The 47065-nt window shown below is 39.6% G+C and carries 50 protein-coding genes; 22 read left to right on the top strand and 28 right to left on the bottom strand.

Features of this window, described 5'->3' with window-relative positions; translation table 11 throughout:
- Positions 1–186: 186 nt before the first annotated feature.
- The 9 genes from prfB (at position 187) to CXY28_RS04975 (ending at position 8126) form a co-directional block, all read left to right on the top strand.
- Complete coding sequence (prfB, locus tag CXY28_RS04935; protein ID WP_100979744.1) at positions 187–1278, top strand: peptide chain release factor 2; 1092 nt, start codon at positions 187–189, stop codon at positions 1276–1278.
- A 74-nt stretch (positions 1279–1352) separates the two neighbouring features.
- Positions 1353–2096 (top strand): protein phosphatase CheZ, encoded by a 744-nt coding sequence (gene cheZ / locus CXY28_RS04940; RefSeq protein WP_100979746.1) that lies wholly within the window; start codon positions 1353–1355, stop codon positions 2094–2096.
- Positions 2097–2098: 2 nt separating this feature from the next.
- Positions 2099–3367 (top strand): peptidase U32 family protein, encoded by a 1269-nt coding sequence (locus CXY28_RS04945; protein ID WP_015644658.1) that lies wholly within the window; start codon positions 2099–2101, stop codon positions 3365–3367.
- 46 nt (positions 3368–3413) lie between these two features.
- Positions 3414–3677 carry a tetratricopeptide repeat protein gene (locus CXY28_RS04950; protein ID WP_015644659.1) on the top strand — a complete coding sequence of 88 codons (264 nt, stop codon included), beginning with the start codon at positions 3414–3416 and terminating at the stop codon, positions 3675–3677.
- Positions 3668–4144, top strand: a complete 477-nt coding sequence (locus CXY28_RS04955) for a CiaD-like domain-containing protein (RefSeq protein ID WP_198542620.1) — start codon at positions 3668–3670, stop codon at positions 4142–4144. Before CXY28_RS04950 ends, CXY28_RS04955 begins: the two co-directional genes overlap by 10 nt.
- Before the next feature lie 234 nt (positions 4145–4378).
- The gene (arsR, locus tag CXY28_RS04960) at positions 4379–5056 is read left to right on the top strand and encodes an acid response regulator transcription factor ArsR (RefSeq protein WP_000573710.1); all 678 of its coding nucleotides are present in this window, start codon (positions 4379–4381) and stop codon (positions 5054–5056) included.
- 23 nt (positions 5057–5079) lie between these two features.
- Complete coding sequence (gene arsS / locus CXY28_RS04965; RefSeq protein WP_100979750.1) at positions 5080–6447, top strand: acid-sensing histidine kinase ArsS; 1368 nt, start codon at positions 5080–5082, stop codon at positions 6445–6447.
- Complete coding sequence (gene hemB, locus CXY28_RS04970; RefSeq protein WP_100979752.1) at positions 6432–7403, top strand: porphobilinogen synthase; 972 nt, start codon at positions 6432–6434, stop codon at positions 7401–7403. Before arsS ends, hemB begins: the two co-directional genes overlap by 16 nt.
- Positions 7404–8126, top strand: a complete 723-nt coding sequence (locus CXY28_RS04975) for a YebC/PmpR family DNA-binding transcriptional regulator (RefSeq protein ID WP_000532085.1) — start codon at positions 7404–7406, stop codon at positions 8124–8126.
- Positions 8127–8358: 232 nt separating this feature from the next.
- On the opposite strand, the gene CXY28_RS08960 is transcribed toward CXY28_RS04975, so the two are convergent.
- Positions 8359–8562 carry a hypothetical protein gene (locus CXY28_RS08960; protein ID WP_100979754.1) on the bottom strand — a complete coding sequence of 68 codons (204 nt, stop codon included), beginning with the start codon at positions 8560–8562 and terminating at the stop codon, positions 8359–8361.
- Between the two features lie 104 nt (positions 8563–8666).
- A complete protein-coding gene (gene hcpD, locus CXY28_RS04985; RefSeq protein WP_100979756.1) occupies positions 8667–9572 on the bottom strand; it encodes a Sel1-like repeat protein HcpD in 906 nt (301 codons plus the stop codon).
- A 150-nt stretch (positions 9573–9722) separates the two neighbouring features.
- Between hcpD and rfaJ the strand changes: the two genes are divergently transcribed.
- The gene (gene rfaJ / locus CXY28_RS04990; RefSeq protein ID WP_100979758.1) at positions 9723–10817 is read left to right on the top strand and encodes an HP0159 family lipopolysaccharide 1,6-glucosyltransferase; all 1095 of its coding nucleotides are present in this window, start codon (positions 9723–9725) and stop codon (positions 10815–10817) included.
- A gap of 4 nt (positions 10818–10821) precedes the next feature.
- Here rfaJ and CXY28_RS04995 read toward each other — a convergent pair whose 3' ends face one another.
- The 6 genes from CXY28_RS04995 to recA are packed head-to-tail and all read right to left on the bottom strand — an operon-like array spanning position 10822 to position 15509.
- Positions 10822–11778: a PDC sensor domain-containing protein gene (locus CXY28_RS04995; protein WP_052936910.1), complete on the bottom strand. Its 957-nt coding sequence runs from the start codon at positions 11776–11778 to the stop codon at positions 10822–10824.
- 21 nt (positions 11779–11799) lie between these two features.
- Entirely contained in the window at positions 11800–12288 is a 489-nt protein-coding gene (locus CXY28_RS05000; RefSeq protein WP_001164284.1) for a shikimate kinase, read from the bottom strand.
- 4 nt (positions 12289–12292) lie between these two features.
- Positions 12293–12889 carry an AMIN domain-containing protein gene (locus CXY28_RS05005; RefSeq protein ID WP_181325030.1) on the bottom strand — a complete coding sequence of 199 codons (597 nt, stop codon included), beginning with the start codon at positions 12887–12889 and terminating at the stop codon, positions 12293–12295.
- A gap of 16 nt (positions 12890–12905) precedes the next feature.
- Positions 12906–13181 (bottom strand): hypothetical protein, encoded by a 276-nt coding sequence (locus CXY28_RS05010; RefSeq protein WP_100979760.1) that lies wholly within the window; start codon positions 13179–13181, stop codon positions 12906–12908.
- Positions 13174–14454, bottom strand: coding sequence for a phosphopyruvate hydratase (eno, locus tag CXY28_RS05015; RefSeq protein WP_100979762.1), 1281 nt, complete (start codon positions 14452–14454; stop codon positions 13174–13176). The genes CXY28_RS05010 and eno overlap by 8 nt, the downstream gene beginning before the upstream one ends.
- 11 nt (positions 14455–14465) lie before the next feature.
- The gene (gene recA / locus CXY28_RS05020; protein WP_100979764.1) at positions 14466–15509 is read right to left on the bottom strand and encodes a recombinase RecA; all 1044 of its coding nucleotides are present in this window, start codon (positions 15507–15509) and stop codon (positions 14466–14468) included.
- Positions 15510–15606: 97 nt separating this feature from the next.
- Between recA and CXY28_RS05025 the strand changes: the two genes are divergently transcribed.
- Positions 15607–16470 (top strand): menaquinone biosynthesis family protein, encoded by an 864-nt coding sequence (locus tag CXY28_RS05025; protein WP_100979766.1) that lies wholly within the window; start codon positions 15607–15609, stop codon positions 16468–16470.
- Here CXY28_RS05025 and CXY28_RS05030 read toward each other — a convergent pair.
- The 8 genes from CXY28_RS05030 to ccoN all read right to left on the bottom strand — a co-directional run bounded on the left by CXY28_RS05030 (position 16467) and on the right by ccoN (position 22107).
- Positions 16467–17234, bottom strand: coding sequence for a hypothetical protein (locus CXY28_RS05030; RefSeq protein ID WP_100979768.1), 768 nt, complete (start codon positions 17232–17234; stop codon positions 16467–16469). The two genes, CXY28_RS05025 and CXY28_RS05030, sit on opposite strands and share 4 nt — an antisense overlap.
- 88 nt (positions 17235–17322) lie before the next feature.
- The gene (locus CXY28_RS05035) at positions 17323–17904 is read right to left on the bottom strand and encodes a hypothetical protein (RefSeq protein WP_100979770.1); all 582 of its coding nucleotides are present in this window, start codon (positions 17902–17904) and stop codon (positions 17323–17325) included.
- A gap of 11 nt (positions 17905–17915) precedes the next feature.
- Positions 17916–18503, bottom strand: coding sequence for a hypothetical protein (locus CXY28_RS05040; RefSeq protein ID WP_100979772.1), 588 nt, complete (start codon positions 18501–18503; stop codon positions 17916–17918).
- Between the two features lie 100 nt (positions 18504–18603).
- Positions 18604–18810, bottom strand: coding sequence for a DUF4006 family protein (locus tag CXY28_RS05045; RefSeq protein ID WP_000670506.1), 207 nt, complete (start codon positions 18808–18810; stop codon positions 18604–18606).
- Between the two features lie 10 nt (positions 18811–18820).
- Positions 18821–19699 (bottom strand): cytochrome-c oxidase, cbb3-type subunit III, encoded by an 879-nt coding sequence (gene ccoP / locus CXY28_RS05050; RefSeq protein WP_100979774.1) that lies wholly within the window; start codon positions 19697–19699, stop codon positions 18821–18823.
- Position 19700: 1 nt separating this feature from the next.
- On the bottom strand, positions 19701–19919 hold the full coding sequence (locus tag CXY28_RS05055) for a cytochrome c oxidase, cbb3-type, CcoQ subunit (protein WP_001847091.1): 219 nt from the start codon (positions 19917–19919) through the stop codon (positions 19701–19703).
- Positions 19920–19929: 10 nt separating this feature from the next.
- Complete coding sequence (ccoO, locus tag CXY28_RS05060; protein WP_024113806.1) at positions 19930–20628, bottom strand: cytochrome-c oxidase, cbb3-type subunit II; 699 nt, start codon at positions 20626–20628, stop codon at positions 19930–19932.
- 12 nt (positions 20629–20640) lie between these two features.
- Positions 20641–22107: a cytochrome-c oxidase, cbb3-type subunit I gene (ccoN, locus tag CXY28_RS05065; protein WP_100979776.1), complete on the bottom strand. Its 1467-nt coding sequence runs from the start codon at positions 22105–22107 to the stop codon at positions 20641–20643.
- Between the two features lie 169 nt (positions 22108–22276).
- On the opposite strand from ccoN, the gene CXY28_RS05070 reads away from it, so the two are divergent.
- Together CXY28_RS05070 and CXY28_RS05075 are read left to right on the top strand one after the other, a co-directional pair.
- On the top strand, positions 22277–23725 hold the full coding sequence (locus tag CXY28_RS05070; RefSeq protein ID WP_100979778.1) for a DASS family sodium-coupled anion symporter: 1449 nt from the start codon (positions 22277–22279) through the stop codon (positions 23723–23725).
- A complete protein-coding gene (locus tag CXY28_RS05075; protein WP_100979780.1) occupies positions 23726–24712 on the top strand; it encodes an adenine-specific DNA glycosylase in 987 nt (328 codons plus the stop codon).
- Positions 24713–24735: 23 nt separating this feature from the next.
- Here CXY28_RS05075 and CXY28_RS05080 read toward each other — a convergent pair whose 3' ends face one another.
- Both CXY28_RS05080 and CXY28_RS05085 read right to left on the bottom strand, forming a co-directional pair.
- Positions 24736–26391 carry an L-lactate permease gene (locus CXY28_RS05080; RefSeq protein WP_100979782.1) on the bottom strand — a complete coding sequence of 552 codons (1656 nt, stop codon included), beginning with the start codon at positions 26389–26391 and terminating at the stop codon, positions 24736–24738.
- Between the two features lie 56 nt (positions 26392–26447).
- Positions 26448–28097, bottom strand: coding sequence for an L-lactate permease (locus CXY28_RS05085; protein WP_100979784.1), 1650 nt, complete (start codon positions 28095–28097; stop codon positions 26448–26450).
- A gap of 219 nt (positions 28098–28316) precedes the next feature.
- On the opposite strand from CXY28_RS05085, the gene CXY28_RS05090 reads away from it, so the two are divergent.
- From CXY28_RS05090 to CXY28_RS05105, 4 genes are read left to right on the top strand one after another with little or no spacing between them, the layout of a single operon-like run.
- A complete protein-coding gene (locus tag CXY28_RS05090; RefSeq protein WP_100971432.1) occupies positions 28317–29045 on the top strand; it encodes a (Fe-S)-binding protein in 729 nt (242 codons plus the stop codon).
- A 29-nt stretch (positions 29046–29074) separates the two neighbouring features.
- Positions 29075–30520 carry a LutB/LldF family L-lactate oxidation iron-sulfur protein gene (locus CXY28_RS05095; protein ID WP_100979786.1) on the top strand — a complete coding sequence of 482 codons (1446 nt, stop codon included), beginning with the start codon at positions 29075–29077 and terminating at the stop codon, positions 30518–30520.
- On the top strand, positions 30513–31148 hold the full coding sequence (locus tag CXY28_RS05100) for a LutC/YkgG family protein (RefSeq protein ID WP_100974494.1): 636 nt from the start codon (positions 30513–30515) through the stop codon (positions 31146–31148). Before CXY28_RS05095 ends, CXY28_RS05100 begins: the two co-directional genes overlap by 8 nt.
- Positions 31149–31157: 9 nt before the next feature.
- The gene (locus CXY28_RS05105) at positions 31158–31616 is read left to right on the top strand and encodes a peroxiredoxin (RefSeq protein WP_000412947.1); all 459 of its coding nucleotides are present in this window, start codon (positions 31158–31160) and stop codon (positions 31614–31616) included.
- A gap of 227 nt (positions 31617–31843) precedes the next feature.
- Here the strand turns inward: CXY28_RS05105 and CXY28_RS08895 are convergent, their stop codons facing one another.
- Positions 31844–31978: an HP0135 family lipoprotein gene (locus CXY28_RS08895; RefSeq protein WP_001222899.1), complete on the bottom strand. Its 135-nt coding sequence runs from the start codon at positions 31976–31978 to the stop codon at positions 31844–31846.
- A 78-nt stretch (positions 31979–32056) separates the two neighbouring features.
- Positions 32057–33406: a class II 3-deoxy-7-phosphoheptulonate synthase gene (locus CXY28_RS05115; protein WP_100979788.1), complete on the bottom strand. Its 1350-nt coding sequence runs from the start codon at positions 33404–33406 to the stop codon at positions 32057–32059.
- Between the two features lie 180 nt (positions 33407–33586).
- Between CXY28_RS05115 and CXY28_RS05120 the strand changes: the two genes are divergently transcribed.
- The 3 genes from CXY28_RS05120 (at position 33587) to CXY28_RS08615 (ending at position 36620) form a co-directional block, all read left to right on the top strand.
- Positions 33587–34828, top strand: a complete 1242-nt coding sequence (locus tag CXY28_RS05120) for a serine/threonine transporter (protein WP_100979790.1) — start codon at positions 33587–33589, stop codon at positions 34826–34828.
- Entirely contained in the window at positions 34828–36195 is a 1368-nt protein-coding gene (locus tag CXY28_RS05125; RefSeq protein ID WP_100979792.1) for an L-serine ammonia-lyase, read from the top strand. The genes CXY28_RS05120 and CXY28_RS05125 overlap by 1 nt, the downstream gene beginning before the upstream one ends.
- Positions 36196–36452: 257 nt before the next feature.
- Entirely contained in the window at positions 36453–36620 is a 168-nt protein-coding gene (locus CXY28_RS08615; RefSeq protein WP_157819745.1) for a hypothetical protein, read from the top strand.
- 195 nt (positions 36621–36815) lie between these two features.
- Here CXY28_RS08615 and CXY28_RS05130 read toward each other — a convergent pair whose 3' ends face one another.
- The 8 genes from CXY28_RS05130 to thrS all read right to left on the bottom strand — a co-directional run bounded on the left by CXY28_RS05130 (position 36816) and on the right by thrS (position 43009).
- Positions 36816–37676, bottom strand: a complete 861-nt coding sequence (locus CXY28_RS05130) for a hypothetical protein (RefSeq protein WP_100979794.1) — start codon at positions 37674–37676, stop codon at positions 36816–36818.
- A gap of 106 nt (positions 37677–37782) precedes the next feature.
- Positions 37783–37962, bottom strand: coding sequence for a hypothetical protein (locus tag CXY28_RS08760; RefSeq protein ID WP_080230489.1), 180 nt, complete (start codon positions 37960–37962; stop codon positions 37783–37785).
- Positions 37963–38098: 136 nt separating this feature from the next.
- The gene (locus CXY28_RS05145; RefSeq protein WP_100979796.1) at positions 38099–38530 is read right to left on the bottom strand and encodes a DUF1104 domain-containing protein; all 432 of its coding nucleotides are present in this window, start codon (positions 38528–38530) and stop codon (positions 38099–38101) included.
- Between the two features lie 353 nt (positions 38531–38883).
- Positions 38884–39744, bottom strand: coding sequence for an outer membrane protein (locus CXY28_RS05155; protein WP_100979800.1), 861 nt, complete (start codon positions 39742–39744; stop codon positions 38884–38886).
- A gap of 199 nt (positions 39745–39943) precedes the next feature.
- Positions 39944–40294, bottom strand: coding sequence for a 50S ribosomal protein L20 (rplT, locus tag CXY28_RS05160; protein WP_001264177.1), 351 nt, complete (start codon positions 40292–40294; stop codon positions 39944–39946).
- 93 nt (positions 40295–40387) lie between these two features.
- Positions 40388–40582 carry a 50S ribosomal protein L35 gene (rpmI, locus tag CXY28_RS05165; protein WP_001125542.1) on the bottom strand — a complete coding sequence of 65 codons (195 nt, stop codon included), beginning with the start codon at positions 40580–40582 and terminating at the stop codon, positions 40388–40390.
- Positions 40563–41174: a translation initiation factor IF-3 gene (gene infC, locus CXY28_RS05170; protein WP_077651934.1), complete on the bottom strand. Its 612-nt coding sequence runs from the start codon at positions 41172–41174 to the stop codon at positions 40563–40565. The genes rpmI and infC overlap by 20 nt, the downstream gene beginning before the upstream one ends.
- Positions 41171–43009, bottom strand: a complete 1839-nt coding sequence (gene thrS / locus CXY28_RS05175) for a threonine--tRNA ligase (RefSeq protein WP_100979802.1) — start codon at positions 43007–43009, stop codon at positions 41171–41173. The genes infC and thrS overlap by 4 nt, the downstream gene beginning before the upstream one ends.
- Positions 43010–43366: 357 nt before the next feature.
- On the opposite strand from thrS, the gene ppsA reads away from it, so the two are divergent.
- On the top strand, positions 43367–45799 hold the full coding sequence (gene ppsA, locus CXY28_RS05185; RefSeq protein WP_100951133.1) for a pyruvate, water dikinase: 2433 nt from the start codon (positions 43367–43369) through the stop codon (positions 45797–45799).
- Between the two features lie 96 nt (positions 45800–45895).
- On the top strand, positions 45896–47065 hold a 1170-nt coding region (locus CXY28_RS05190), incomplete at its 3' end, for a DUF874 family protein (protein ID WP_100979804.1).

Here is a 47065-nt window from a genome sequence, read left to right on the forward strand (position 1 = left end):
TCTCCAAAGGCGTAACTTTGCGCACTTCCTGCGCTAGATACGAATGTATGGGGATATGATACCATGAATTGGTAGCATTCATCCCAAACACTAAAGATATTTGGGATTTCTGCTTTGGGTGGTTAAAATGGCTTTCAACAATGCTATAATGGCAAGTTCAAAACCCCACTCATAAAGGTTCTGTTTGTGGATAACTACACCTATAGCGAATTGTTAAAAAGCTTGCAAAACAAATGCGATAATATCGCTTTGATCATCAAGCCTGAAAAGATCAAGCAAGAATTAGAACGCATTGAAAAAGAGCAAGAAGACCCTAATTTTTGGCAAGATGTCTTAAAGGCTAGAGACACCAATAAAGAAAAAGTGCGCTTGAACCGCTTGCTAGAAACCTATCAAAAAACCAAAAATTCTTTAGATGAAAGCGTGGAATTGTTTGAACTCGCTCAAAACGATAACGATGAGGTTACTTTATCCTTACTTTATGAAGAGGCTCCTACTTTAGAACACAGCGTCCAAAAAGTAGAAATTGAAATCATGCTAAGCGGTGAAAACGACGCTTCAAACGCTATTATCACCATTCAGCCTGGAGCGGGAGGGACGGAGAGCCAGGATTGGGCGAGTATCTTGTATCGCATGTATTTGAGATGGGCGGAAAGAAGGGGCTTTAAAAGCGAGATTTTAGATTATCAAGATGGCGAAGAAGCGGGCATTAAAGGGGTCGCCTTTATCATTAAGGGCGAAAACGCTTATGGCTATTTGAAAAATGAAAGCGGGGTGCATAGGCTTGTAAGGATTTCGCCCTTTGATGCGAACGCCAAACGGCACACGAGTTTTGCGAGCGTGCAAATTAGCCCTGAATTAGACGATGATATTGATATTGAAATTGATGAAAAAGATGTCCGTTACGATTATTATAGGGCCAGTGGGGCGGGCGGTCAGCATGTCAATAAAACAGAAAGTGCAGTCAGGATCACGCATTTCCCTACCGGTATTGTGGTGCAATGCCAAAACGACAGGAGCCAGCATAAAAACAAAGCGAGCGCGTTAAAAATGCTTAAATCCAAGCTTTATGAATTGGAATTAGAAAAGCAGCAAAGCACCGCCAAAAATGAAGAAAAAAGCGAGATCGGCTGGGGGCATCAAATAAGAAGTTATGTCCTAGCCCCCTACCAGCAAGTCAAAGACGCGCGCTCCAATACCGCTTATAGCAATGTGGAAGCGATACTAGACGGCGATATTGATGCGATTTTAGAAGGCGTTTTGATTGCTAAAGCTTAAGTGCGCTAAAATGACAGCTAATCAATTATGGTTACTATAAAACGCTTTTTAAAACCAATTGGCAAGGAACAACAATGACACAAGAAGAATTAGACGCTTTGATGAATGGTGGCGATTTAGAAAATTTGGAAGCCTTAGAGGCTAAAGAAGAGACTAAAGGAGAGACTAAAGAGGAAGCTAAAGAGAAAGAAGAGGTTAAAGAATCCAAAGAAAGCTCTAGCCAAAAAATGACCGTCAAAAAAGAAGACGCTGAAAAATACGGCAAGATTAGCCCCAATGAATGGCCTCCCCCTCCCCCCACTGAAGAGCATAAAGTCGTGCATCAATTAGATGATGTTACAAGAGATTCTGAAGTGAAAGCCACGCAAATTTTTGATCAATTGGATTTGATCGGGGCTAGCGCTGAAAAGATCGCTAAAATGGTTAAAAAAATCCAAGAACCTTTGCAAAAACACCAAGAAATTTTTGACAATTTGCATGGCCATTTCCCCCATGTGGAATCTTTTAAAACCGCACTCAACGAACAACAAGAAATCCTAAACGCCCTTAAAAGCATTGAAGAAGAAGCCGCTAATTGCTCTGATAGCTCCATGCAAGCGATGGATATTATGCAGTTTCAAGACATCCACCGCCAAAAAATTGAACGAGTGGTCAATGTCATGCGAGCGCTCAGCCAATACATGAATTCGCTTTTTGAAGGCAAAATTGATGATTCTAAGCGCGTGAGTTCAGCGACTTTTATCACCGGCGATGACGATAAAGATTTAGCCAGCGCTGATGATATTGAAGCCTTGATCGCTTCTTTTGGAGCCAAGTAGTTTTGAACCAAGTTGAATTACTCTCTCCCGCTGGTAATTTAAAAAAACTTAAGATCGCTCTCAACTATGGGGCTGATGCGGTTTATGGGGGAGTGAGCCATTTTTCTTTACGCAATCGCGCAGGCAAGGAATTCACTTTAGAGACCTTTAAAGAAGGGATTGACTACGCCCATGCCTTGAATAAAAAAGTCTATGCCACGATCAATGGTTTCCCTTTCAATTCACAGCTCAAACTTTTAGAAGAACATATTTACAAAATGGCAGAATTAGAGCCAGACGCTTTCATTATCGCTGCGCCTGGGGTGGTGAAACTCGCTTTAAAAATCGCCCCGCATATTCCCATCCATTTATCCACGCAAGCGAATGTCTTAAATTTGCTAGATGCGCAAGTGTTTTATGATTTAGGGGTTAAACGCATTGTGTGCGCGAGGGAATTGAGCCTGAATGATGCGATTGAGATTAAAAAAGCCTTACCCGATTTAGAATTAGAAATCTTTGTGCATGGGAGCATGTGCTTTGCCTTTTCAGGGCGTTGCTTGATTTCGGCCTTACAAAAGGGGCGCGTGCCTAATAGAGGGAGTTGCGCGAATGATTGCCGGTTTGATTATGAATATTATGTGAAAAACCCTGATAACGGCGTGATGATGAGGTTGGTTGAAGAAGAGGGTGTAGGCACGCATATTTTTAACGCTAAAGATTTGAATCTCTCTGGCCATATCGCTGAAATTTTAAGTTCAAACGCCATTAGCGCGCTTAAGATTGAAGGGCGCACCAAGTCCAGTTACTACGCCGCGCAAACCACGCGCATCTATCGTTTAGCGGTTGATGATTTTTACCATAACACCTTAAAGCCGAGTTTTTATACTAGCGAATTGAACACGCTTAAAAACAGGGGTTTTACGGACGGCTATTTGATGCGAAGGCCTTTTGAAAGGTTGGATACTCAAAACCACCAAACAGCCATTAGCGAAGGGGATTTTCAAGTCAATGGCGAAATAACCGAAGACGGGCGTTTTTTTGCATGCAAATTCACCACGACCACTAACACCGCTTATGAAATCATCGCCCCCAAAAATGCGGCTATCACGCCCATAGTCAATGAAATTGGCAAGATTTACACCTTTGAAAAACGCTCTTATTTAGTGCTGTATAAAATCCTTTTAGAAAATAACACCCAGTTAGAAACTATCCATAGCGGGAATGTGAATTTAGTGCGACTGCCCGCACCCTTACCGGCTTTTAGTTTTTTACGCACCCAAGTCAGAGTCTAAAAATGGCGTTTAGAGATTAGGGATTAAAAACGATTAAGAGAAACGCATGCCATTAGAAACTATCACGCTCGCTAATATTTATGAAGAACAAGGGTTTTTTGAAGAAGCGTTGCAAATTTATATTAATATTTTAAAAAAAACCCCTGACCATGCAGAGGCGTTAAAACAAATGAAGCGTTTGGAAAAAATCCAAAAAAATCTCGCTCCTTTCAAACACGATGCATTGTTAAAGCAGCACTATTTAAATTTTATCAAAGGGGATCGTTTGAGCGTTGAGAATTTAGAAAAATGGCTGGTAGAATGGAATTGAAAAACATTATTTCAGAAACCCTTAGTGAAATTGAAAAAATGGCTAAAACCATTGATAATAACTTTGATGCGGCGCAAAAAACGCCCTCTTTTTTCAAAACGCCCCCTTATTTGCAAAACACCCCAAACCCTAAAAATGCTAATGCCCCTTTAGAGCCAAAAAACGCTACTAAAAACGCTGCTAAAATAGAAACGCAAGAAAAAATCACAGAAGAAAAAGAAGAAGAGGTGCCAGAAATCATTACAGAAGAAATCGCACCCAAAAACCCCACGCAAGTGTTAATTCCAAACGAGCGGGTTTTTTTAAAAAATTTATTAGAGAGGACCTTAGTGTTGTTTAAAGGCATACAGGCTTTAGAAGAAAAAGAAGCCATGGAGCGTTTGGATTTGGTGGCGCGTTTCTTGCAATACCAATTGAGCGTGCTTGAAAAACGATTAGAATCTTTGGAGCGAGAAAACACAGAGTGAAAAACGATCAAAGGAATTATTTAAAAACATTAAAAAATAAGGCTTTAATTTTCAATATTCCATGAAAACAAAGCCTTAAATTCCATTAATAACTATGATAATGTTTTGAATTTTTATTTTTAAGATATTTTCAAGGTATCTTTAATAATAAAATGCTAGAATTAGTTCCCTAAAACATTAACAAAGTTAATCGTTTTTAAAGTTGCAGAAATCATTGAAGGAGTTAATTGAAGTATGATAGAAGTTTTAATGATAGAAGATGATATAGAATTAGCCGAGTTTTTGAGCGAGTTTTTGCTCCAACATGGCATTCATGTAACCAATTACGATGAGCCATATACCGGCATTAGTGCGGCTAACACACAAAATTATGATTTGTTGTTGTTGGATTTGACTTTGCCTAATTTAGATGGGCTTGAAGTGTGTAGGCGCATCTCCAAACAAAAACATATCCCTATTATTATTTCTTCAGCAAGAAGCGATGTGGAAGATAAGATTAAAGCGCTAGATTATGGGGCTGATGATTACCTCCCTAAACCCTATGATCCTAAGGAATTATTAGCTCGCATCCAATCCTTACTCAGGCGTTCTCATAAAAAAGAAGAAGTGAGTGAGCCAGGCGATGCGAATATCTTTAGGGTAGATAAGGATAGCCGAGAAGTGTATATGCATGAAAAAAAGCTAGACTTAACCAGGGCTGAATATGAAATCCTTTCGCTTCTCATTAGCAAAAAAGGTTATGTGTTTAGCCGTGAAAGCATTGCGATTGAGAGCGAGAGCATCAACCCTGAAAGCTCTAATAAAAGCATTGATGTGATCATTGGCCGTTTGCGATCCAAGATTGAAAAAAATCCTAAGCAACCGCAATACATCATCTCTGTTAGAGGGATTGGTTACAAATTAGAATACTGATTCTAATGAGGAGTTAAGGGGTTTTGCGTTTCTCTATCTTTTTTAAGGTTGTCGCTTTGTTTATGATAACGCTCTTTAGTTTTGGAGCGTTCGCTTATTATTTCGTGTCTTCTCAAATCAGCCATGAAAACTATCAAAACGAAATGCGCCATTATCAGTTTGTTACCACTATCAATGAAATTTTAAATAACTACTCTGATTATAGAGCCATAGAAGATTACCTCTATAAAATCGGTTTTAGAGAAACCACAATAGAAAATTTAGAAAAGGTTTTAGCCAAAAGACGCCACCAGTTGCACCACAGAAATATTGGGTATGCTGAGGTGTTTAAATTCAGCGACATGGTTTTTATCCTTTTAAAAAAGGATGAGCATTTTGTGCTTTATAAAGATTTGCATTCGGTTTCTTACAGGAATTATTTCTTAGCGATTACGGTGGGTTTGTTATTGATTTTATTCCTCTTTTTATTTGTTTTACAGAGTTTATTGCCCTTAAGAGAGTTGAGATCTCAAGTGAAGCGCTTCGCTCAAGGGGATAAAAGCGTGAGTTGTAAAAGCAAGCAAAAAGATGAAATAGGGGATCTGGCTAACGAATTTGACAATTGTATTCTTAAAATCAATGCGATGAATGAATCTCGGGTTTTATTTTTGCGCTCTATCATGCATGAATTACGCACCCCTATCACTAAGGGCAAAATACTAAGCTCTATGCTCAAAGAAGAATTGCCACAAAAACGCTTCATTTCCATTTTTGATCACCTAAACACGCTGATTGAGCAATTTGCCCGCATTGAGCAGCTCGCTTCTAAAAACTATGGGAGCAATAAAGAAAAATTTTTAATGAGCGATTTGATCGATAAAATTGAAAAAATGCTTTTGATTGACGAAGATAAAAAAAGCCCTATCCATGTGTCCTCTTCCAGTTACATTATTGAAGCGGATTTTGAATTGTTTGCTATAGCGTTAAAAAACATGGTGGATAATGCGATTAAATACAGCGATGACAAACAGGTGTTTTTGGATTTCATCGGCAATGATTTGGTGGTGTCTAATAAAAGCAAACCTTTAAAAGAAGATTTTGAAAAGTATTTGCAACCTTATTTTAAATCTTCTAACCCCAGCCAAGCCCATGGTTTTGGGTTAGGCATGTATATCATTAAAAACGCTTTAGAGGCTATGGGATTGAATTTGAGCTATCATTACAGCAACGGAAGAATTTGTTTCACTATCCATGATTGCGTTTTTAATAGTTTTTACGATTTAGAAGAGGACAATGAAGAGCTACCCCCCCCCCCCGAAAATTTGAGAGAGGTGAGCGGAATGAAGGGAACAGAAAAAGCCAATTGTGGGGTTAAAGAAAAACAAAAAGAGAGAACATGTTCAAACGATTGAGAAGATTACGAAGCAGCGAAAATTTAAGAGCGATGTTAAGAGAAACGCGTTTAAATATTGATGATTTCATCGCTCCCTTATTTGTCATAGAAAGCGGTAGTTATATTAAAAATGAAATCAGTTCCATGCCTGGCGTTTATCAAATGAGTATCGAGCCTCTTTTAAAAGAATGCGAAGAATTAGTGGGTTTAGGCATCAAAGCCGTTTTATTGTTTGGCATTCCTAAACATAAGGACGCAACAGGAAGCCATGCGTTAAATAAGGATCACATTGTCGCAAAAGCTACGAGAGAAATTAAAAAACGATTTAAGGATTTGATCGTTATAGCGGATTTGTGTTTTTGTGAATACACCGACCATGGGCATTGCGGGATTTTAGAAAACGCTTCTGTGTCTAACGATAAAACGCTAGAGATTTTAAATCTTCAAGGGCTTATTTTAGCTGAAAGCGGTGTGGATATTCTAGCCCCAAGCAACATGATGGATGGCAATGTTTTAAGCTTGAGAAAAGCGCTAGATAAGGCTGGGTATTTTCACACGCCCATCATGAGCTATTCCACTAAATTTGCGAGCAGTTACTATGGGCCTTTTAGAGATGCGGCAAACTCTGCGCCGAGTTTTGGCGATCGCAAAAGCTATCAAATGGATTACGCTAATCAAAAAGAAGCGCTTTTAGAAAGTTTAGAAGATGAAAAACAGGGCGCAGATATTTTAATGGTGAAACCGGCTTTGGCGTATTTGGATATTGTTAAAGAAATTAGAGATCACACTTTGCTCCCTTTAGCGCTCTATAATGTGAGCGGGGAATACGCCATGCTCAAACTCGCGCAACAACACAACTTAATCAATTATGAAAGCGTTCTGTTAGAAACGATGACTTGTTTTAAAAGAGCGGGAGCGGATATGATTATTAGCTATCATGCTAAAGAAGTGGCTAACTTATTACAAAGGAATTGAATGGGACGAGCGTTTGAATACAGAAGAGCGGCTAAAGAAAAACGATGGGATAAGATGAGTAAGGTTTTCCCCAAGCTCGCCAAAGCGATCACTCTAGCGGCAAAAGATGGCGGGAGCGAGCCGGACACGAACGCCAAACTACGGACAGCGATTTTAAACGCTAAAGCGCAAAACATGCCTAAAGACAATATTGACGCAGCGATTAAAAGAGCGAGCAGTAAAGAGGGGAATTTGAGTGAAATCACTTATGAGGGTAAGGCGAATTTTGGCGTGCTAATCATTATGGAATGCATGACTGATAACCCCACCAGAACCATTGCCAACCTTAAAAGCTATTTCAATAAAACGCAAGGGGCAAGCATCGTGCCTAATGGCTCTTTAGAGTTTATGTTTAACCGAAAAAGCGTGTTTGAATGCTTGAAAAATGAAGTGGAAAATTTAAAACTCAGCCTAGAAGATTTAGAATTCGCTCTCATTGATTATGGTTTGGAAGAATTAGAAGAAGTGGAAGACAAGATTATTATTAGGGGGGATTATAACAGCTTCAAACTCTTAAATGAGGGGTTTGAAAGCTTGAGATTGCCCATTTTAAAAGCGGGTTTGCAACGCATCGCCACAACGCCCATTGAATTGAATGACGAACAAATGGAGCTTACCGAAAAATTATTGGATAGGATTGAAGACGATGATGATGTGGTCGCGCTTTATACGAATATTGAGTGAAAGGCTAAAAGACTCAAAGGATTTTTAACAAAACCAACAAAAAGTTTTGTCGCTATAAGCTTGTAAAATCCTATAAAGAGTTATAAAAACTCCTTTTTGATTGGATTTTTAATTTTATTTTGATTAGTTTTTGTTTTTATCAAATAGGAATAAGCTTGATTCAATATTCTTTTTTAAAAAACTTGTTTTTAAGCTTTTTTTATGGTTAATTTTTTTGTGGTAGAGCTATTTCTTAAAGCGGATAGGGGGATTTTGAAATAACGCCCCCTTTAACCCCATTAAACCCCCTAAAGAAGCGCTTTAAAAAATTATCGCTTGTGTCTTGTGCAAGCTCTTTTATATTTATTTTAAAAGGCCTTTGAGTATTTTCATTATCAATATGGGAATAAATCCAAACCCTAAATTTGTAGATTTTTATCGCATTCTCAATTTTCATCAATAGAGAATATTAATCCCTATTTGATAGCAAGAGAGGTGAAAGATTCCTATAAGATGAGTTTTAATGATTAGCCCCTAAGCTTTAGCTTATTGCGTATCGTCTTACGTGTCGTTTTGCGCATCATCTTGCAAATCATCAAACTTCTTACCAATCACTTCTTTTAACACTTTACAGCTACCACTAAAGCCTAAAGTACACCCTTTCTTGTAATATGAAACGGCTTTATCTAAATCCTTTGGAGCGCCCTTACCCGTGTAATACATCACCGCCACATTATGGCAACCGCTCCCTTCTTTTAAATGACAACCCTTTTTATAAAGATTCAAGGCTTGCTCTCCATTTTGTTTGACATCCATACCGACTTCATACATGTATCCCAAGCTCACACAGCTCGCCCCATCTTTTAAATGGCACCCTCTTTTAAAATTCGCAAGGGCTTTTTTCAAATCCTTCTCCACACCTTTGGCGTTCCTATACATATACCCTGCAAAGTTACAACTAATGCCGTAATTCAAACTGCAAGCGTATTTAGAAAGAGAAATGGCTTTGGCATAATTTTGCTTAACGCCCGTGCCATTAAAATACATAAAACCTAAACTCCCGCAGCTCACCCCACCCTTTAAGTGGCACCCTCTCCTATAATAATAGAGAGCCTTTGGAAGGTTTTTTTGAACGTCATCACCATCTTCATACATAGAGCCTAAACTCGCGCAAGCGAGATGATTCCTTAAATTGCACCCTCTTCTGTAATAAAAAACGGCTTTTGGAATGTTCTGATCCACGCCATCGCCATCTTCATACATAGAGCCTAAACTCGTGCAACCAACCCCCACCCTTAAATTACAGCTCCTCTTATAAAAAGCCACCGCTTTATGGTAATCCCCTTTCTTAAAGGCTTGAGTAGCCATTTTAAAATATTTCTCACCGGTTGTAGCCACCAAATGACTGAAACAACTCGCCATTAAAAATAAAATCAAAAACCACTTTTTAGTCCAACTCTTTATCATCTCATTCCTTACAAAACTAAGCCAAAGCTCACACAAAGAAAAATCAGTAAAACCCCAATCTAATTGGTTATTATAGTATAATATTCAAAAAAATAAATTCAACTTCGGATTAAATTCAATTAAAAACCTATTTTAGGAAAACCACTTAAAATGAGTATTATTATTCCTATTGTCATCGCTTTTGACAATCACTATGCCATGCCGGCTGGCGTGAGCTTGTATTCCATGCTAGCTTGCGCTAAAACAGAACACCATGATAAAAAACTTTTTTATAAGATCCACTGCCTAGTGGATAACTTAAGCCTTGAAAACCAGTGCAAATTAAAAGAAACTCTAGCCCCCTTTAGCACTTTTATGAGCGTGGATTTTTTAGACATTTCAACCCCTAATCTTTACACCCCTTCAGTAGAACCCTCTGTGATTGATAAAATCCATGAAGCTTTTTTGCAACTCAATATTTACGCTAAAACGCGCTTTTCTAAAATGGTCATGTGCCGCTTGTTTTTGGCGTCTTTATTCCCACAATACGACAAAATCATCATGTTTGATGCGGACACTTTGTTTTTAAACGATGTGAGCGAGAGTTTTTTTATCCCGCTAGATTCTTATTATTTTGGAGCGGCTAAAGATTTTTCTTCTCCTAAAAGCCTTAAACGCTTTCAAATGGAAAGGGAGAGAGAGCCTCGCCAAAAATTTTCTCTCTATGAGCATTACCTTAAAGAAAAAGACATGAAAATCATTTGTGAAAACCACTATAATGTTGGGTTTTTAATCGTGAATTTAAAGCTATGGCGTGCTGATCATTTAGAAGATAAACTATTCAATTTAGCCCATCAAAAAGGCCAATGCGTGTTTTGCCCTGAACAGGATATTTTAACGCTCGCATGCTATCAAAAAGTTTTACAATTACCTTATATTTACAACGCCCACCCTTTCATGCTCAATCAAAAACGCTTCATTCCTAACCAACAAGAAATCGTCATGCTGCATTTTTATTTTGTAGGAAAACCTTGGATTTCACCCACTGCTTTATATTCTAAAGAATGGCATGAGACTCTTTTAAAAACCCCTTTTTATGCTGAATATTCCGTGAAATTCCTTAAGCAAATGACAGAATGTTTAAGCCTTAAAGACAAACAAAAAACCTTTGAATTTCTTGCCCCCCTACTCAATCCAAAAACCCTTTTAGAATACGTTTTTTTTAGATTGAAGAGGATTTTCAAACGCTTAAAAGAAAATTTTTAAACTCTTAGCGTTCTCGTTTGGGCAACACGCTATAAGCGAATTTAACATAAATCGCTAAACTGATCAAAAGCACTGCCACGCCAATAGCCAAATACACCGCATAAGTGATTTTATCCGGTTCGCTCACGCTGAATTTAAACACGAGCATTAACGCTTCAATGGCTAATGCGATAATGATAGAGCCTAAAAACCTGATCATCGTGCGGTGGATCGCATGGTGGTTGTCCCCGCTATTTTTACCCAAAACTTCCTCTTCAAAAATCGCCTTGACTAGATCAAAGGTGGCTAAGGCTAGGGTTAAAAGCACAATGGGGTGGAACACTTCTTTAATGTCAAAACTGCTAAAATTGACAATCGCTGTCCAAAAGCTAGAAATGCATTTCACAAATAAAAGCAGCGACACTAAAGTGAGCATGATAGAAATCATAAAATACATGACCATGCTCCCCTCGCTAAAGGTCCTGAAATACTTTGAAGGCGAGCTGATTTCAATCGCCACCCTCAAAGGGATTTGCAAGCACACCACAAACGCTAGATCGTTATTTTGATCATACACCGGGTAAGATGCGCTCACTACCAAATGGTTTCCTTTTTTAGAAGGGTAAGGGTCGGTTAAAATGCAACGCTTTTCATTCACGGCTTGATAAAAATAATATTTATCGCTAAAACTGGCATGCGATTCTAATTCAATCCCTTCTGTTAAATCATGCTCTAATATCCCCTCCTTATGCCCTTCCTCTTTAAGTTGGCTTGGCTTAAGAATTAGCATGCCTTTAGCGTCTAACACAAAAAAACTTTTTGCCATTTTGATTTCAGCATGCATTCTTCTGATCTGTTTGTTTAAATAATCCAAAGTGATTTCAGGGAGGTGGTTGCGGATATTGTGCGAAAACAAATAGGTAAGATAAGCGTATAACTCGGTGCGGATCTTGGAATATTGGACAATGTCTCTACTTAACATCAAAAGGCCTTTAAAAAGAATTTATGCGATGAATTGTAGCACTTGTTTTAAAGAATTATTTAAACCACCCCTTGCATCAATGATAAAGGAGGCGTTTTTTTCATAGAGAGCTTGACGTTTTTCAAAAAGCTCTTTAGCTTGAGTGAGATCATTCAAAAGGGGGCGTTTTTCCCTTTCTTTTTGGTTCAAACGCTTAATCAAGGTCTCAAAATCAATTTTCAGATAAAAAGTTGTGCCTAAACCCTTAAGGTTATCATGCATCACAATGCCCCCACCGGTAGAAATAACATGGGGGGTTTTGAGCGTTTTTAATTCATCAATCAAATTTTTTTCAAACATCCTGAAATTGTCTTCGCCAAGCTCTTCAAAAATCTCTCTCACGCTCAAGCCCACCCTCTCGCTAATGATCATATCCGTATCCAACACTTCTAATTTCAAAGCCAGCCCCAATTCTTGCGCTAAAGAGCTTTTACCGCTCCCCATAAAACCGATTAAGACTAAATGTTGCATGCTTTTATTTCAATTTTAATTCATACGCCCCATTTTTTTCTTCCAAAAGATAGCGGTATTTCCCGTCTAAAATGAGCGTGATGCGGTAATAATCTTTGTGCGTGCCGACTTTAATGTGAGAAAAAAACTTCTGGTTTAAATCCATATTTTGATAAATATCCAAAGGGCCTTTTTGCGTGTCTAACACGATTCTATAAGGATTGACTAACACAAAAGAGCGCAAAATTTTATAAGGGGAGCGCAAAATTATCGTGTTGTTTGCCATTAAAAAATCAAAATCTTGGATCTGGTAGCGTTTTTCAAAGGCGGCTTGATTAAGGGTGTGTTGGGAAAGTTTTAAAGGGTAGTGCCAATCAATGCTTTTATCAATGCCCACGACTTTAGAATGGATAGAGCCATCAATATCCTGGTAAGTGAGCGTGATTTGTTTTAAAATCCTAGCACTCGTGGGCAAATCCACATGGATTTCTTTAAAATAGCTATCATAGATCCCATTAAAGCCCCCTTGCAAATTCTTGGAATTGATTTCAGGCTCAAAAGGGTTGTCTCTGGCTAATAAAACACTTAAAACCACCACCAAACCTATCATCTTTTTTAACACTACCATTTCCTTAAATCTAATCTCTAGGCCGTAATTCTCTCAATTCAAACAAACGCTTTTGCAAGTGCACATTCTTGCTTTGCAATTCGGTGATTTCTTGTTGCAATCGTTCATGCTTGTCTCTTAAATCCAAATAAACCTCTAAAGAAGAACCCCCAAAAAGCAATTTCCCTAAATAATACCCAAACCCAAGCAGTAAAAGGAAAAAGACAATAAGGGAGCTATGGCTATAAAAAAAATCTCGTGCTTTGTTGTCTTTGATTTTATCGTTTTCAAAAAGGCCACTAGCCATGCTTAAACAACTCTTTACCGATATAAATCCCCCCTTTTAATTCATGCTCAATCTCTAAAAGGCGGTTGTATTTGGCGATCCTTTCACTCCTTGCGGTGGATCCGGTTTTGATTTCTCCCGTATTCAATGCGACCGCAAAATCAGCGATAAAGCTGTCTTCACTCTCCCCGCTTCTATGGCTCATCACGCATTGATAGGCATGGTGTTTGGCTAATCTTATGGTCTCTAAAGTCTCACTAATGGTGCCGATTTGATTGGGTTTGATCAAAATGGCGTTCGCAACGTTTTTTTCAATGCCTTTTTGCAAGATGCTTGCATTCGTTACAAACAAATCATCGCCCACTAATTGGATTTGACGCCCTAATTCCTTGCTTAAAAACGCCCAACCCTCCCAATCGTCTTCACTCAAACCATCTTCAATGGATACAATCGGGTATTTTGCCACCAATTCTTTATAATAAGCCACCAATTCATGCGAATCTAAAATCTTATTTTCACCCTTTAAATGGTAATTGAAATGTTCATCCACTAACTCACTGCTCGCTACATCTAAAGCGAGCACGATTTCTTCGCCTAATTTATAGCCGGCTTTTTCAATGGCTTGAGAAATGACTTCAAGGGGTTCTACATTGTTGTTAAAATTAGGTGCAAAACCCCCTTCATCGCCCACGCTTGTGAGCTGATTCTTTTCATCTAAAAGTTTTTTAAGCGTGTGATAGACTTCCGCGCTCGCTCTTAAGGCTTCTTTAAAACTTTCAAACCCTAAAGGCATGATCATGTATTCTTGAAAGTCTATGGAATTATTCGCATGCGATCCGCCGTTGATGATATTGAGCATCGGCACAGGCAAAGTCAGAGCGTTAGCCCCCCCTAAATAGCGGTATAATGGCAGATTTAAAGCCTTCGCGCTAGCCCTTGCTAACGCCATAGAAACGCCCAAAACAGCGTTCGCCCCTAAATTAGCGTAATTAGGCGTGCCGTCTAAAGCCCTTAACCTCTCATCTACAAAGGCTTGATTGATCGCTTCAAGCCCTATTAAATGGTGTTTGATCACGCTATTGACATTTTCGCATGCCCTTAAAACCCCTTTACCCAAAAAACGGGTTTTGTCATTATCCCTTAATTCTAACGCTTCTCTTTTACCGGTGCTCGCCCCACTAGGCACAATCGCGCTCGCCTTAGTGTTATCGCTCAAAATCACGCTGGCTTGAATGGTAGGATTGCCCCTACTATCCATCACTTCTAAAGCATGAATGTCTTTAATGGTTAGCATCAAAATCCTTTTTATTCCATTTCTTCTAAAGGCTCATCTGGTAAGGGCATGATCTCTTCATTAGAGCCAATGCTCTCTTTAATCTTAAGAGTGATTTCATCCGCTAGGGCTTTATCTTCTTTCAGTAAGGCTTTAGCGTTTTCTCTGCCTTGCCCTAGCTTTTTATCCTGGTAGCTAAGCCATGCCCCACTCTTATCCACAATGTCTAATTTCACGCCATAATCAATGATTTCGCCCTCTTTAGAAATCCCTTCCCCAAACATGATGTCAAATTCCGCTTCTCTAAAAGGCGGAGCGACTTTATTTTTAACGACTTTGGCTTTAGCCCTATTACCGATATGCTGTTCGTTTTGTTTTAAAGTGGCGATTCTTCTAATATCAATCCTAACGCTCGCATAGAATTTTAAAGCGTTGCCTCCGGTTGTGGTTTCTGGACTCCCATAACCCATCATGCCGATCTTCATTCTTATTTGATTGATAAAAATGAGAGTGGTGTTCATCTTGTGCAAAACACCGGTGATTTTCCTTAACGCATGGCTCATAAGCCTTGCTTGCAAGCCCACATGCTGATCGCCCATGTCCCCATCAATCTCCGCTTTAGGCGTAAGAGCCGCCACCGAATCCACCACCACTAAATCAATCCCTCCGCTTCTGGTGATCGTTTCTAAAATCTCTAAGGCTTCTTCGCCTGTGCTTGGTTGGGAAACGAGTAAATTTTCCGTATCCACGCCCAGCCTCTTAGCATAATACACATCTAGGGCATGTTCAGCGTCAATGAACGCGCACACGCCGCCATTTTTTTGGCATTCTGCGATAATGTGCAAGCTTAAAGTGGTCTTCCCGCTTGACTCTGGCCCATAAATTTCAATGATCCTGCCCTTTGGAACGCCCCCAATCCCTAAAGCCAAATCCAATCCTAACGAGCCTGTAGAAATAGCGTCAATCTTTTCTACTTGCTTATCCCCAAGGCGCACTAACGCCCCCTTACCAAAAACCTTATCAATTTGTTTGATCGCTAAAGAAATCGCTTTTTGTTTGTCTTCATCTATTGCCATAAATCACCTTATTGAATTTGATTTGTTTATTCTATCAAATCCTAGCCTAAAATCTATTATAATAAAAGGACTTACCCTATCACAAAAGGATTTTACTTTGATTAGTGTCGCTCATAGCCCTGATGCTGATGATATTTTCATGTATTATGCGATTAAGTTTGGCTGGATAGATTGCCCCATTAAAAACAAAACATTCCATAATATTGCCCTTGATATTGAAACCCTAAACCAAGAAGCCCTAAAAAACACTTATGATGTGAGCGCGATAAGCTTTGGGCTATACCCTAAAATTGCGAATGACTACGCCTTGCTCCCTACAGCGACAAGCTTTGGGAATGGCTATGGGCCTAAATTAGTGAAAAAAAAGGGCGTGAAATTGAAAAAAGATTTTAGAGTCGCATTAAGTGGGGAACACACCACCAACGCTCTCTTGTTTAAAATCTATTACAAACATGCGCGCACCACTTACATGAATTTTTTAGACATTGAAAAAGCGGTTTTGGAAGATAAAGTGCATGCGGGCGTGCTCATTCATGAAAATATCTTGGATTTCCATGATGAATTAGAAGTGGAAAAAGAATTGTGGGATGTTTGGAAAGAACTCATTAAAGTTGATTTACCCTTGCCTTTAGGGGGCATGGCGATTAGGCGATCTATCCCCTTGTATCGCGCGATTTTGATTAAAAAGGCTTTGATTAAAGCGGTTGAAGTTGCGCTAAAACACCAAAATTTGCTCTCTGGCATGCTGTTAGAGCGCTCGCTCATTCGTGTCAATAAAGAGCGCTTACGAACTTATTTAAGCTTGTATGCGAATGAAACTTCAACACGCTTAAGCGAGATTCAAATTCTCGCCATAGACAAGCTTTTTGAATTAGGCTATCAGCATGGGTTTTATGCCAGTTTGTTAAAGACTAAAGATTGCTTGCTCACTGATGAATATTTGCAATACCGCTTTTCTTAATCCAATTCTAATTTATGCGTGAGCAAGTAACGACTCATTCCATACAACAAAAGGATTTTTAAAAAATCCACCCCCCATAAAAGGTAGTATTTATTTTCTTGTAATTCTTGTTGTTGCAAGAAATAATAAAACCCCTCATTGATGCTTAAATTAGAGCTCATTAAGGGCAGTAACGAATTAAACGCTAATTCCAAAACAACCCCTACAAGAATGAACAACAGCCCCCCTAGTAAAAAACGCGCTTTTTTGATCCTAGCAGCGTTTAAAACGCTCAAAACAAATAAAAATTTCATTAAAACAAGCCCTAAAAATAGCACGATACCTAGGGTTTTAGTGGGTTTTAACACAAAGGTTTTTAAAGCGGTGTGCAAGATAAACAGCACGCTGGATTGCGCGTTAAAAAGAGAATAGCCCAAACGCACGCTCGCCACAAACCAGAACAAACTGAAAATAAAAAACACCATAGGGAGCAAGATTTTAGGGAGCAATAAAGACTCTAAACTAATGGGTAAAGAAAAGCTTAAAACCCCCCTTTTAGAAAAAAGCGCGTTGAGATTTTTGATCGCTCCCACACTGATTGCGATCAGTAAAAACGCCCCCAAGACAAAAAAGAGCGTGTAGCTTAGGGTGAGCATGGTCGTTTCTTCAGCGCTTTGAGAGGAAAAACAAACCGCTAAAATAGTGAGCGTTATTAAAAAATTCCCCACAACAACATTCCCTACTTGCCCCAAGGCGTCATGTTTAAAAACTTTTAAAAAACCCATAGCCTTATTATACCCGTTTGGATAGAAAATTCATGGTTTTTAATGATTGAGTGTCAATAAAAAACGCTGAAGGCATTTTTTAAACGCGCTACTTGAAAAAAGCCAGTTGCTCCAAAACCAATTCTTCTTGATTTTTAAAAACAAATTTAAAAAGGATCTTATAACGCCCCATTTTGTCGCTCTCCAACAAATCAAATTTTAAAGGTTTGCATGCGTTTCTACAATCAAGCGTTCCTAACCATCTGGGCTGTGATTTGCTGGGATAAAACGCTAAATACACTTGAACATTTGGCGGATCTAAAGCGGGTTTGAGCGGTTGCAATTGCGCATAAAGCGTGTTGGATTTTTCTAAAATCAAAGCGTTGTTTAAAAGGTTTTCTTGGAGTTTTTTATCCCCATGCGTGCCTTTAGAAAAATAGGGCAAAATGGGGGTTTTAGGGCTTTTAGTAAGGGGCTTTAAACCCACTAAAAAACGATAATTAGACTTAAAGTTTTCATAAGTTTTAAGCATAGCGTTAAAGTTTAAATCCACTTCGTTATGCCCTTTGAAATACACTAAATCGTTTTTAGGCGAATTTTTTAGGGCAAACACTACCAAAAACACCACGATCCCAAGCCCGAAAATAAGCACGCTCATGATCCCCAAAGGCCAAAAGTTTTTTTCTTTCATTGGTTTCTCTCTTAAGATTTTTTAAAAAAATAAAGCCCCAAAAACGTGCCTAAAAGCGTCAATAATAAAATATAAATAACCACCTTTACAAAAGTTACTCCCTTAGGAGCGTTAAAATTTTGTGCGATATTCACATGATATTTTTCCGCTAAAGCATCTACTGCGACCGAATAGCCGTTAATGAGCATGGCTGAAATCCTTTGGGGCGTGTATTCTTTAGCGTTTGTGGGGAGTAAGGGAGCGATTTTTTCAAAAAAGATTTTATCAGTGTCTAACAAATCTTTAGGGTTAGCCACTAATTCTATTTTTTGAGCGTCATGGTAAAAAAAGAATACCACAAAAGGGGGTTTGAATTGCTTTAAAAAGCCCTCTTGATAATTTTGGCGTTCCTTTTTGGCCGCTAAAGCGATAGGATTTTTTTCAAAATCCGTCATATCAATCACAAAACGCACGCCTGTTTTAAGATAAAGCTCTTTAGAAACGCCCTCCACAAACACAACACTTTTTTCTACCAAACGCCCTTTAGCGTTATTAAAAACATAAGACTCATTAGCCCCCAAACAACAAACAAAGGCTATTATAAGCCATAAGATCCTCATGTGCTAAACAAAAACAAGTTAGGCACAAAAGAAATAACAATCGTCATTAAAATGGTCGCTACTACCATTAAGGCTAAGATTTTTTCTAAAGTCGTGAATTTCATTTTTTACTCCCTTGATTGACTAATTCATAATTGGCCCGGTTTTGGGTGTTTTTTGTCTCTAAAGCGTTAATATCCTTATAGCGGTAATAATTGGTGGCTTGCTCTTTTTGGATATGGATCGCTTTGAGCGTAAAAAAAACGGCCACACACAATAAAATAACCACAATCAGTAAATTCCCTGCTAATCCGTTTAAAAATTTCATCTCTTTTCCTTTAATCTTCTAAGGGTTTTAGCGATTGGATAAATTCGGCTAACGCTTTAACTTGCAAATCGCTAAAGTTTTTATATTTGAATGATGGCATATGCCCTATATTGCCCTTTTTACCATGCGTTAAGATATTTCTCAAAAAATTCTCTGTGCCGTAAGCGGTCAAATCGGCCGCAAACACTTGATTTTCTTGCAAGCCCTTACCATCATTGCCATGACAGCCTGTGCAACCCATGCTTCCAAACAGCTCCTTGCCCTTATCAATGAGTTGAGGGTTTTTCGTCTTTTTAACGCTAGAAATTTCTGCCATCACATAGCTTGCAATCGCTTTAGCGTCTTTTTCGTCCAATTCCATAGCGGGCATTTCCCCAGCGAGATAATCCATGCCCTTAGAGCCATGCTTAATGGTGTCCATAATACCCTCTTCTTTACCCCAACGCACCAGATTTTGAGCGCTCCCATGCAAGCCCTCAGCGGTGATGCCATGGCATTGCGAACAATGGACTAAAAAGATGCCTTGACCCATATCCACCAATTCCTTTTGACCCAAATGCTTCCATTTGGCTTCAAATTTTTGGTTGTGCACTTTAACCTCTTCATTGTATTGCCCGATTTGAGAAAAGCTATTCAGCGGATACCCAAAGAAAAAATACCAAAAAGCCCACACAATCGTGCACATAAAGCTTGCGATCCAGCCTACTGGCACATTATTGGCAAACTCCCCTATCCCATCAAACAAATGCCCATTTTCTACAAGCTCACCCTGAGATTTGCTGTCGCGCATTTCTTTAATGAGCGAACTGGATTCATAGATGGTTAAAACTAAAATCACAAGCGCTGCAATCAAGCCAAAAACATTTATATGGTCGTTTAAAAAATCCATTTCAACTTTCCTTTATGCCCTTATCATGAACTTCTTTATGGCGTGGTTCAATCAACTCATCTTCTAAAGCGTCATTTAGCGCTAAGTATCCGTACCGCTCATAATCCACGACGCCCTTTTTTTGCTTTCTATACATGCTAAAAATATAGGCATACAAAAAGAGCGTAAAAAGAATGGTAAAAAACGCATACGCAAAACCTCTCAAACTTTCTAAATCCATCATTCACCCCTTATTTAGCGTTTTGACTAGCGTTGATCCTGGAATTGCCCAAGCTGTTGAGATAAGCGATCAAAGCCACAATTTCTAACACTTCACCTCTCTCAATCGCTTCTAGCACCCTCTTGTCTTTCATATCAGCTGTGATTTTTTTAGCTTCTTCTAAATAAGCTTTTTTCGCTTCTTCTACACTCCCTAATTTCACGCCGTTTTCGGTGTCATAAGGCACGCCAAAAACCTTTTTTTGCGTCAAAGCTTCTGCATAGGCGGTGTCAAAATCGCTCTTTTTTGCAAATAAATGCTTATAGGCCGGCATGATGCTGTGCGGCACAACGCTTTTAGGATCAAACATGTGCTTTTCATGCCAATCGGTTGTGCGATAATCCCCCACCCTGTGCAAATCAGGGCCAATCCTTTTAGAACCCCACAAAAATGGCCTGTCATACGCATATTCCCCGCTCAAACTATACGCGCCATATCGATCCACCTCAGCTTGGAAAGGGCGGATGAGTTGGGAATGGCAATGATAGCAACCCTCTTGGATATAAATTTGCCTCCCCGCTGTCTCTAAAACCGTATAAGGCCGTAAGCCTTCAATCGGGCGAGCGGATTTGAAGAAGTTGGGCAAAATCTCCACCAAGCCCGCAATCGCAAACACAAAAATAAACGCAAGAGTGAAAAAGAACGGGTTTTTCTCTAAAAAACTAAACATTTCCAACCTCCCCTATCTGGCCATAGGCGTGGCGTAATTGGGCTCACGCTCTAATTTTTTGCCTGCTGTGATGGTCATAAAAATATTGTAAGCAAAAATAATAAATCCGGTAAAATACATAAGACCCCCAACGCCTCTAATATTGTAATAAGGGATTAGCACCTTAACCGTGTCAATGAATTGGTAAGTGAGATTCCCATACTGATCCACATCCCTCCACATCATCCCTTGCGTGATCCCTGCAATCCACATGGACGAAAAGTAAAGCACAATCCCTAAAGTCATGATCCAAAATTGGAAATCCACAAGCCTGCCTGAATAAATCTCTCTTCTGAAAAGCCTAGGGGTCATGTGATACATGCTCGCAATCAAAGTGAAGCCTACCCACCCAAGCACGCCGTCATGCACATGCCCTATGATCCAATCGGTGAAATGCGCTAAGGCGTTCACGCTCTTAATAGCCTGAATAGAGCCTTCTAAAGTGGAAAGCATGTAGAAAGTTGAAGCTAAAACTAAGAATTTAATCAAGGGGCTTTCTTTGAGCTGGTGCCATTGCCCTCGCATCGTTAAAAGCATGTTAATAGCTGTCCCCCACGAAGGCAAGATCAACACCACTGAAAACACGCTAGAAAGGGTTTGCACCCAATCAGGCACGGTGGAATAAATCAAATGGTGCCCGCCCGCCCAAATATAAACAAACATCAAGCTCCAAAAGGAAAACAAAGTGAGTTTGTAAGAAAAAATAGGCTGACCGCTCTCTTTAGGCAAGAAATAATAAATCGTGCCAATCACCCCACTCGTAAAGACAAAAGCGACCGCATTATGCCCCCACCACCATTGAATGAGCGCATCATTACTGCCTGAATACATAGAAATAGAATGCCAAACACTCCCCATATCAGCGACAAAATAAGTAGGGACAGAAAGGTTATTGAAGATATACATCACCGCTATACCCACATAAGTAGCGATGTAATACCATAAAGACACATAAATGGTATTCTCCCTCCTAACGCTCATGCTCCCAAACATATTAACCCCCCATAGCACCCATGCCACAACCACAATAATATCTAAAGGCCACATCAATTCGGCGTATTCTTTAGATTGAGTAAGACCAGCAAACAGGCTAATAACCCCTAGAATTAAAAGAATAATCCAGAGCCAAAAATGCAATAACCCCACAATTTTCAAAAAGGGGTGTTGGTAATAAGTGATTTTAAGCACCCTTTGACCGATATAATACCAACTCGCCCAAATCCCTCCAAGAGTGAAACCATAGATCACCGCATTCGTGTGTAAGGGGCGTAAGCGGCCAAAAACGCCATACTCCCCTGCAATGTAATTCAAGTTAGGGAAAGACAATTCAAAGGCTAACACGATCCCTATTAACATGCCCACTATCCCAAAGCCAACCATCGCATAAAGAAACAATTTGCTAATGGAATAATCATAACTCAAAGGCACATTTTCTTGCATGCAATACTCCTATTTGTAGTAAATTCAACAAAGATAAACATAATTATAAAATTTTATCTTTTTCAAAAAGCTTAATTTTTAATCTTTTCCTGTAACATTGTAATAACTCAATCCCATTTGAATGGCATTTTTAAGCCAAATTGCTACTATCTTTGGCTAAAGGTTAAACATGATTAAACAAACTCTCATCATTCTTGCCCCTTTTTTTATCGCAACGCTGTTGTATTTTTTAGGCGCACCGGACGGGTTAAACCCTAACGCATGGCTTTATTTTTGTATTTTCATGGGCATGATTATAGGGCTAGTTTTAGAGCCAGTGCCAGCAGGTTTGATAGCACTAAGTGCGTTAGTGTTGTGCGTGGCGTTAAAAATTGGAGCGAGCGATGAAGTAGCGAGCGCTAATAAAGCTATTTCGTGGGGTTTGAGCGGGTATGCGAATAAAACGGTGTGGCTTGTGTTTGTCGCTTTCATTTTGGGTTTAGGGTATGAAAAAAGCTTGTTAGGGAAACGGATCGCTCTTTTATTGATTAGGTTTTTAGGGCAAACCCCTTTAGGTTTAGGGTATGCGATCAGTTTGAGCGAATTGTGTCTAGCCCCCTTTATCCCTAGCAATTCCGCTAGAAGTGGGGGTATACTCTATCCCATCGTTTCTTCTATCCCGCCTTTAATGGGTTCGACTCCCAATAATAACCCTGACAAAATCGGCGCGTATTTGATGTGGGTCGCTTTGGCTTCAACTTGCATCACTTCGTCCATGTTTTTAACTGCGCTCGCTCCTAACCCCCTAGCAATGGAAATCGCTACCAAAATGGGGGTGAATGAAATCTCATGGTTTTCGTGGTTTTTAGCGTTCTTACCTTGTGGGGTGGTTTTGATCTTACTCGTGCCTTTATTGGCGTATAAAACCTGCAAACCCACCTTAAAAGGCTCAAAAGAAGTGAGTTTGTGGGCTAAAAAGGAATTAGAGGGCATGGGGAGGTTTTCTTTAAAAGAAATTTTAATGCTCAGCCTCACTTTATTGGCTTTATTGGGCTGGATTTTTGGCAAACCTTTAGGCTTGCATGCGAGTGCGACGGCTTTGATTGTCATGGTGTTAATGGCGTTTTGTAAGATTGTAAGCTATGAAGACATCATTAAAAACAAGAGCGCATTTAACATTTTTTTATTGCTGGGATCGCTGCTCACGATGGCTGGCGGGCTTAAAAATGTAGGCTTTTTAAATTTTATTGGTAATGCGGCTCAAAATTTTTTAGAGCATGCTCACTTGGATCCGTTAATAGCGGTATTGTTTATTGTAGCCTTATTCTATCTGTCGCACTATTTTTTCGCTAGCATCACCGCTCATGTGAGCGCGTTATTCGCGCTTTTTGTAGGGATTGGTTCGCACCTTCAAGGGGTCAATTTGCAAGAATTGAGCTTGTTTTTAATGCTTTCTTTAGGGATTATGGGGATTTTAACCCCCTATGGCACAGGCCCATCCACCATTTATTACGGGAGCGGGTATATTCCAAGCAAGGATTTTTGGAAATGGGGGTTTATTTTTGGTATGGTGTATTTGATCGTGTTTTTAAGCGTGTGCACACCTTGGGTCAAATTCATCGCTTACAGGTGGTTGTAGCTGGAAACTTTACACAACGCCCTTTTAAAATGGTATGAAGAATTTGGGCGCAAAGGTTTACCCTTTAGGAATTTAAAGGGCATTAACGCTCCTTATGAAGTCTATATCAGCGAAGTGATGAGCCAACAAACCCAAATCAACACGGTGGTTGAGCGTTTTTACTCCCCTTTTTTAAAGGCTTTCCCCACTTTAAAAGACTTAGCGAACGCTCAATTAGAGGAGGTTTTATTGCTCTGGAGAGGGCTTGGTTATTATTCAAGGGCTAAAAATTTAAAAAAAAGCGCTGAAATTTGCGTTAAAGAACACAACTCACAACTACCCAATGACTATCAAAGCCTATTGAAACTCCCCGGTATTGGCGCATACACGGCTAATGCGATCTTGTGTTTTGGCTTTAGAGAAAAGAGTGCATGCGTGGATGCCAATATCAAGCGCGTGCTTTTAAGGCTTTTTGGTTTGGATCCCAATATCCACGCTAAAGACTTACAAATTAAGGCGAATGGCTTTCTCAATCTCAATGAAAGCTTTAATCATAACCAAGCCTTAATTGATCTAGGGGCTTTAATCTGCTCTCCTAAACCCAAATGCACGATTTGCCCTTTCAATCCTTATTGTTTGGGTAAAAACCACCCAGAAAAACACACGCTTAAGAAAAAACAAGAGATCATTCAAGAAGAGCGTTACTTGGGCATTGTGATCCAAAATAACCAAATCGCTTTAGAAAAAATAGAGCAAAAACTCTATTTGGGGATGCACCATTTCCCTGACTTAAAAGAAAATTTAGAATGCAAACTCCCCTTTTTAGGCGCTATCAAGCACAGCCACACTAAATTCAAGCTCAACTTAAACCTCTACCTTGCCACCACAAAAGATTTAAAAAACCCCGTTCGTTTTTATAGCCTTAAAGACTTAGAAACCTTACCCATAAGCTCTATGACGCTTAAAATCTTGCATTTTTTAAAACAAAAAAATTTATTTGGGGGTTAAACCCTGCCAAATCCAAAATGGCTCTACTTTATCGCAGGCACCACTTCAGGGATCAAATACGCAATCGCACTGATCACGACTCCCATAATCGCTACAAAAATAAGGGAGTATTTAACCGTGAATTTGAATAAATCGCTCTCTTTCCCGGCTAATCCCACCGCCGCGCAAGCGATAGCGATACTTTGAGGGCTTATCATTTTTCCTAAAGTGCCTCCCACGGTATTAGCCGTTAGGGTTAAAACCTCAGGGAGATGCAATCGTTGGGCGGTGAGTTGCTGTAAAGAGCCAAACAAAAGATTGGAACTCGTATCGCTTCCGGTTAAAAACACGCCTACCCACCCGATCAAGGGCGAGAAAAAGGTGAAAGCCAGACCCGTATGCGTGAGCGCTAAAGCCAGAGTGGAAGAAATTCCGCTGTAATTAGACACATAGGCAAAGCTTAAGACTAAGCCAATGGTGAGAATGGGGTAACGCATTTCTTTTAAAGTTTCGCCAAAGACGCTCACTGCATCGCTCACTCGCACCCTTAAAACGAGCATGCTAACAAGAGCGGCTAAAAAAATGGAAGTGCCAACCGTGTTGATTAAGAGAAATTTAAACACCACCGGAAAACTCACGCTTTGATCGGATTCTACAAAAGGTGGGCTTTTAAAGATGTGGTTGCTGATGTTATTGAATTCAAAATAAAAATTAGAAAAAGCTAACAAGCCGTCTTTTTCAAATAAAGCCTTAAAAAAAGGCTGTATCCATAACACAATCACTAAAACCAAAATCACAAAAGGAGACCAAGCGACATAAACCTTACAGATATGATGGTTACTCTTAGTGAATGAGGCCGCTTTGCCATCGCTTCTAAAAATGACTTTAGGCTGCCAAAATTTCAAAAAGAGCGCCGTTGCAACGAGTGAAACAAGGGCTGAAATAATACCGGGCAATTCTGGCCCTAAATAATTAGAGCTTAAAAATTGCGCGCCAGCGAAAGAAAAAGCCGCAATAAAAACGGCCGGAAAAGTCTCTTTAATCCCCTTAAAGCCATCCATTAAAAACACAATAAAAAACGGCACTAACAAGCTCACAAAAAAGAGGATTTTACCCGTCATGGCTGAAATTAAAATCGCTGGCACCCCTACCGCGCTCGCCATAGCACTTATAGGGATACCCACCGCGCCAAAAGCTACAGGAGCGGTGTTAGCGATTAGGCACAATCCGGCAGAATATAAGGGGCTTAACCCTAAGCCCACTAAAATCGCTGCTGTTATAGCAATAGGCCCTCCAAACCCGATCGCTCCTTCTAAAAACGAGCCAAAACAAAAGCCAATCAAAATCACTAAAATCCGGTGATCTAAAGTGATGGACTGGACGCTTTCTTTTAAGATTTCAAAATAGCCGGATTTAACGCTGAGTTTATATAAAAAAATCGCCGCAATAATGATCCATGCGATCGGCCATAAGCCATAGAGAAAGCCATAAAGAAAGCTTGATCCCACCATGCTAACAGGCATTTTATACACTAAAACCGCAATAACGGCTGATAAGGCCACGCTCAAAAAGGCCGCTGTATAACCTTTGAGTTTAAAAACCATTAAAGATAAGAAAAATAACAAAATCGGCAATAAGGCTACAAGAGCGCTCAGCCAAATATTACCCAAAGGGTCATAAACTTGATGAAATTCTAGCACTAAAAAATCCCTTTTTAAAAATATTCTCTTAGCGCTAGATCTCTTTAAAAACCCCCTTATTTAGGAATGATGGGGATAATAAAGGGGAAGACATAAGCAATAAGAGTGAAGACAATCCCCATAATGATCGCCAAAGCGATGGAGTATTTTACTGTAAATCTGAACAATTCGCTCTCTTTCCCCACTAACCCCACCGCCGCGCAAGCGATAGCGATACTTTGAGGGCTTATCATTTTACCCACAACGCCCCCTGAAGTGTTGGCTGCTAAGAAAAGCACTTCAGGCAAGCCAAGCTGTGTAGCGATGAGCATTTGCAAAGAGCCAAATAAAAGATTAGAACTTGTATCGCTTCCGGTTAAAAACACCCCAAGCCAGCCTACAACAGGCGAAAAGAAAGTGAAAACATGCCCAGTATCCGCTAACGCTAAAGCGAGCGTAGCACTCATGCCGCTATAATTAGCCACATACGCGAACGCTAAAACCACGCCAATGGTTAAAATCGGCAAACGCATTTCTTTTAAAGTGGCCCCAAACACCCCTATCGCATCGCTGATTTTCACGCGCAACAAAAACACGCTTAAAAGAGCGGCTAAAAAAATGGAAGTGCCTGTCGTTAAAATCAAAGGGAGTTTGAACACGACGGGAAAATTGGTCGCTTCAGTAACAATGGGAACGGTTTTAAAAATCTTTTGACTGATAGAATCAAATTCAAAAGCAAAGCTAGAAAACGCCAAAGCCCCGCCTTCTTTAAAGAGCGCTTTAAACCAGGGTTGCGTCCATATGATAATCGTAATCGTGAGCAACACAAAAGGCATCCACGCCACAACCACCTTACAAATATGGTGTTTTTCTGTGTTTATCGTGGGCTCTTTGCCATTGCTGGTGAAAATGCGCTTGGGCTGCCAAAATTTTAAAAATAAAGTGGTAGAAATCAATGACACTAAAGCTGAAATAATATCCGGGAGCTGTGGCCCTAGATAATTAGAGCTTAAAAATTGCGCGATAGCGAAACTAAACCCGGTAACGGCCACTGCAGGAAAAGTCTCTCTAATCCCTCTAAAACCATCCATTAAAAACACGATGAAAAAAGGAATACCAATGGAAAAAATGGGTAACACCCTGCCCACCATTTGAGAAATCTCTAACTCAGGGATACCCACCACGCTAGCCATCGCCGTAATAGGAATGCCCACCGCGCCAAAAGCCACAGGAGCGGTGTTAGCGATCAGGCACAATCCGGCAGCGTATAAGGGGTTTAGCCCAAGGCCGACTAAAATCGCTGCTGTGATCGCTACCGGGCCTCCAAAGCCAATCGCTCCTTCTAGAAACGAGCCAAAACAAAAGCCAATCAAAATCACCAAAATGCGGTGATCCGGAGTTAGGGTTAAAATGCTTTCTTTTAAAATCTCAAAATACCCGGATTTCACTGAAAGGTTGTAAAGAAAAATCGCAGCGATCACAATCCATGCGATCGGCCATAAGCCATAAAGAAAGCCATAGAAAAAACTCGCGCTCACCATTTGAGCGGGCATTTTATACACAAATAACGCAATAAGGATTGAAAGCACTAAGCTTAAAAACCCAGCGCTATACCCTTTAAGTTTAAAGACAATAAGGGAAATAAAAAAGAGCGCAATAGGCGAAAGTGCGACTAAAGCGCTCAGCCAAATATGGCCTAATGGGTCATAGACTTGATAAAATTCCATAAATTTTCCTTGAATAATTAAAAGTACTTTTTTATCTTACTTAAAAGAAAAAACTAATTTTAAGTAGCATTTAATATTAAGTCAAATTTAATGGGTTTGTGGTTTATTTTAGTAACAATGTTTGAGCGAGTGGGTTTATCAACTTGTGGTTACAATCTTACTAATTTTGAGTATTATATTGTGTTTGAAACTCTTAATTTGGAATTTAAGGAGCCTTCTTTGAAAGTCAATTTCTTTGCTACTTGTCTAGGAGCAGCCATTTATAGCAACGCATCGCTTAACGCTATCAAATTACTCCGTAGGGAAAATTTGGAAGTGGTTTTTAAAAAAGACCAGACATGTTGCGGCCAGCCAAGCTATAACTCAGGGTATTATGAAGAGACAAAAAAAGTCGTTTTATACAATATCAAGCTTTATTCCAATAACGACTACCCTATTATCTTGCCTAGCGGTTCATGCACAGGGATGATGCGGCATGATTATTTGGAATTGTTTGAAGGGCATGCGGAATTTAACATGGTTAAAGATTTTTGCTCTAGGGTGTATGAATTGAGCGAGTTTTTGGATAAAAAATTGCAAGTCAAATATGAAGATAAGGGCGAACCCCTTAAAATCACATGGCATTCTAATTGCCATGCCTTAAGGGTGGCTAAGGTGATTGACTCGGCGAAAAATCTTATCAGACAGCTTAAAAATGTGGAACTCATTGAATTGGAAAAAGAAGAAGAATGCTGCGGGTTTGGAGGGACTTTTTCAGTCAAAGAGCCTGAAATTTCAGCGGTTATGGTCAAAGAAAAGATTAAAGACATAGAAAGCCGTCAGGTGGATGTGATCGTTTCAGCGGATGCTGGGTGTTTGATGAATATCAGCACCGCTATGCAAAAAATGGGCTCTCTAACAAAACCCATGCATTTTTATGACTTTTTAGCCTCAAGGCTTGGGCTTTAACATTTAAAGAATTATTTTAAGGAATGATCATGGAAAAATACCATAGCGACCAAGAATACGAAGAAATCATCACCGACCAATTAGGCGATATGCAATTAAGGGAAAATTTGCGTTCTGCAATGGATACCTTAAGGGCTAATCGTAAGAATCTGATTAAAAATCGTTACAGCGAATGGGAAAATTTAAGGGAATTAGGCAAAGAAGTCAAGCTTAAAATTTTATCCAGGCTTGATGAATATTTGGAATTGTTTGAAAAAAACGCCACCAAAAACGGCTTTAAAATCCATTACGCTAAAGACGGCGATGAAGCCAATGAAATCATTTACAACCTCGCTAAAGAAAAGAATATCAAGCGCATTTTAAAGCAAAAATCCATGGCGAGCGAAGAAATTGGCTTGAACCATTACTTGAAAGAAAAGGGCATTCAAGCACAAGAAACGGATTTGGGCGAATTGATTATCCAGCTCATTAATGAACACCCTGTGCATATTGTCGTGCCGGCTATCCATAAAAACCGCAAGCAAATCGGTAAGATTTTTGAAGAAAAACTCAACGCCGCTTATGAAGAAGAGCCTGAAAAGCTTAATGCGATCGCCAGAAAGCACATGCGCAAAGAATTTGAAAGCTTTAAAATGGGGATCAGTGGGGTTAATTTCACTATCGCTAATGAGGGAGCGATCTGGTTAGTGGAAAATGAAGGCAATGGCAGAATGAGCACCACTGCATGCGATGTGCATGTCGCAATTTGTGGGATTGAAAAATTAGTAGAAAGCTTTGATGATGCGGCGATTTTAAACAATCTGCTCGCCCCAAGCGCTGTGGGTGTGCCTATCACTTGCTATCAAAACATCATCACAGGCCCCAGAAAAGAGGGCGATTTAGACGGCCCTAAAGAAGCCCACATCATTTTATTAGACAACAACCGCTCTAATATTTTGGCTGATGAAAAGTATTATCGTGCTCTTTCATGCATCCGTTGCGGGACTTGTTTGAACCACTGCCCTGTGTATGATAAAATCGGTGGGCATGCCTATCTTTCCACTTATCCTGGCCCTATAGGCGTGGTGGTATCCCCCCAACTCTTTGGCTTGAATAATTACGGGCATATCCCTAATTTGTGCAGTCTTTGTGGGCGTTGCACTGAAGTATGCCCCGTAGAAATCCCTTTAGCCGAACTCATTAGAGATTTACGAGCCGATAAAGTGGGCGAGGGCAGGGGTGTAATTAAGGGGGCTAAAAGCACCCAACACAGCGGGATGGAAAAATTCTCTATGAAAATGTTTGCCAAAATGGCAAGCGATGGGGCCAAGTGGCGTTTCCAATTGAAAATGGCTCAATTTTTCTCGCCTTTAGGCAAGCTTTTAGCTCCCATACTGCCTTTAGTCAAAGAGTGGGCGAGCGTTAGGACCTTACCCAATATGGACACGAGCTTGCATGCAAAAGTCCAGCACTTAGAAGGGGTGATTTATGAGTAAAGAGCTTATTTTAAAGCGCATTAAAGAAGCCAGAGCCAAGCATGCCATTCAAGGAGCAAACCCTATTTACAGGAATATCATTAAAGTGGAGTTTGAAGACTTGGTGGAAGAATACAAGCATTTCCAGGTGTTGAATAAAGCTGAAGTCATTGAAAGCGCTAAAGAAAATTTAGAGCAAGCAATCTTAAAGGCTTTAGAAAATTTTAAGAGCAAAAAAGTCTTACACTCTACAGATTTGAATTTGAATTTTGAAGCGTTTAAGGATTTCACTTTACAGCCCTATGATAAAGAAATTGAAGCGATGCGTGAAGAATTGTTTGAGATTGATACGGCTTTATTGCATGGGGTTTGTGGGATTTCAAGCTTGGGCATGATTGGGGCGGTTTCTTCGCATGCAAGCCCACGATTGCTTTCGCTCATCACCCTTAATTGCATTATCTTATTGAAAAAAGAATCCATTGTGCGCAATTTAAGCGAAGGCGTGCAAGCTTTAAAAAATCAAAGCCAAAACGGCGCATTGCCCACGAACATGCTCCTTATTGGCGGGCCTAGCCGGACAGCCGATATTGAATTAAAAACCGTTTTTGGGGTGCATGGGCCTCAAAAAGTCGCTATCATTCTCTACTAAAGGATAAGAATGGAAAAATTAGAAGTAGGGCAATTGGCCCCTGATTTCAGGTTGAAAAACAGCGATGGCGTAGAAATTTCTTTAAAAGATTTGCTCCATAAAAAAGTGGTGCTGTATTTCTACCCTAAAGACAACACCCCCGGATGCACTCTAGAAGCCAAAGATTTTAGCGCTCTGTTTAGTGAATTTGAAAAGAAAAACGCTGTTGTCGTAGGCATAAGCCCTGATAACGCGCAATCGCATCAAAAATTTATCAGCCAATGCTCTTTGAATGTGATTTTGCTCTGCGATGAAGATAAAAAAGCCGCCAATCTTTACAAAGCTTATGGCAAACGCATGCTTTATGGGAAGGAGCATTTGGGGATTATCCGCTCCACTTTCATTATCAACACGCAAGGCGTTTTAGAAAAATGCTTCTACAATGTCAAAGCGAAAGGGCATGCTCAAAAGGTTTTAGAGAGTTTGTAGTTTAACTCTCAAGCTTTCGCTCGTTTTAATTTTAAGCTTTTTAGCCATTCTCTCACTTTTAAAAACTTGTTTTTAAATTTCGTTTGATAATAAACTTCATAAGGGATAGGGAGTGTTTTGAAACCATTCCCTCTTAATAGCCCCTAAGATCGCTTTACAAAAAACTACCACCAGCTAGCTTTTTTATTGTGTTATTTTAAAAACGCTTTTGAGTATTTTTACAATTTTTATTTTTGTTCAGGTTGCCAAATGGTTTTTTCTGAAGGGGTGCTATCGGCTTCGTTTTGTAAGATTTGTTTTTTAGTTTCGTGGCAAGCCACAAACAATAACGCTAAAATTACAGCTAAAAGAGAAATTCTCATTTCAAGCTCCTTTGAATATTAAAATGCTTACGATAATTATAAAGTAAAAGAGTTAAAGATAGATTAATCTCTTTTTAACTAATCGCGTTGTTTTTTAAGCATGTCAGCGATTAAGAAAGCGAGTTCTAGGGCTTGGGTGGCGTTTAGTCTTGGATCGCATTGCGTATAGTAATGGCAACTCAAACCCTCTTCGGTGATCGCTTGCGAGCCACCGATACATTCTGTAACATTTTCACCTGTCATTTCCAAATGAACCCCTGAAGCCAAACTCCCTTCAGCCCTATGGATTTCAAAAAAGCTTTTCACTTCATCTAACACGCTATCAAAAGCCCTTGTTTTAACCCCCAAGCTGGTTTTGACCGTGTTGCCATGCATGGGATCAATGCTCCATAAAATATGGCGTTTTTCTTTCAACACCCCTTGTAAAAGCTTAGGCAAGCGCTCTTTAATCATCTTAGAACCCATGCGCACGATCAAATTCAAACGCCCCTTAATGTTGTGCGGGTTTAAAACATCGCACAATTCTAACACTTCGCTCACGCTCGCATTAGGCCCGATTTTCACGCCAATAGGGTTACAAACCCCCCTTAAAAACTCCACATGCGCACCCTTAGGATCTCTTGTCCTTTCGCCAATCCACAGCATGTGCGCAGAGCAGTCATAAAACTGGTTAGTCAAACTATCCTTACGCACCAAAGGCTCTTCATAATGGAGCAGTAACGCTTCGTGGCTGGTGTAAAATTCCACTTCCCTAAGAATAGGCGTTTTTTCTATCTCCACCCCACACGCTTGCATGAACCCTAAAGCTTGCGTGATCCGGTCAGCGATTTGCTGGTATTTTTGCCCAAAGTCGTTGTTTTTGACAAAATCCAAATTGAAACGATGCACTTGTTCCAAATCCGCTAACCCGCCTTGGGCAAAAGCTCTGATAAGGTTTAAAGTCGCTACGCTTTGATGGTAGGCTTTAAGCATTCTTTCAGGATTTGGTTCTCTTTCTTTTTTGGAAATCCCATTGATAATATCCCCTCTGTAACTCAACACTTCTTCATTATCCAGCATTTCAGTCGCATTGGAGCGAGGCTTGGCAAATTGCCCGGCAATGCGCCCCACTTTCACAATCGGTATAGAGCCAGCAAAAGTTAAGACAATCGCCATTTGCATCATCACTTTAAACATGTCTCTAATCCGGTTAGCGCTAAATTGAGAAAACGACTCCGCACAATCGCCCCCTTGCAACAAAAACGCCTTATTGTCAATGACTTGGGCTAAACGCTCTTGCAAATTCCTCGCTTCGCCAGCAAACACTAAGGGAGGGTAAGAGCGTAATTCTTTTTTGACCCTTTCTAATTCTTGCTTATCTTTATAAGTGGGGTGTTGCTCTATCTTAAAAGAATGCCATGAAGTGGGCGACCAAGTTGTGTTTGACATTTCTATAATCCTTTATTAATCTTTTTTTAAGCGTTATTATAGCTTGTGAGGGTTAAATCGTGGATTTTAGAAAATAAATGCACGCTCAAAACCACCCCTTAATCTCAAAAAACCCCAATCATAAAAAGCTTTATGCTACAATGAGAACTCTTTAACACGATACAAGGGCGGTTTAATAGCATGGCACAAGAAAAAGCAGTTCCAAGAGATCCTAAAAAACTCAATTTGTTTGATTTGCGTTGGATGGTGTCTTTATTTGGCACGGCGGTGGGGGCTGGGATTTTATTTTTGCCTATTAGAGCCGGTGGGCATGGGATATGGGCTATTGTGGTAATGAGCGCAATCATCTTCCCTTTAACTTATCTGGGGCATAGGGCTTTAGCTTATTTCATAGGATCTAAAGATAAAGAAGACATTACCATGGTCGTTCGCTCTCATTTTGGCGCTCAATGGGGTTTTCTTATCACTTTGCTTTATTTCTTTGCGATTTATCCTATTTGCTTGGTTTATGGGGTGGGTATCACGAATGTGTTTGATCATTTTTTCACTAACCAGTTGCATTTAGCGCCTTTTCATCGGGGCTTACTGGCTGTGGTATTAGTCTCTTTAATGATGTTGGTAATGGTTTTTAACGCTACGATTGTTACGCGCATTTGTAACGCTTTAGTGTATCCTTTATGCTTGATTTTATTGCTTTTTTCTTTGTATCTTATCCCTTATTGGCAAGGCGCTAATCTTTTTGTGGTGCCGAGTTTTAAAGAATTTGTGTTAGCGATTTGGCTAACCTTACCGGTGCTTGTGTTTTCATTCGACCATAGCCCCATCATTTCAACCTTCACCCAAAACGTGGGAAAAGAATACGGCGCTTTCAAAGAGTATAAACTCAATCAAATTGAATTAGGGACATCGCTGATGCTTTTAGGGTTTGTGATGTTTTTTGTGTTTTCGTGCGTCATGTGCTTGAATGCTGATGATTTTGTGAAAGCAAGGGAACAAAATATCCCCATTTTAAGCTATTTGGCTAACACTTTAAACAACCCTTTAATCAATTATGCGGGGCCTGTGGTGGCTTTTTTAGCGATTTTTTCATCTTTTTTTGGGCATTATTATGGGGCTAAGGAGGGTTTAGAAGGCATTATTATTCAAAGTTTAAAATTGAAAAAAGCTTCTAAAACCTTGAGTATTAGCGTAACGATTTTTTTATGGCTGACTATCACGCTTGTGGCTTATATTAACCCCAATATCTTGGATTTTATTGAAAATTTAGGCGGCCCCATTATCGCACTCATTCTGTTTGTGATGCCCATGATAGCGTTTTATAGCGTTTCTAGTTTGAAGCGTTTTAGAAACTTCAAAGTGGATATTTTTGTGTTTGTCTTTGGGAGCTTGACGGCTTTGAGCGTGTTTTTAGGACTATTTTAATGGCTAGTTTTTCTATTTTATCCATTTTTAAAATCGGCGTGGGGCCTAGCTCTTCACACACTATAGGGCCTATGGAAGCGGGAGCGAGATTTTGCGAGTCGTTAAAAGATGTTTTAGAGCAGGTTATGCACATTCAAATCACCTTGCATGGCTCATTAGCCTTGACCGGTAAAGGGCATTTGAGCGATGAGGCGGTTTTAATTGGCTTGCATGGTATTTATGCTAACGAATTGGAGGTAACAACCAAAAAAGCCTTATTGCATGAGGTGTTTGAAAACAAAGTTTTAAAACTCGCTAACCAGCATCGCATTCATTTTGATTATTCTAAAGATTTGATTTTTGACAATAAGCCTTTAGCCAGACACCAAAACGCTCTCATTCTAAAAGCTTTTAACGCTAAAAATAAGGTTTTAAAAGAAGAGACTTATTATTCTGTTGGTGGAGGGTTTGTCTATACTGAAAAAGAATTAGACAACTTGTCTGAAGAGGATGGGAATGAAAGCATTGCCTATGATTTTTCAAGCGCTAAAGAATTGCTAGAATTATGCCAAAAACACCAAAAAAACATCGCTGAAATCGTGCGTTTGAGAGAAGACGCCCTGAAAAACCGCCCTGATGCAACGATGACTAAAATCTATCATGCGATGCTTGAGTGTTATGATAATGGGGTTAATTCTAAAGAAAGGTATCTGCCTGGTTCTTTGAGAGTAACACGATTAGCCCCAAGCATTAAAACGCGTTTAGAAAAGCACCCCACAAGCGGGAAAGACCCCTTAGCCTTGATTGATTACATTTCGCTTTACGCTCGCGCCATTGCTGAAGAAAACGCTAGCGGAGGAAAGGTGGTAACCGCCCCCACTAATGGAGCGTGCGCGGTGGTGCCAAGCGTGCTTTTATACGCTAAAAACCATTTGTTTGAAAATTTATCGCAAAAATCTATCAATGATTTTTTACTCACTAGTGCGGCGATTGGCTATCTTTACAAGAAAAACGCTTCCTTGAGCGGCGCAGAAGCGGGGTGTCAGGCTGAAATTGGCGTGGCAAGCTCTATGGCTGCGGGGGGGTTAGCTCATTTGTGCCAAGCGACCACGCAACAGGTTTTAATCGCTAGTGAAATCGCTATGGAACACCATTTAGGATTGACATGCGATCCGGTGGGGGGCTTGGTGCAAATCCCTTGCATTGAACGCAATGTTTTAGGAGCGATCAAAGCGATCAGCGCTTCTAAACTGGCTTTAGAAGATGAATACAAGCCTAAAGTGAGCCTAGATGAAGTGATCGCTACGATGTATGCGACCGGAAAAGACATGAATGAAAAATACAAAGAGACTTCGTTAGGGGGATTAGCTAAGACTTTAGAATGCTAAGGGATAGCCCTCAACTTTTAGGGCTTTAAATTCAAAATAAAAAGGCTTTGTTTTTAACAAATACAAATAAGCCCTATCCAACTTTAATATCCTTCAAAAATTTTTAAACATAGGGTCTAAAGCGTTCTTTCATTGTTTTGGATTTCATTTTTATAGCAAAACTCATTAAGTTTATTCAAGCTCATAAGGGGATAGGAGGCCTTTTGAAATAACTCTCCCCAACCCCAAAACTCCCCATAACCCTATAAAAGCGCGTCATGAGAAACTATCGCTCGCTTAGCTCTTTTATTTTGATTGTAAAAAACACTCAAAGGTATCAATGCCAATACTCCATTAAAATTTTTATAGGCTTTATAAAATGCGTTGGAATGTCTGAGATTGTGTTTAACTCTGTCAATCGCTATATTTCAAAGATTTTTGCGTAACAAAACCTTAAGCTTACCGCAAAAAAACCAAAAAGCTTGAAGTCTAAAGATTTTAAAAAAGCGGTGGTTTTTAAAAAGATAGCTTAAAACATAGGATAGAGTGATAGGGAGCTAAAAGCCCAAATATAAAGCCTAAAAAGGAGTGCTTAAGAGATTTGTTGAAAGCCCCCCAAAAAGGTAAGCTAGGCTATTTTGCTATTTTTCAGACTTGCTAGAGTCGCTAATTTGCTTTTCAAACTCTTGTTGCAAGGCTTGTTGTTGCCTTTCTTTCTTTGAAAGGCGGCGTTTTTTCTTGGGCTTTTTCTCTTTGTTTGAAGAAGTCTCTGGCTCTTTTGAAGCTGTTTCTTTGAGCGCGTTAGCATTGGTCGTAGAATCTAGATCCGAATTAGAAGCGTTCTGTGTCCTCTTAGAAGAGCTTATAAATTCAGGGCTATCAGTATGGCTTTCAAGCTCCTCACTGCCTCTCTTTTGAAACGCTGCATTAGTGTCTTTCTCAGCTTGATCTTCCATTTTTTTAAGAGTGAGTGCATCCACTTTTCTAGCCTTTTCTTTTTGGCTTATCCTAACCATGCTGATCAAATACTTGATATACCCATCATACATGTCCCCAAACTGCTCATGCAAAGCCCCAAAATCCGAGCCTTTGTAAAGCCAGTTAAACAAAGGGAGTGAAAGCTCTGTCCCTAAGTCTTTAAGCACATGTTTATAAAACTTCTCCCTGTCATTCACCACAAAAGAAACCTTGCCATTTCTATGCTCATAATAACAAATCTTTTGATCCACACAACTTTCCAAACTCCCCTTAAAGAAAGCTCCAAAAGCGGATAAGTCGCCCTTACTCATCTTGGTTTCAGAATACTGGTTAAAATTCTTCACGCGCTCTTTTTCCAAATTAACCATACTCTTTAAAACCCTCTTGCGATCTTTTTTCACATTCCCTGTGGAGCTTTCAGAAAACATAATATTGGGATCAATTGTGGTGTTAATAGTGGCAGAATCCGTTTCTGCTCTCAACAAAAAAGTCGTAGCTACTAAAAAAAATAAAATCCGCTTCACACCAAACTCCTAATTAAAATATATAACCGCAACAAAATATAGATACTGTTCTTCATAAAAGCTCTCTTTTGAATCTTCTTCCATTGATAAAATGATAAAAAACCACCTAGAATTCAAGCTGTTTTAGCCATCTTAAAATACAGACTTTCAAAGGGTCTTTACTATTGGGTATGATACTATAAATATCCAAAAAATACAAACATTCCAAAAACTTTAACTCTAAAAAATTGGCATGCCCTTCACAGCTAAAGGATTTTAAGAGTAGCAAAGCCCACCCACCAAGCAAATAGCCTTTATTTTAAGTGCCCAAACGCTATGACAGAATTATAACAAAAAAAAACGCCTTATATCCCCATAGCCAAAAGCTAGGGATTTACGGCGTGGTTTCACAAAAATCAAAAAAAGTTAGCACACCTTAAGCGTTAATGCTTATGATGGCTTGGTTTTTTCCCTTTTTTTCCTTTTTTTTCATGATCATGAAAAGGGCCTTCACATGCACAATCGTGCAAATCTAGCCCCTCTTCACGATATTCTTTCATGGTCATTGTTTTCTTTTTGTTAGCAATCACTTCAAGAATTTCTTTTTTACGCTTGTTGCGATCTTCTTGGCTTAAAGAAGCTAAATTCTTATCCATCGCTTTCTTAAAATCCGCTTTATAATTTTTACGATCTTCTTCTTTCATCACCGCTAATCGCTTATTGACTTCTGCGCGAAACTCTGGAACTTCGCTAGGAGCGACTTTCCCTGCTTGCTCTAATAGTTGCTTATCATTCATGCTCTTAAAATCGCTCGCATTCAAAAAAAGCCCTAAAAAAGTCCCTGTAAATAATAAAGAAAACGCCAATTTTTTCATCAAATGCTCCCAATTCAAAAATAAGAAATAAATTCTATCATCTGATTGATTAAAGATAACTTATAGCGCTTTAATAGCCAATTGATTTTTAGATTTTATGATCAGCACTCCATTAAAACAGCTAACCTATATTCCCTATCATTATTTTCAAAAATAATCAATTCATTTTTGATTTTTCAAAGATTTGTTTGTGTGCGGTTGTTGGTAAGTTCAATTGCTTGTAAGGATTGCGATTTCATTTTTGCCAAGCGGTCGTATTGATTTTTTAAAGTCTTTGATACAGGAAAATCATAAAAGGCCACAAAGAGCAAAAGCCCTTTTCTATACCCCCATAAGATTAGCCCTAAAACACCTTAAAAGCTTACAATGTAACGCCAATAAAAGGCGTAGGGGCGGTGGAAAGTGAATCTATAAGTAACCCCTTCAGGAACATTATCCGCACTAGCGGTATAATAATTGTTGCGAATGGTTTGGATTTTCAAGCCAATTTCAAAACCTTGGTGTTTCGTGCCTAAGCGGATCCCACCATTCACTAAGACTTGGAAATTTGATGGGTGGAAACTCCCTCTATACTCTTCAGCTAAGTCCTTAAAATAATAGTTTGTTGGACCCCAAGAGGTACCGCCGATCGCAACGCCCAAGAAAAACCCAAAATGCAAGTTCTCACGATTGAAAATAGCTGGGTTAAACAACACATCTGTGCCAGCCCCATAGCCAAACATGAAACTTTGAGAACCCTTGCGAGCGTCTCTCATGCCATAATCATTATAAGTGTAATACTTATAATAAGAGCTTGCAAAATCAAAGAACCCGTAATAACGCATTCCAAATTGCGGGGATTTCTTAAAAAAATGCTTATACCCTACAACAAACCCAAAACCATTGATAGCGTATTGTTGGTTGCTTAAGCCTTTATACCCACGAGTCCCTAGAGCGCCATGAGTAAGCCCTCCTGTTGGGTTTGACGCTGTAGGCATGTTAGGCGTATTAGAGCCGTAAGCCCCACTTTGATTACCATTACAATTCCCATGGGAACAATTTTGAGCGGTAGTGCTGAGCATACCCAACTGGTAATCAATCCCTATAAAAGCAGCATTTCTTTCACCTTTTTTGGTAGGGCTAGTCTTAATAGCTTTTTCTTGCTTAGGGGTCTCTGCTGACAATAAGCTTGTCATTGCTAGAGAGATAGCACCTACTATAACAGATTTCTTCATGTATTCCTTCCTTCTACATTTTCTCTACTTGAGTTCTAAATGCTACATTCTACTATAAAATTGCTTTCTTTTTGATTAAATATAGCGATTGAATGAGAATAAATTGAAACAAAAATCAATTTTAGGAACTTTTTAGTAAAAATTCCTAAATTCTCTCACCTTTTTTAGGCTAAAACTAAAACCTAACAGCCAATAGAGATTAAAGATGCTCTTTCACGCTCTCTAACACGCTTGTAAAAGCTTGCATGTCATTCATCGCCATGTCTGCTAAAACCTTGCGATCTAATTCAATGTTAGCCACTTTTAGGGCATGCATGAAGCGCGAATAACTTGTATTGTGCATTCTGCAAGCCGCATTAATCCTTACCACCCACAAACTCCTGAACTCTCTTTTCTTTTGTTTGCGATCCCTAAAGGCGTAATACATGCTTCTTTCAAGCTGTTCTTTAGCCTTTCTAAAATGCTTTCTTCTGCCACTATAAAACCCTCTAGCGAGTTTTAAGACTTTTTTATGGCGTCTTCTGCGCACAACGCCTGTTTTAACTCTCATTTCTTTACCTTTCTTTTTAAAATATTTTTAGGTGCGTTTTTCAAACGACTTTCCCTTAAATAAGGGGTTAACTCCACTTTCTAATGAGCATTCCTAAGCCCTGCAAAGCAACGACATGACAGAATGCGCGTTAGTGTGATGCACATGTTTTGGCGCGTTTAGATTGGCTTTGCGCTTAGGGCTTTTTTTAGTCAAAATATGGCTTTTAAAAGCACTGCCACGCTTAATCAAGTTTTTTTTAACTTTGAAACGCTTAGACGCGCCGCGATTAGTCTTCATTTTTGGCATGATTTTCTCCTTTCATAAGGTTAATACGATTAAAAGGCGGGTTATTTTCTTTGGTTTTCTTTTCGTTTTTGGGGGCTTCTTTAGCCTTAGGCACAAACATCCACGAAACAAAACGCCCCTCGGTTTTTGGCTCTTTTTCAGGGTTGGCTAAATCTTGCATCATCGTTTGGACTCTAAAAAGCACATCAAGCCCGGCTTTTGAGTTTTGGCTCTCCCTACCCTTTAAGACCACTTTGAATTTGACATGCTTATTGGCTTCAATAAATTCTCTCGCATGCTTGACTTTGTAGTTAATATCGTTTTGCGCGATTTGAGTGGAAAGCTTGATCTCTTTGATTTCAATTTGCTTTTGCTTTTTCTTGGCTTCCTTGATTTTCTTTTCATTTTGGTAGCGGAATTTATTATAATCCATCACCTTACACACAGGGGGTTTCGCGCTCGCTGAAATCAAAACCAAATCCAAACCTAAATTTTGAGCGATTTTTAGCGCTTCTTTAGAAGAAATAATCCCATACACTTCGCCATCATCGCCCACGCAACGCACTTCTTTAAAATTAATGTCTCCGTTTAACAACACTTCGCTTCTACTCAAAAACTAACCTCTTGCATCTTAGATTCAACCATGTTTAAAAACTCCTTTAAGGGCATTTTATACTGAGCTTGTTTTTCTCTGTCTCTAATGGATAAAATTTCGGTCTCCATTTCCTCATTCCCTAGAACTAAAATCATAGGGATTTTTTGCTTTTCGGCTAAGCGCACCTTTTTATTCAAGCTGTCGTTTTTATCCAACACTTCTACAAAAATATCGCGCTTTTTTAATTCCTCTTTTAATTTCAAAGCAAAAACATGATGCTCTTCATTAATAGGAATGAGAGCGATTTGAGTGGGCGCGACAAAGAAAGGGAAATTCCCTCCAAAATGTTCGCTCAAAATCGCAATGAACCTTTCAAACGAGCCTAAAATCGCCCTATGGATCATCACCGGCTGTTCAGCGTGATTGTGTTCATTAGTGAAAGCGAGTTTGAAGCGTTCAGGCAAATTCATATCCACTTGAATCGTGCCACACTGCCATTTACGCTTTAAGGCGTCAGTGATTTTAATGTCAATCTTAGGCCCATAGAAAGCCCCTCCTCCTTCATCAATCTTATAATCAATGCGGTGCTCTTTTAGGGCTTCTTTTAAAGCGCTAGTGGCCTTTTCCCAAACTTCATCATCGCCTATGGATTTAGCCGGCCTTGTGGATAATTCCATTTCATAGCTAAAACCAAACGCTTGCATGATCTTATGCGTAAAATCTAAAATTGCACTCACTTCGCTTTGGATCTGTTCAAAAGAGCAAAAAATATGTGCATCATCTTGGGTAAATTCCCTAACCCTTAAAAGCCCATGCAACACGCCGCTTTTTTCATGCCGATGCACCACGCCGTATTCATAAAACCTTAAGGGCAAATCTCTGTAGCTGTGCAAAGCGCTTTGATAGACTTTAATATGCCCCACGCAATTCATGGGCTTTATGCCGTATTCTTGCTCATCAATCGTGGTGAAATACATGTTTTCTTTATAGTTGTCATAATGCCCGCTGATTTTCCACACATCGCTCTTTAAAATCTCAGGGCCTTTAACCGGCTCATAGCCTCTTAAAAGTAACGCTTGACTCAATAAATCTTCAATGCGTTTCCTAAGCCTTGCCCCTTTAGGCAGCCATAAAGGTAAGCCCGCCCCTATCTCATCATCAAAGCTAAAAAGCCCTAGCTCCACGCCTAGCTTTCTGTGATCTCGTTTTTTTGCTTCTTCTATTTGGAAAAGATAGTCTTTTAAACCCTCTTTGGTGGCAAAAGCGATGCCATAGATTCTAATGAGCATTTCATTGTTTTCATCGCCGCCCAAATAAGCCCCAGCCAATTTAGTGAGCTTGAAATGGTTTAAAAAACGGGTGTTTGGGAGGTGTGGCCCCTTACACAAATCTTCAAAATCGCCTTGTTGGTACACGCCAAATATATCGCCACTGATTTTACTCATCACCGCATGCTTTAATTCATCGCCCTTAAAACGCTCCAAAGCTTGCTCTCTGGTTAAAACCTCTTTAGTGATAGCGAGCTTTGACTTCGCAAATTCTTTCATTTTCGCTTCAATTTTAGGCAAATCCTCTTCGCTGATTTTTGAAGCGGTCTTGAAATCGTAATAAAACCCCTCTTCTACCACAGGGCCTACAAAAAATTTCGCGTCCGGATAAAGGGCTTTCAAGCTTTGCGCAAGCAAATGCGCGCATGAATGCCTGATCACTTCTAAAGCCAAAGGCGAATCATCAAAATATACCGGCTCACTCCCTTTTAACGCTTTAATCCCATCGCTCAGCCCTAAGACTTTCGCGCTCTCTAAATCTATTATTTGCTCGTCTTTATAAACAGCAATCAGTTCCGCACTCATTCTTTAAAACTTATGTTTCCTTTCTTATAAACCTTAAAATTTAGCAATCTTTTGAGCCAAACCCGCATTGCACTTGCGAATCCACTTTCTCAGCTTTAGGGTCGCTCATAGGCTTTAAACACGCTTGTAAAAATACCATACAAAACAAATTCAACAATAACCGCCTATACAAAACCACCCTTTCTATTCAAAAATACCTAACTAACCGCTCATTATACAATAAAATCATAAACCAAAAAGAATACACCCCTTATTAGAAAGCTTAGAATACAAACTAGCTAAAACTAAAGCTCTATCATGCTATCATTATTATATTTTATGTTTTAAGAGACTTAATGATCATTTTAAGGGAGTTTTGTGCGATATATCAAGTTTTTCAAAGAGTTGAACAATAAGAATGTGAATCTGGTTGGGGGCAAGAACGCTAGCATTGGCGAGATGTTTCAAGAACTAGTGCCAATTGGTATTAAAGTGCCTGATGGTTTTGCGATCACCAGCGAAGCGTATTGGTATCTTTTAGAGCAAGGGGGGGCTAAACAAAAAATCATAGAACTTTTAGAAAATGTAGATGCCACGGAAATTGATGTGTTAAAAATCCGCTCCAAACAAATCAGAGAGCTTATTTTTGGCACGCCTTTTCCTAGCGATTTGAGAGATGAGATTTTTCAAGCTTATGAGATTTTAAGCCAGCAATACCACATGAAAGAAGCCGATGTGGCGGTAAGGAGTTCCGCTACTGCAGAAGACTTGCCGGACGCTTCTTTTGCTGGGCAGCAAGACACTTATTTAAACATTAAGGGTAAAACAGAATTGATCCACTATATCAAATCCTGTTTAGCGTCGCTTTTTACCGATAGAGCGATTAGTTATAGAGCGAGTCGTGGGTTTGATCATTTAAAAGTCGCGCTCAGTGTGGGGGTGCAAAAAATGGTGCGAGCGGATAAAGGCAGCGCAGGCGTGATGTTTTCTATTGACACTGAAACCGGTTTTAAAGACGCGGTGTTTATCACTTCAGCGTGGGGGTTGGGCGAAAATGTGGTGGGCGGCACGATAAACCCTGATGAATTTTATGTGTTTAAGCCCACTTTAGAGCAAAACAAACGCCCCATTATCAAACGCCAACTCGGCAATAAAACGCAAAAAATGGTCTATGCCCCAAGGGGTAGCGAACACCCCACTAGAAACATTAAAACCACCAAAAAAGAATGGCAATCCTTTTCATTGAGCGATGAAGACGTGCTGATTTTAGCCAAATACGCCATTGAAATTGAAAAACATTACTCTAAAGAAGCCAAACAATACCGCCCTATGGATATAGAATGGGCTAAAGATGGCGAGAGCGGGGAAATCTTTATCGTTCAAGCGCGCCCAGAAACCGTTCAAAGCCAAAAAACTAAAGAAGAAAGTCAAGTCTTTGAAAAATTCAAATTCAAAAACCCTAACGAAAAAAAAGAAATTATCTTACAAGGCAGAGCGATTGGGAGTAAAATCGGCTCAGGGAAAGTGCGCATCATCAACGATTTGGAGCACATGAATTCTTTTAAAGAGGGCGAAATTTTAGTTACGGATAACACCGACCCAGATTGGGAGCCTTGCATGAAAAAAGCGAGTGCGGTTATCACCAATCGTGGGGGGCGCACTTGCCATGCTGCTATTGTGGCTAGAGAAATTGGCGTGCCAGCCATTGTTGGGGTGAGCGGGGCGACTGATAGCCTTTATACCGGCATGGAAATCACGGTTTCTTGCGCTGAGGGTGAAGAGGGCTATGTGTATGCGGGCATTTATGAGCATGAAATTGAAAGGGTGGAGCTTTCTAACATGCAAGAAACTCAAACAAAAATTTATATTAATATTGGAAACCCTGAAAAAGCTTTCAGCTTTTCTCAGCTCCCTAATCACGGCGTAGGGCTGGCTAGAATGGAAATGATTATTTTAAATCAAATCAAAGCCCACCCTTTAGCTTTAGTGGATTTGCACCACAAAAAAAGCGTGAAAGAAAAAAATGAAATTGAAAACCTCATGGCAGGCTATGCTAACCCTAAAGATTTTTTTGTGAAAAAAATCGCTGAAGGCATTGGCATGATCAGCGCGGCGTTTTACCCTAAACCTGTAATTGTAAGGACTAGCGATTTCAAATCCAACGAATACATGCGCATGCTTGGCGGCTCTAGCTATGAACCCAATGAAGAAAACCCCATGCTTGGTTATAGGGGGGCTAGTCGGTATTATTCAGAAAGCTATAATGAAGCGTTTTCGTGGGAGTGTGAAGCTTTAGCGTTAGTGAGAGAAGAAATGGGCTTAACGAACATGAAAGTGATGATCCCTTTTTTGCGCACCATTGAAGAGGGTAAAAAAGTCCTAGAAATCTTAAGAAAAAACAATTTAGAATCCGGTAAAAACGGGCTTGAAATTTATATCATGTGCGAATTGCCGGTGAATGTCATTTTGGCTGATGATTTCTTAAGCTTGTTTGATGGCTTTTCTATTGGATCAAACGATTTAACCCAGCTCACTTTAGGCGTGGATAGAGACAGCGAATTAGTCAGCCATGTCTTTGATGAAAGGAATGAAGCGATGCTAAGAATGTTTAAAAAAGCGATTGAAGCTTGTAAAAGGCACAACAAATATTGCGGGATTTGCGGGCAAGCCCCAAGCGATTACCCTGAAGTGACAGAGTTTTTGGTCAAAGAGGGCATCACTTCCATTTCTTTAAACCCTGATAGCGTGATCCCCACTTGGAACGCTGTAGCCAAGTTAGAAAAAGAATTGAAAGAACATGGCTTAACTTGATAATAAATGGGTTAATCTAACTTGAGTGGGTTTTTCGTATTAGTTTCCATGATATAATTTAGAAAAGTGGGATTGTTTTTTGAAAAAAGGTTGGTAATGGAATCAGTAAAAACAGGAAAAACAAATAAAGTTGGCAAAAACACAGAGACAGCTAACACAAAGGCAAGCAAAGAGACTCATTTTAAACAAGCGAACGCCATTACAAATATAATCAGATCGATTGGTGGGTTTTTTACAAAGATTATGAAGAGGGTTAGAGAACTTGTAAAAAAACACCCCAAGAAAAGCAAGGCGGCATTAGTAGTGTTAACCCATGTTGCATGCAAGAGGGCAAAAGAATTAGACGATAAAGTCCAAGATAAATCCAAACAAGCTGAAAAAGAGAATCAAATCAATTGGTGGAAATATTCAGGACTCACAATAGCGACAAGTTTATTATTAGCCGCTTGTAGCGTTGGTGATACTGATAAACAAATAGAACTAGAACAAGAAAAACAGAAGGCAAATAAGAGTGGGATAGAGTTAGAACAAGAAAGACAGAAAACAGAACAAGAAAGACAGAAGACAAATAAGAGTGAGATAGAGTTAGAACAAGAAAGACAGAAAACAAACAAGAGTGGGATAGAACTCGCTAATAGTCAAATAAAAGCAGAACAAGAAAGACAAAAGACAGAACAAGAAAAACAAAAAGCAAATAAGAGTGAGATAGAGTTAGAACAGCAAAAACAAAAGACAATTAATACACAAAGAGATTTGATTAAAGAACAGAAAGATTTCATTAAAGAAACAGAACAAAATTGCCAAGAAAAACATGGCCAATTGTTTATTAAAAAAGCAAGAATTAAGACCGGTATTACTACTGGCATTGCTATAGAAATAGAAGCTGAATGCAAAACCCCTAAACCTACAAAAACCAACCAAACCCCTATCCAGCCAAAACACCTTCCAAACTCTAAACAACCCCGCTCTCAAAGAGGATCAAAAGCGCAAGAGCTTATCGCTTATTTGCAAAAAGAGCTAGAATCTCTGCCCTATTCACAAAAAGCTATCGCTAAACAAGTGAATTTTTACAGGCCAAGTTCTATCGCTTATTTAGAACTAGACCCTAGAGATTTTAACGTTACAGAAGAATGGCAAAACGAAAATTTAAAAATACGCTCTAAAGCTCAAGCTAAAATGCTTGAAATGAGGCATTTAAAACCAGACCCACAAGCCCACCTTTCAACCTCTCAAAGCCTTTTGTTCGTTCAAAAAATATTTGCTGAT

Source organism: Helicobacter pylori, assembly GCF_002832345.1.
GTDB lineage: Bacteria > Campylobacterota > Campylobacteria > Campylobacterales > Helicobacteraceae > Helicobacter > Helicobacter pylori_CP.

Bases quoted from the DNA above. Each gene is read 5' to 3' on its own strand.
- CXY28_RS05120 (WP_100979790.1), top strand. From the start codon at position 33,587: ATGGCACAAGAAAAAGCAGTTCCAAGAGATCCTAAAAAACTCAATTTG.
- CXY28_RS05010 (WP_100979760.1), bottom strand. From the start codon at position 13,181: ATGGCTAGTGGCCTTTTTGAAAACGATAAAATCAAAGACAACAAAGCA.
- CXY28_RS05030 (WP_100979768.1), bottom strand. From the start codon at position 17,234: ATGGGTTTTTTAAAAGTTTTTAAACATGACGCCTTGGGGCAAGTAGGG.
- CXY28_RS08615 (WP_157819745.1), top strand. From the start codon at position 36,453: ATGAGAAACTATCGCTCGCTTAGCTCTTTTATTTTGATTGTAAAAAAC.
- CXY28_RS05035 (WP_100979770.1), bottom strand. From the start codon at position 17,904: ATGAAAGAAAAAAACTTTTGGCCTTTGGGGATCATGAGCGTGCTTATT.
- CXY28_RS05070 (WP_100979778.1), top strand. From the start codon at position 22,277: ATGATTAAACAAACTCTCATCATTCTTGCCCCTTTTTTTATCGCAACG.
- CXY28_RS04950 (WP_015644659.1), top strand. From the start codon at position 3,414: ATGCCATTAGAAACTATCACGCTCGCTAATATTTATGAAGAACAAGGG.
- rfaJ (WP_100979758.1), top strand. From the start codon at position 9,723: ATGAGTATTATTATTCCTATTGTCATCGCTTTTGACAATCACTATGCC.
- CXY28_RS05000 (WP_001164284.1), bottom strand. From the start codon at position 12,288: ATGCAACATTTAGTCTTAATCGGTTTTATGGGGAGCGGTAAAAGCTCT.
- CXY28_RS05115 (WP_100979788.1), bottom strand. From the start codon at position 33,406: ATGTCAAACACAACTTGGTCGCCCACTTCATGGCATTCTTTTAAGATA.
- CXY28_RS08895 (WP_001222899.1), bottom strand. From the start codon at position 31,978: ATGAGAATTTCTCTTTTAGCTGTAATTTTAGCGTTATTGTTTGTGGCT.
- rplT (WP_001264177.1), bottom strand. From the start codon at position 40,294: ATGAGAGTTAAAACAGGCGTTGTGCGCAGAAGACGCCATAAAAAAGTC.
- eno (WP_100979762.1), bottom strand. From the start codon at position 14,454: ATGCTAACCATTAAAGACATTCATGCTTTAGAAGTGATGGATAGTAGG.
- rpmI (WP_001125542.1), bottom strand. From the start codon at position 40,582: ATGCCAAAAATGAAGACTAATCGCGGCGCGTCTAAGCGTTTCAAAGTT.
- CXY28_RS04975 (WP_000532085.1), top strand. From the start codon at position 7,404: ATGGGACGAGCGTTTGAATACAGAAGAGCGGCTAAAGAAAAACGATGG.
- ccoP (WP_100979774.1), bottom strand. From the start codon at position 19,699: ATGGATTTTTTAAACGACCATATAAATGTTTTTGGCTTGATTGCAGCG.
- thrS (WP_100979802.1), bottom strand. From the start codon at position 43,009: ATGAGTGCGGAACTGATTGCTGTTTATAAAGACGAGCAAATAATAGAT.
- CXY28_RS05125 (WP_100979792.1), top strand. From the start codon at position 34,828: ATGGCTAGTTTTTCTATTTTATCCATTTTTAAAATCGGCGTGGGGCCT.
- hcpD (WP_100979756.1), bottom strand. From the start codon at position 9,572: ATGATAAAGAGTTGGACTAAAAAGTGGTTTTTGATTTTATTTTTAATG.
- CXY28_RS05095 (WP_100979786.1), top strand. From the start codon at position 29,075: ATGGAAAAATACCATAGCGACCAAGAATACGAAGAAATCATCACCGAC.
- arsR (WP_000573710.1), top strand. From the start codon at position 4,379: ATGATAGAAGTTTTAATGATAGAAGATGATATAGAATTAGCCGAGTTT.
- CXY28_RS05045 (WP_000670506.1), bottom strand. From the start codon at position 18,810: ATGAAATTTTTAAACGGATTAGCAGGGAATTTACTGATTGTGGTTATT.
- ccoN (WP_100979776.1), bottom strand. From the start codon at position 22,107: ATGCAAGAAAATGTGCCTTTGAGTTATGATTATTCCATTAGCAAATTG.
- CXY28_RS05040 (WP_100979772.1), bottom strand. From the start codon at position 18,503: ATGAGGATCTTATGGCTTATAATAGCCTTTGTTTGTTGTTTGGGGGCT.
- CXY28_RS04955 (WP_198542620.1), top strand. From the start codon at position 3,668: ATGGAATTGAAAAACATTATTTCAGAAACCCTTAGTGAAATTGAAAAA.
- CXY28_RS05105 (WP_000412947.1), top strand. From the start codon at position 31,158: ATGGAAAAATTAGAAGTAGGGCAATTGGCCCCTGATTTCAGGTTGAAA.
- CXY28_RS05085 (WP_100979784.1), bottom strand. From the start codon at position 28,097: ATGGAATTTTATCAAGTCTATGACCCATTAGGCCATATTTGGCTGAGC.
- cheZ (WP_100979746.1), top strand. From the start codon at position 1,353: ATGACACAAGAAGAATTAGACGCTTTGATGAATGGTGGCGATTTAGAA.
- CXY28_RS04995 (WP_052936910.1), bottom strand. From the start codon at position 11,778: ATGTTAAGTAGAGACATTGTCCAATATTCCAAGATCCGCACCGAGTTA.
- hemB (WP_100979752.1), top strand. From the start codon at position 6,432: ATGTTCAAACGATTGAGAAGATTACGAAGCAGCGAAAATTTAAGAGCG.
- CXY28_RS05145 (WP_100979796.1), bottom strand. From the start codon at position 38,530: ATGAAAAAATTGGCGTTTTCTTTATTATTTACAGGGACTTTTTTAGGG.
- CXY28_RS08960 (WP_100979754.1), bottom strand. From the start codon at position 8,562: ATGAAAATTGAGAATGCGATAAAAATCTACAAATTTAGGGTTTGGATT.
- CXY28_RS05155 (WP_100979800.1), bottom strand. From the start codon at position 39,744: ATGAAGAAATCTGTTATAGTAGGTGCTATCTCTCTAGCAATGACAAGC.
- recA (WP_100979764.1), bottom strand. From the start codon at position 15,509: ATGGCAATAGATGAAGACAAACAAAAAGCGATTTCTTTAGCGATCAAA.
- ccoO (WP_024113806.1), bottom strand. From the start codon at position 20,628: ATGTTTAGTTTTTTAGAGAAAAACCCGTTCTTTTTCACTCTTGCGTTT.
- CXY28_RS05055 (WP_001847091.1), bottom strand. From the start codon at position 19,919: ATGGATTTAGAAAGTTTGAGAGGTTTTGCGTATGCGTTTTTTACCATT.
- CXY28_RS05100 (WP_100974494.1), top strand. From the start codon at position 30,513: ATGAGTAAAGAGCTTATTTTAAAGCGCATTAAAGAAGCCAGAGCCAAG.